This window comes from Pseudomonas sp. BYT-1, from assembly GCF_023611805.1.
GTDB classification, from domain to species: domain Bacteria; phylum Pseudomonadota; class Gammaproteobacteria; order Pseudomonadales; family Pseudomonadaceae; genus Aquipseudomonas; species Aquipseudomonas guariconensis.
This window is the reverse complement of record NZ_CP072559.1, coordinates 5,145,344-5,202,658: the sequence shown is the minus strand read 5'-3', so window position 1 is coordinate 5,202,658 and position 57,315 is coordinate 5,145,344. Positions and strand designations below refer to the sequence as shown.

Sequence of the window (57,315 nt, the reverse complement as noted above, 5' to 3'; positions counted from 1 at the left end):
GTGGAGCGGCCGATGCCCGGCAACGCCGTTAGTTGCTCGACGCTGCGTGGAAACTCGCCGCCATGCTGCTCGACCACGATTTTCGCGGCCTTTTGCAGATTGCGCGCCCGAGTGTAGTAACCCAGGCCCGTCCACAGGTGCAGCACCTCGTCCTCCGGCGCCTCGGCCAGGGCCTGCACGGTCGGCAGGGCCTGCATGAAGCGATCGAAGTAGTTGAGCACCGTGCTCACCTGGGTCTGCTGCAACATGATTTCCGACACCCACACCCGATAGGGCGTGATGCCCTGTTGCCAGGGCAGGTCATGACGGCCGTGCTGGTCGTACCACTGCAAAACGGCATGGGAGAACTGCTCGGGACTCATCGTTTGAACAGCCCCTTGAGTGCATCCTTGAGCTCCGGGCTGACCTTGTCGCCAAGCTTCTCGTCGAGTTTTTCTTGCAGGCGGTTGCCGGCCAGCTTGGCTGCGACCTTACCCAGGCCTTCCTGGTCCAGGCGGCAAGCCTTGGCGCCAAGTTCCAGCGGGCCACGGCAGCGCACCGGCACCTCGATACCGACATAGCGCTCGTTGACCTGGCAGGCCGGGTCCGGCATGGCGCGCTGGTCACCTTCGACGATCACGCCCAGGTTGTAGTCCATGCCCAGTACGCGCAGGTCCACATCGCCATGGCCGTTGACGGTCAGGCCTGGAATGCTTGCCTTCAGGTTCGGGTTGCTGGCGACGCCATTGCGCACCACCAGGCTGCCGCGCAGTTCCTGGAAGGGGGTGTCCTTGCCGCGCGGCTCGCCGCTCAAGGTCTTGCGGTTGAGGGTCGCGATGGCATGACACAGCTGCTGTTCGAGGTTGGCGTTGACCAGCACGCCATCGTTGAGGGTGAAGCTGGCATTGCCGTTGAGGGTGTCGACCAGTGCTTTCTGACTGTTGCCGGTGGCGGTCAGGTCGCTGGACAGCGTCAGCAGGCCCTTGACCGGGGGCGCCTTGTCCGGGGTGTCGGACTTGATGAAGTGTTCCACCGGCACGCGGTTGATCCGGGTCTTCATGCCGATCTGTGGCACGGCCGGGCGCACGTCGAGTGTTCCGTTGGTCTCGAAGCTGCCGTCGTACAGGCCCCCTCGGAGGGTCTCGAGGGTCAACAGGCCTCCCTGGCCGTTGGCCTTGAGCTGGGCATCGGTGATCGGCAGCTTGTCCAGGGTCAGGGTGCCGAACGACACGTCTGCCTGCAGATCGAGCTGGCGCAGGCGATCCACCGGCAGCAGCTTGTCACTGCTCCAGGCCACCTGGGTCGGCGCGTTGGGCAGCGGAGTCGTGCTCGGGCCGCTGACGGCGCTGGCTTCCTGCTGCTGGACCTCGGCCTGGCGCGCGGCGCTGGCGCCCTTGGCTTGTTCGCTCTTGGCCTGCAGGTAACGGTCGGCGTTGAACGTGTCGCCTTTAAGGCGCAGGCGAAGGGCCTGCTTGGCGAAGTCGTCGATGGCGATGCGGCCGCTGAAGGTGCTCTCGTCGAGCTTCACGGCCAGGTCTTCCAGGGCCAGGCTGGTTGGATTGGCCTGCAGGCGGGTGACCAGTTCCAGCTTGCCGAACGCGGCCGGGTCGGCAGTGGCAGGCAGCGGATGGCCGATGCTGTCGAGGAAGGTGCGCAGGTCGAACTGAGCGATGGACAGGCCGCCGCTCAGTTGCGGGGTCTTGTCCAGGTCGCGCAGGTTCAGCTCGCCCAGGGCGCGCAGCTGGTTGGCAGAGAGCTTCAAGCCATTCCAGGAGGCCACGTTGGCGGCGAGGTCGACCAGTAGCTGGCCTTGGGCGGCGAAGGTCATGGTCTTGCCGGCCAGCGGTTCGCCAGAGGTCTCGCCCGACAGGCGCATGTCCTCGATGTTGTAGCGCTTGAGCTTACGGTCGAAACGCAGCTCACCCGTCAATTCGGTGCGTGCCTTGAGGCTCGGCTGGCCAACGGTGAGGAAGGCACTGGCCTTGAGCGGGATGTTCACGCCCTCATGGACTGCACCGGTGCTCAGCTGGATGCTTTGGGCGCTGAAGGTCTGGCCGGTCTTGGCATCGGTGTACTGCACCTGGGCGTTGTTGACCGTCAGGCTGTCGATGTCCAGCTTGACCATGCGCTCGCGGGAGTCTTCCTTGTTGGCCGGCGTATCAGCCGTGGCGGGGGCCTCGGTCGTGCTGGTCGACGGCGTGCCGGCAGGCTGCGGCAGTGGTTTGCCGATGTCTTCCCAGTTGCCGTGGCCGTGTTCGTCACGGTTCAGGATCAGGTTCAGGCCCTCGACGCGCACATCGCTCATCTGCACCTCGCGGCGCAGCAGCGGCAGTACACGGACCGACAAACCCAGCATCTGCAGGTCGGCGAATGGCTCCTTGGGCTTGTTCAGCGTGGCGATGCTGGCCTCGTGCAGCTCCAGGCCCAGCCAGGGGAACAGGCTCCAGCCGATATCGCCATTGAGCGTCAGCTCGATGTGGGCCTTGTCGCGGGCCAACTGGCGAATCTCGTCTTTGTAGTCGTTGGGATCGAAGAGGTGGGTCAGGGCGAAGCCCAGCGCCACGATGATCAGCAGCAACCCGAGAAGCCCCAGCCCCAGGATTTTGCCGAACGCTTTCATGGGCGAGTCCTTGTAGTCCGTTTTTGAAATTCAAGCCTGGGAGTATAGCGCCGTGGGTAGGACCTCGGCGTAATCAATAGTGGCGGACGGCAGGGCCAGGGCAGTCCGTGTCGGCAGGGCTTGTCCCGCGAGCGAGCGCCCTGTCGCTTCAAACAGCAGAAATTACACATATGCGACATTGCCATATGTCATCCGCGTTCCAAGCGGGCGCGATCTGGGCCTATAATGGCAGCCTTTTCGCCCAATGATTTTGCGGAGCTGGTGATGGTCGAACGTAAGGCTTCCGTCGAGCGCAATACCCTGGAAACCCAGGTAAAAGCCTCGATCAACCTCGATGGCAGTGGCAAGGCCCGATTCGATATCGGTGTGCCTTTCCTCGAACACATGCTCGACCAGATCGCCCGGCATGGGCTGATCGATCTGGACATCGAGTGCAAGGGTGACCTGCATATCGACGACCACCATACCGTCGAAGACGTCGGCATCACCCTCGGCCAGGCGTTCGCCCAGGCCATCGGTGACAAGAAGGGCATCCGTCGCTACGGTCATTCGTACGTACCGCTGGACGAAGCGCTTTCGCGTGTGGTCATCGACTTCTCCGGCCGTCCGGGCCTGCAGATGCACGTGCCGTACACCCGCGCCAGCGTGGGCGGCTTCGATGTCGACCTGTTCCAGGAGTTCTTCCAGGGCTTCGTCAACCATGCCCTGGTGACCCTGCACATCGACAACCTGCGTGGTCACAATACCCACCACCAGATCGAAACCGTGTTCAAAGCCTTTGGCCGCGCGCTGCGCATGGCCGTCGAGCAGGACGAGCGCATGGCCGGGCAGATGCCTTCCACCAAGGGATGCCTGTGATGCAGACCGTCGCCGTAATCGACTATGGCATGGGCAACTTGCACTCGGTGGCCAAGGCCCTGGAGCATGTGGGGGCTGGCAAGGTGCTGGTCACCAGCGACGCGGCCGTGATCCGCGAGGCCGACCGTGTGGTGTTCCCAGGCGTTGGCGCGATCCGCGACTGCATGGCCGAGATCCGTCGCCTGGGCTTCGACAGCCTGGTGCGTGAAGTCAGCCAGGACCGTCCGTTCCTCGGTATCTGCGTGGGCATGCAGGCCCTGCTGGACCACAGCGAGGAGAACGACGGCGTCGACTGCATCGGCCTGTTCCCCGGTCAGGTGCGTTTCTTCGGCAAAGACCTGCAGGAAGACGGCGAGCACCTGAAGGTGCCCCACATGGGCTGGAACGAAGTCAGCCAGACCATCGACCATCCCCTGTGGCATGACATTCCCGACCGCGCGCGCTTCTATTTCGTGCACAGCTACTACATCAATGCCGGCAAGCCTGGGCAGGTTGCAGGCCGCGGCCACTACGGCGTCGATTTCGCCGCGGCCCTGGCCGAGGGCTCGCGCTTCGCCGTGCAGTTCCATCCCGAGAAGAGCCATACCCATGGCCTGCAACTGCTGCAGAACTTCGTCAGCTGGGATGGACGCTGGTAAATGAGCAAATCGCGGACCAAGGCCCCGATCATCACCCTGGCGCCCGAGCAGGAGCGCCAGGCGCTCGACACCTTGAAGCGCTTTCTCGAAGACCGCTTCGAGCTGACGCTTGGGTCGTTCGAGGTGGCCGAGGTCCTCGATTTGTTCAGCAAAGAAATTGCACCTCACTACTACAACAGGGCGATTGCCGATGTTCAGCTGCACCTCAAGGAGCGGTTCGAGAGCATCGAGAGCGACCTGTGGGCACTCGAGAAGCCCTGAATTTCACTGATTAGACAGGTTCCCAAGATGCTGATTATCCCCGCTATCGATCTGAAGGACGGTGCCTGCGTGCGTCTGCGCCAGGGCCGCATGGAAGACTCCACGGTATTTTCCGACGACCCGGTGAGCATGGCCGCCAAATGGGTCGAGGGTGGCTGCCGTCGCCTGCATCTGGTCGACCTCAATGGCGCCTTCGAAGGCCAGCCGGTCAACGGCGAAGTGGTCACTGCCATCGCCAAGCGCTACCCGAACCTGCCGATCCAGATCGGCGGCGGCATCCGCTCGCTGGAGACCATCGAGCACTACGTCAAGGCTGGCGTGAGCTACGTCATCATCGGCACCAAGGCGGTCAAGCAGCCTGAATTCGTCGCCGAGGCGTGCAAGGCGTTCCCAGGCAAGGTCATCGTTGGCCTGGATGCCAAGGACGGCTTCGTCGCCACCGACGGTTGGGCCGAAGTCAGCTCGGTGCAGGTCATCGACCTGGCCAAGCGCTTCGAGGCCGATGGCGTCTCGGCGATCGTCTACACCGACATCGCCAAGGACGGCATGATGCAGGGCTGCAACGTGCCCTTCACCAAGGCCCTGGCCGAAGCCACGTCGATTCCGGTGATCGCGTCCGGCGGCATCCACAACCTGGGCGACATCAAGGCCCTGCTGGATGCCAAGACCCCGGGCATCATCGGTGCCATCACCGGCCGCGCCATCTATGAAGGCACCCTCGATGTCGCTGAGGCCCAGGCCTTCTGCGACAACTACCAAGGCTGAGGACAGAACATGGCACTGGCCAAGCGCATCATCCCTTGCCTGGACGTGGACAACGGCCGGGTGGTCAAGGGCGTCAAGTTCGAGAACATCCGCGATGCCGGCGACCCGGTGGAAATCGCGCGTCGCTACGACGAGCAGGGTGCTGACGAGATCACTTTCCTGGACATCACCGCCAGTGTCGATGGCCGTGACACCACCCTGCACACCGTCGAGCGCATGGCCAGCCAGGTGTTCATCCCGCTGACCGTGGGCGGTGGCGTGCGTACCGTGCAGGACATCCGCAACCTGCTCAACGCCGGCGCCGACAAGGTGTCGATCAACACCGCAGCAGTGTTCCACCCCGAGTTCGTGGGTGAGGCTGCCGAGCGTTTCGGTTCCCAGTGCATTGTCGTCGCCATCGACGCCAAGAAGGTCTCCGGCCCCGGCGAGGCGCCGCGTTGGGAGATCTTCACCCATGGCGGGCGCAAGCCGACCGGTCTGGATGCAGTGGCCTGGGCCAAGAAGATGGAAGGGCTGGGGGCCGGTGAGATCCTGCTCACCAGCATGGACCAGGACGGCATGAAGAGCGGTTTCGATCTGGGCGTGACCCGGGCCATCAGCGATGCAGTGGGTATTCCGGTGATCGCCTCGGGTGGTGTCGGCAACCTGCAACACCTGGCTGACGGCATCCTGGAAGGCCATGCCAGTGCGGTGCTGGCGGCGAGCATCTTCCACTTCGGTGAGTACACCGTGCCGGAAGCCAAGGCCTACATGGCTGCGCGCGGGATCGTCGTTCGCTGAACCACTGCCGGGAAGGCTTTGCCCTCCTGAAAAAACACAAGGCCGCTGTCACAGAGAGGGTGCAATACCTCCCCTGTGGCAGCGGCCTTGTGCCGTGACAGGGCCGCACAGCGGCCCCTGTCATTACCCGTGGTTCTTGCCCAGCAGCGCGTGATACAGCTCGCTGTCGCCGAGAATCCCCACCACCTTGTCGTTCTCCTGCAGCACCAGCTTGTTGCCGGTGTGGTAGCGGATCTGCAAGGCCTCGCGCATGCCGATATTGGCATTGACCAAGGTCGGTTTGCGGCCCAGGGTTTCCACATCCTGGCCCGGTACCCAGTTCTGCAGGTCCAGGCCGTTCTGGCCTTGGCGGGCGCGTTTGATCGAGTTGCCTTCGCCCAGGTCCAGCCAGGAATCACCGCCTGGGTCCAGGCATACCGAGCCGTTGACCCGCTTGCAGTTGTCCAGGCTGCGCATCAGGCTGCGACCGCACAGCACGTTGAGCGGATTGGTGTGGGCCACGAAGGTGCGTACATAGTCGTCGGCCGGGTTCAGGACGATTTCTTCAGGCTTGCTGTACTGGATGATCCGGCCATCTTTCATGATGGCGATACGGCTGCCCAGCTTGAGCGCCTCGTCCAGGTCGTGGCTGACGAACACGATGGTCTTGCTCAGCTTGTTCTGCAGCTCCAGCAACTCGTCCTGCAGGCCTTGGCGGATCAGCGGGTCGAGGGCCGAGAAGGGTTCGTCCATCAGCAGGATGTCTGCGTCCATGGCCAGCGCCCGGGCCAGGCCCACGCGCTGCTGCATGCCGCCGGAGAGCTCGTCGGGCTTCTTGTTGCGCCATTGGGTCAGGCCCACCAGCTCGAGCTTCTCATCGACCAGCTTGCGCCGCTCTTTCTCGGGACGGCCCTGCATTTCCAGGCCGAAGCTGATGTTCTCGCGCACGGTCAGCCAGGGCATCAGGGCGAACTTCTGGAACACCATGGCGATGCGCTTGGTGCGCATCATCTTCAGTTCCGCCGGGGTGCAGTGGGCGATGTCGATGTGCTTGCCTTCGTGCTCGACGAACAGCTTGCCGCGGCTGACGGTATTCAGGCCGTTGATGCAGCGCAGCAGGCTCGACTTGCCCGAGCCGGACAGGCCCATGAGCACGCAGATCTCGCCTTTGTTGATGTCCAGGTTGGCTTTCTCGACGCCGACCACAAGGCCAGTCTTCTTGAGGATCTGCTCGCGGGTCTGGCCTTGGTCCAGCAGCGCCAGCGCTTCGCGTGGCTTGTTGGAGAAGATGACGTCGACGTCTTCGAAACGAATGATGCTCATGACTCACCTCGTGCCGGCAGCTCCGGTTGCTTGCAGATACGGTCCAGCATGATCGCCAGCAGCACGATCGCCAGGCCCGCCTCGAAGCCCAGGGCGATATCGGCGGTGTTCAGTGCGTTGACCACAGGTTTGCCGAGGCCGTCAGCGCCCACCAGGGCGGCGATCACGACCATCGACAACGACAGCATGATGCATTGGGTAACGCCCGCGGCAATGCTGGGCATCGCATGGGGCAGTTCGATGCGGGTCAGCAGCTGGCGGCGCGAGCAGCCAAAGGCCTTACCGGCGTCGAGCAGTTCCTGGGGCACATCGCAGATACCCAGGTAGGTGAGGCGGATCGGCGCGGCGATGGCGAACACCACCGTGGAGATCAACCCTGGCACCACGCCCAGGCCGAACAGGGTCAGGGTGGGGATCAGGTAAACGAAGGTAGGCACCGTCTGCATCAGGTCCAGGACGGGACGCATGGCGGTGTAGAACATCGGCTTGTGCGCAGCGACGATGCCCAGCGGCACGCCGATGGCCACGCATACCACGGTGGCGAAGGTGACCTGCGCCAGGGTCTCCATGGTTTCCTGCCAGTAGCCGAGGTTGAAGATCAGCAGGAAGGACAGCGCGACAAATGCCGTCAGCGCCCATTTGCGCTGGATCAGGTGCGCCAGGGCGGCGAACAAGGCGATGAGGATGTAGGGGTTGAACCAGGTCAGGGCGCTGGTGACCCCATGGATCATGAATTCCAGGCCCTGGGCGATGGCGTCGAAATAGTTGGCGCCGTTCTGGGTCAACCATTCGACGAATGAGGCGATGTACTGCCCCAGAGGTATTTTCTGATCGATAAGCATGATAGCGAGCTTCCACCTGCAAAGATTGAAATCAGTCCGGGGCGGGCGTTGGCCTGCCCCGAGGTAGTGCCAATTGCTACTGCATCCTTGTTGTTATTGCGTCAGTTTGGCCTTGGCCGCCTCCAGCCCGGGTTTGCCATCCACGGTCGTCACTCCGGCCAACCAGGTGTCGAGCACTTGCGGGTTGTTCTTCAGCCACGCCTTGGCGGCTGCATCGGGTTTCATCTTGTCGTCCAGGACATTGCCCATCAGGGTGCTTTCCATGTCCAGGGTGAACGACAGGTTCTTCAGCAGTTGGCCGACGTTGCTGCATTCCTGCGTATAGCCCTTGCGGGTATTGGTCAGCACGGTCGCCTTGCCGAACTCGGGGCCGAAGAACTCGTCACCGCCGGACAGGTACTGCATCTTGAAGCGCTTGTTCATCGGGTGCGGTTCCCAGCCCAGGAACACCACCGCCTCGCCACGTTTCTGCGAGCGATCTACCTGCGACAGCATGCCTGCCTCGCTGGACTGCACCAGCTTGAAGCCGGCGTCCTTCAGGCCAAAGGCGTTCTTGTCGATCATGCTCTGGATGGTACGGTTGCCGTCGTTGCCCGGCTCGATGCCGTAGATCTTGCCGCCCAGTTCGTTCTTGAACTTGGGAATGTCGGCGAAGTCCTTGAGGCCCTTGTCATACAGTGCTTGGGGTACGGCAAGGGTGTACTTGGCGTTCTCCAGGTTGGCACGCACGGTTTCGACCGTGCCGGCGTCACGGTACTGCTTGATGTCGTTCTCCATGGTCGGCATCCAGTTGCCGAGGAACACATCCAGGTCCTTGCCGGCAGCCAGCGATTTGTAGGTCACCGGTACCGAGATCATGGTGGTGTGAGTCTTGTAGCCCAGGGCTTCGAGTACAACGCTGGTGACGGCGGTGGTCACGGTGATGTCGGTCCAGCCGACGTCGGAGAACCGTACCGTCTGACACTGCTCGGGCTCCACGGCCTGAGCCAGCAGAGGTGTTGCGAGCATCGCGACCAGCAAGAGCGAGGGTGAACCTTTCATGGATGGACTCCTGTGATTTTTCTTCGGGTTTCCCGCGGGGCGCCGGGCTTTCTCTAGGCTCCGGTCGACCAGGCCTGCAGAGGGCAGGATGCGAGGCCGTGCAATACGAGTCGCTTTCGATAATCCCCCAGCGTTCGGCAATCGCCTACTGGTGGGGTCGTAACCAGTACAGGACGGGTCGCATCCAGTAAGGGCAATGTCGCATATGGATTTTTCCACCCTCTACCCTGCGTTTTTACGTCACCGGCCCCCTCGAAAGCGGCGCGCAAGGCGCCTGGAGCGGGCGGCGTTGCTGGACAAAAGTACGTCGGTTGCAGACGGCGGGTAGTGGGGCAAAAGCCTGATGATGCGTGCATTCGTGGCAACTCGCGGTATCAGCCTAGCAGTTGCGCAACCCGCCATACGCCGCGGGGAGACAAGCCCATCAAGAGGTGATTCGACAATGGCCATCAGCGTGTTCGACCTGTTCAAGATCGGTGTCGGGCCTTCCAGCTCCCACACCGTCGGCCCCATGCGTGCCGCCGCCCTGTTCGTCCAAGGGCTGCGCCAGCGCGGCGAGCTGGAACAGGTCAGGCGAGTGGAAGTCCGGTTGTATGGCTCGCTGTCGGCGACCGGCGTCGGCCACGGCACCGACAATGCCACCATCATGGGCCTGATGGGTGAGTGGCCCGACTCCATCGACCCCACGGTGATCGCCCCGCGCATCGCCGAATTGCGCGAAACCAGCACTTTGCAGCTCGATGGCCGCCTGCCGGTCGAGTTCGTCTGGAGCCGCGACATGCTGCTGCTCGACGAGAACCTGCCATACCACCCCAACGCCATGACCCTTATCGCCGAAGGCGCGCAAGGTGAGCTGCACCGTGACACCTACTACTCGGTCGGCGGGGGCTTCGTGGTCGACGCCGCCCAGGCCGCCAGCGGTGTGCTGGACGCTGACGAGACGGTGTTGCCCTACGATTTCAACAGCGCGGCCGAACTGCTGAGCCTGTGCAAGCAAAACGACCTGCGCGTGTCGCAATTGATGATGGAGAACGAAAAGGCCTGGCGCAGTGAGGAAGAAATCCGCGCTGGCCTGCTCAAGCTCTGGCACGCCATGCAGGAATGCGTGAACAACGGCCTCAAATACGAGGGCACCCTGCCTGGGGGGCTCAACGTGCGACGCCGTGCCGCCAAGCTGCACCGCAGCCTGCAGGAGCTCGGCAAGCCCAATGTGATTGGCTCGACCATGAGCGCCATGGAGTGGGTCAACCTGTTCGCCCTGGCCGTCAATGAAGAGAACGCCGCGGGCGGGCGCATGGTGACTGCGCCTACCAATGGCGCGGCGGGCATCATTCCGGCGGTGTTGCACTACTACATGCGTTTCTCGGATGCAGTCGATGAATCCAACGTGGTGGATTTCTTCCTCGGCGCTGCCGCGGTGGGCATCCTGTGCAAGAAGAACGCTTCGATCTCCGGTGCCGAGGTCGGTTGCCAGGGCGAAGTCGGTTCGGCCTGCGCCATGGCCGCAGCCGGCTTGGCGGAGGTGTTGGGCGCCACCCCGCCGCAGTTGGAAAATGCTGCCGAAATCGCTCTGGAACACAACCTGGGCCTGACCTGCGACCCGGTCGGTGGTCTGGTCCAGGTGCCGTGCATCGAGCGCAATGCCATCGCTGCGGTCAAGGCGATCAACGCCGTGCAGATGGCCCTGCGCGGTGACGGCGAGCACTTCATCTCTCTCGACCAGGTGATTCGCACCATGCGTGATACCGGGGCCGACATGCACGACAAGTACAAGGAAACCTCGCGCGGCGGTCTGGCTGTCAGCGCCATCGAGTGCTGATGCCGTTCTTGCCCCTTCTGCGGTCGGTGCGCCCCAAATTGGCGCACCGATCGTTCCCTACCGGCTGTCAGTTGTCGCTACCAGAGGTGTCGTTGTCGGTGACACTTATGGATGTCGCTTCTGGGCATCCTTCCCAAAAGTGCTACTTAACTGCTCAGGGGTTACACGCAAAGGCGCTAGCGCGCCTGTTCGCGTTTTCCTACAAATCTGATGGAAAAGCTCTGACAGCCCTGACACGACGTCGTTTTTGGTTTTTTTTGAATGGTCGTTCAATTTCAGGCACGACCTTTGCGTTGTAGTTGGCAAAGCCCCTGCATACGAACTGGGGCCATGACAATAAAACAGTGCCAGCCTGAGGCACACCCTGCATTGTGTGAGGAGAAATCGCGATGACGTCGTACACCTCCGGGACCCCAACCCAGAACCGCACAGCTCCCCAGTCCATCGGGTTTCTCCTGCTGGATAATTTCACCCTGATTTCCCTCGCATCCGCCGTCGAGCCGCTGCGCATGGCCAATCAACTCTCCGGCCGTGAGCTGTACCGTTGGCACACCCTGACCGTCGATGGTGGTCAGGTCTGGGCCAGCGACGGTCTGCAGATCACGCCGGACGCGGCCATGCACAGCGCGCCGCCGATGGACACCGTGATCGTCTGCGGTGGTGTCGGCATCCAGCGCACCGTCACCCGCGAGCACGTCACCTGGCTGCAAGCCCAGGCGCGTCAGTCGCGTCGCCTTGGCGCGGTATGTACCGGTAGCTGGGCGCTGGCGTGTGCCGGGCTGCTCGATGGCTTCGATTGCAGCGTGCATTGGGAGTGTCTTGCTGCGATGCAGGAAGCCTTCCCGCGGGTGAACATGAGCACCCGCCTGTTCACCCTGGACCGTAACCGTTTCACCAGCTCCGGCGGCACCGCGCCGCTGGACATGATGTTGCACCTGATCAGCCGTGACCATGGCCGTGAGCTGTCGGCGGCGATCTCCGAGATGTTCGTCTACGAGCGCATCCGCAACGAACAGGACCACCAGCGCGTGCCGCTCAAGCACATGCTCGGCACCAACCAGCCGAAGCTGCAGGAGATCGTCGCGCTGATGGAGGCGAACCTGGAAGAGCCAATCGATCTGGATGAACTGGCGGTGTATGTATCGGTGTCGCGGCGCCAGCTCGAGCGGCTGTTCCAGAAGTACCTGCACTGCTCGCCGTCGCGGTACTACCTCAAGCTGCGCCTGATCCGCGCGCGGCAGCTGCTCAAGCAGACGCCGATGTCGATCATCGAAGTGGCTTCGGTGTGCGGGTTCGTTTCCACGCCGCACTTCTCCAAGTGCTATCGCGAGTACTTCGGTATTCCGCCGCGTGACGAGCGCGTGGGCTCCAATACCGCCCAGCAGGTGGCGATGATGCCGATCCCGCAGGCCATGGCACTGACCCCGCACAGCGGTCCGATGGCTTCGCTGAGCCAGGCGCGCAACGAGTCGACGTTTGCCAGCGTAAGGCTCTGACAAGCATTGCCGCTTCGCGGATAAACCCGTTCCCACAGGGATCATGTCGAGCCCTGCGGGAGCGGGTCGATCCGCGAAGCGATTCTGCAGTCAGGCGCGGTTCTTGAACTCTGCCAATGCTGGCAGCAGCTGCTTCTCGATGGCCTGGCGCACGGCCGGGAGGATGGTGGCGCTGCCGGTGTACATCTGCTCGACCATGCCTTTGAGCGCGCGTGCGTTGGGCTCGGTCAGCCCCCGCACCACGGCCTCGCAGGCCTGCTCGGCACTGGCGCCCGCCGGAATTTCGAAGCCCCTGGAGCGCAGTTGGCCCAGCAGGTCTTCCTGATCAATCAAATCCGCATGCATCATGGCTGTTGTCCCTTTTATCGCTAAGAGAGTGCTGCTGTGATCTGCAACCGATTCTCTGACCAAGCCGACAGGGCGGCAAGGACAGAATGTCGCAATGGCTTCTTTGGCTAAGAACAGGTCGTTCCCGGCTAAATCCAGCAACCCGGGCTGCCCCACACTGGACGCATTCACGGCAAACGAGGGTTTGGTCACCCTCACTCGTGCAAAGTGGATGTTGCTCGCTCTCTTGGCCCCGGATGCTCACGGCTTTCCGGGGTTATTTTTTTGCCTGCGGGAAACCCTCGCGGGACAAGCCGCTCCTCCTGGACCGGAAGGAGCGGCTTGTCCCCCGATAGGGGGTGCAGTAGCCACAAGGGACGTGTTTCAGCCAGGCAGTTGCATCACCCGCCCGACAAACGCTGCCGCTGGCAGGTCCCGTTGCTCATCCACCAACCCCTGAAGCAGGCCTGCGCTGCGTTCACTGAACGGTGCCGATTTCGGCCCCGCCAGGTCCACGTGCAGGAGCATCTGTTCGCTGGCCGCCAGGGCCTCGTCGAACCCCGCCCGGTGCAGGCTGTGGTACAGGTGCAGGCGCTTGCGATCGAAGCCGATGATCTGCGTCTGCACCCACACCTCGGTGCCCAGCTTCACTTCGTGCAGGTAGTTGATGTGCGCCTCCAGGGTGAACAGCGAATTGCCGCTTTGCCCGCGGCTGTCGGCATCCAGGCCGATGCGCTCCATCAGCGCATCGGTGGCGTAGCTGAAGATCAGCAGGTAATAGGCATCGCGCAGATGCCCGTTGTAGTCGACCCAGTCTTCCTGGACGGGGGTGCGGTAGGTGATCAGTGCAGGCATTGCCGTTTCCTCAATCGCCGAAGGCCATGCCGTGGCGGGCCTTGCTGTTCTTCACTGCGTCGAGCACAGCGAGCAGGGTGTCATCCCGGTAGCGTTCCAGCGCGGCGATGCTGCGATCACCCAGTTGCTCCGAGGTGCCCTCGACCACATCGTCGATCAGCTTGTCGGTCAGCTCCGGCGCCGGCAGGTAGGTCCAGGGCAGCTTGAGCGCTGGGCCGAACTGCGCCATGAAGTGCCGCATGCCTGCGTCGCCCCCGGCCAAGGTATAGGTGAGGAAGGTGCCCATGAACGACCAGCGAAGGCCTGCGCCGAAGCGGATCGCATCGTCGATCTCGCCGGTGCTGGCCACCCCGTCGTTGACCAGGTGCAGGGCCTCTCGCCACAGCGCTTCAAGCAGTCGGTCGGCAATGAAGCCCGGCACTTCCTTGCGCACATGCAGCGGGCGCATGCCCAAGGCGGTGTAGATGGCCTTGGCCGCCTCGATGGCTTCGGGGGCGGTGTGCTGGCCACCGACGATTTCCACCAAGGGCAGCAGATACACCGGATTGAACGGGTGGCCCACCACGCAGCGCTCGGGGTGTGTGGCGGACTCATAGAACTCGCTGGGCAGCAGGCCCGAGGTGCTGGAGCCGATGATCGCGTTGGGCTTGGCCGCGGCGCTGATCTTGGCGTGCAGGTCGAGCTTCAGGTCCAGACGCTCCGGGGCGCTTTCCTGGATGAAATCGGCATCACGTACGCATTCCTCGATGGTGGCCACGAACCGCAGGCGATCTTGTGAGGCGCCTGGCGCCAGGCCTTGTTTTTCCAAGGCTGGCCAGGCATTGGCGATACGTTTGCGCAAGGCCTGCTCGGCGCCTGGGGCTGGGTCCCAGGCGATCACGTCCAGGCCGTGGGCCAGGGCGCGGGCAACCCAGCCGCTGCCGATCACGCCGCTACCGAGGGCGGCGAAGGTCTTGATCTCGGTGATGAAGGTCATGGCGATTCTCCGGGGGGCTCAGCGGCGTTTGAGGTTCATTTTTTCGCGGCCTTCGGCCGGGGTCAGGACGCGAGCGCCCATGCGGGTGATGATCTCCACCGCGCGTTCGACCAACTGGCCGTTGCTGGCCAGCACGCCACGGTCCAGATAGAGGTTGTCTTCCAGGCCGACCCGCACGTTGCCGCCGAGCAGCACAGCCTGGGCCGCCATCGGCATCTGCATGCGGCCGATACCGAAACCGGCCCAGGTCACGCCGGCGGGCAGGTTGTCGACCATGGCCTTCATGGTGGTGGTGTCGGCTGGCGCGCCCCATGGGATGCCCAGGCACAGCTGGAACAGCGGATCGTCCAGCAGGCCTTCTTTCATCATCTGCTTGGCGAACCACAGGTGGCCGGTGTCGAAGATTTCAAGTTCGGCTTTCACGCCCAGTTCGGTGATGCGCTTGGCGCCGGCACGCAGTTGGCTCGGGGTCGAGACGTAGATGGCGTTGCCATCGCCGAAGTTGAGCGTGCCGCAGTCCAGGGTGCAGATTTCCGGGAGCAGGGCCTCGACGTGTGCCAGGCGCTCCAGCGGGCCGATCAGGTCGGTGCCTGGGCCGAATTCCATGGGCTTTTCGCCAGGGCCGATCTCCAGATCGCCACCCATGCCGGCGGTGAGGTTGACGATCACGTCCACATCGGCTTCACGAATGCGCTCCATCACTTCGCGGTACAACGCCACGTCGCGGCTGAAGCGGCCAGTCTGTGGATCGCGGACGTGGCAGTGGACCACGGTGGCGCCGGCCTTGGCGGCTTCGATGGCGGACTCTGCGATCTGTTTGGGTGTGACCGGGACGAGGTGGCTCTTGGCGACGGTGTCGCCGGCGCCGGTCAGTGCACAGGTGATGATGACGTCATGGTTCATGGCGCGGATCCTTCAGGGTATGTCTGTGAGGTCGGTGGTGTGGCTTTCGCGGGTGGACCCGCTCCCATTGGGCCTAGGTGAGCCCTGGGGGCGCGGGGCAACCTCGCTTCCACAGGCGCAGCATCGTGTGTTGTGGGGAGCGGGTTACCCGCGAACCGGTAGAGTCAGTTGGCGCTGAGACTCAGGTTCTCAGCCGCCGGCTTGCCGTCGAAGGTGGTCACGCCTTCGAGCCAGCGTGCCTTGTCCTCGGGGTGGTCCTTGAGCCACTGGCGGGCGGATTCCAGCGGATCCTTGTGATCGAGCAGCGGCTGCATCATGCGGCTCTCGTCCTCGGCACTGAAACTCAGGTTGGCCAGCAGCCGGTGGGCGTTGGGGCAGCGCTCGGCGTAGTCGGGCGCGGTGACGGTCCAGACCGTGGCGCGGCCTTCGTCAGGGCCCAGGGCGTCCTGGCTGCCGCCCAGGTAGACCATGTCGAGGTTCACGTTCATTGGGTGCGGCGCCCAGCCGAAGAACACCACCGCCTGCTTGCGCCGCACGGCGCGGTCGACGGCGGCGAGCATGCCGGCCTCGCTGGACTCGACCAGCTGGAACTTGCCCAGGCCGAACTGGTTCTTGGCGATCATCGCTTTGATCTGGGTGTTGGCGCCGGAGCCGGGCTCGATGCCGTAGATCTTGCCGCCCAGCTCCTTCTCGAACTTGTGGATGTCGGCGAACGTCTTCAGGCCCTTGTCGGCCAGGTATTTCGGTACCGCCAGGGTGGCTCGCGCATCTTCCAGGCTGGGCTTGTCGAGGACCTTGACCTGCCCGGCCTGGACGAACGGTGTGATGGTCTGGGTCATGATCGGGTTCCAGTAGCCCAGGAACATGTCCAGGCGCTTGTCGCGGATACCGGCGAAGATGATCTGCTGCGACGCGCTGGTCTGTTTGGTCTGGTAACCCAACCCATCGAGCAGGACCTGGGCCATGGCGCTGGTGGCGATGACATCGGTCCAGTTGACCACGCCAAGGCGCACGTCTTTGCAGGCGGCGGGCTCGGCGGCCAGGAGGGGAGTGGCGAGGGTGCTGCTCAACGCGAGGGACAACAAGCTGCGGCGGATGAAGCTGTGCATGGTGGCTCTCCAACGGCAGTGCATATTGTTATTGGGGCCGGCCTCTGCGGGCCGTGTGAACACGCTACGCTGGTGGCGGGGTGGAAATTCGCACTCTGACGACCAAGAGTTGCACGGAAGCGACCACTTTTCCCGTGGAGCATGCAATGTCTGAAATCATTCACTTTCTGCTGTTGCCCGGCTTTTCGGCAATGGGCTTCATCAGTGCCCTGGAGCCTCTGCGCGTGGCCAACCGCTTCCGTGGCCCGCTGTACCGCTGGCGCGTGTTGAGCCTCGATGGCGGTGCAGTGCAGGCCAGCAACGGCATGTCGGTGAACGCCGATGGCGTGCTGGGGGAGGGGGAGGCGGCGCGCATGCTGCTGATCGTGGCCGGCTTCGAACCACTGGCCTGCTATGGCGCGCAATTGCACCAAGTGCTGCGCCGTCTGGACCATGAAGGCGTGTTGCTGGGTGGCATCGATACCGGGGCGATGGTGCTGGCCGAAGCCGGGCTGCTCGATGGGCACCGGGCGACCGTGCATTGGGAGGCGTTGGAAGCCTTCAAGGAGCGCTACCCCAGGTTGCAGGCCACCCAGGAGCTGTTCGAAATCGATCGACGACGCATCACCTGCGCCGGCGGCACCGCGTCCATCGACCTGATGCTCGACCTGATCGCCCAGACCCATGGCAGTGAATTGGCGGTGCAGGTGTCGGAGCAGTTCGTGCTCGGACGTATCCGTCCGCGACAGGATCACCAGCGCATGCAGATCGCGTCGCGCTACGGCATCAACAACAAGAAGCTGGTGCGGGTGATCGGCGAGATGGAGCGCAACACCGAGCAGCCGCTCAATACCGAGGTCCTGGCCGATGCCGTGCAGATCACCCGGCGTCAGCTGGAGCGACTGTTCCGCCTGCACCTGGACGACACGCCCAGTGGTTTCTATTTGCGACTGCGCCTGGACAAGGCCAGGCAGCTGTTACGCCAGACCGACATGAGCGTGCTGGAGGTGAGCATCGCCTGTGGATTCGAGTCGGCGTCGTATTTCACCCGTTGCTATCGGGCGCGGTTCGAGCGATGTCCGCGGGAGGATCGGTTGGTCAAGGTGACCTGATCTCGGGATTGTGACCGCTCAACCCAGGGCCGCGCAGCGGCCCCAGGATCACTGCTGTCCGATGGACTGCAAGTACTCGGAACGGTCATCGCTGCGCTGGGCCACGCAGGTGTTCCAGGCTGCCTCGAAGGCCTTGCTGCCGGGCTTCTCGGCAAAGGTCTCGACTTTGCAGTCGGCGTCGCGCAATTGGGTCCACAGGGTCTCGGCTGCCTGCAGGCGGGCGGTCAATTGCTGGACCTTGTCGTTTTCGTCCGGGTATTGGTCGGTAATGCGCTGGATGAGATCGTCAAAGGCCGATTTGAGCTCCCGCTCGGCGGTCTGCTTGTTGTAGGCAGCGCAGGCGTAGTTCTGCGCGTCGGTCTCGACGTTGTCGCAGGGCGTGCTGTCTTCCTCGCTCGCCTGGGCGCCCAGGGCGACGGCCACCAGGGCCAGCCATGCCATTGATTTCATCCGTTTTCTCCTCAACAGGCTGACGAATCGCAGGGATTCTCGCTCAGCGCGAAGCGCTGCGGTAGATCCCTGAAGAAAAGTTCATGGAAGGCGCTTATCGAGACTCGCTCTCATTGCCAAATCCCGCGGCAGCGGAGGCCTTTGAACGTCTTGACGCTTTCGGCAAACCCCCTGTCGTTTTTGCATCGGGGCGCCTCGGGCCGCAGGCATATGCTGGCCCCAAAGCGCCGGCACAAGGTTTGGCGCAAGCGAACTCTATAAAAGGGGACAGCCTGATGAGCCCAGCCGAACTGCACGCCGACAGCATCGTCATCGACGGTCTGATCATTGCCAAGTGGAACCGCGAACTGTTCGAGGACATGCGCAAAGGTGGCCTCACCGCGGCCAACTGCACGGTATCGGTCTGGGAAGGCTTCAAGGCGACTGTCGACAACATCGCCGCCAGTCAGAAGCTGATCCGCGAGAACAGCGACCTGGTCATGCCGGTGCGCACCACCGCCGATATCCGCAAGGCCAAGGAGCTGGGCAAGACCGGCATCCTGTTCGGCTTCCAGAACGCCCATGCGTTCGAAGACCAGATCGCCTACGTCGATGTGTTCAAGCAGTTGGGCGTTGGCATCGTGCAGATGTGCTACAACACCCAGAACCTGGTAGGCACCGGCTGCTACGAGCGTGATGGTGGCCTGTCGGGCTTCGGTCGCGAGATCGTCGCCGAGATGAACCGCGTCGGCATCATGTGCGACCTCTCCCACGTCGGCTCCAAGACCAGCGAGGAAGTCATCCTCGAGTCGAAGAAGCCGGTCTGCTACTCCCACTGCCTGCCTTCGGGCCTCAAAGAGCACCCGCGCAACAAGTCCGACGAAGAGCTGAAGTTCATCGCCGACCACGGTGGTTTCGTGGGTGTGACCATGTTCGCGCCGTTCCTGGCCAAAGGCATCGACTCGACCATCGACGACTACGCCGAGGCGATCGAGTACACCATGAACATCGTCGGTGAAGACGCCATCGGTATCGGTACCGACTTCACCCAGGGCCACGGCCAGGAGTTCTTCGAGTACCTGACCCACGACAAGGGGTACGCCCGTCGCCTGACCAACTTCGGCAAGATCATCAACCCGCTGGGGATCCGCACTGTCGGCGAATTCCCGAACCTCACCGAGACCTTGCTCAAGCGCGGCCACTCCGAGCGTGTGGTACGCAAGATCATGGGTGAGAACTGGGTAAACGTATTGAAAGACGTCTGGGGCGAGTAAGCCGCTCTCCAAGCCTGAAAGCCCCGGCCAGCAACGTCGGGGCAACCCAATAAAAATTTTGATGGAGTTGAGTTTCCATGGCCAAGATCGCCCCGCAATTGCCAATCGAAGTCGATACCGAGACTGGTGTCTGGACCACCGACGCCCTGCCGATGCTGTATGTGCCGCGTCATTTCTTCGTCAACAACCACATCGGCATCGAGGAAGTGCTGGGCGCTGACGCCTACGCCGAGATCCTCTACAAGGCCGGTTACAAGTCCGCCTGGCACTGGTGCGAAAAAGAGGCCGAGTGCCATGGCCTGGAAGGCGTCGCGGTGTTCGAGCACTACATGAAGCGCCTGTCCCAGCGTGGTTGGGGCCTGTTCGAGATCCAGGACATCGACCTGGATAAAGGCACCTGCAGCGTCAAGCTCAAGCATTCGGCTTTCGTCTACGTCTATGGCAAGTGCGGCCGCAAGGTCGACTACATGTTCACCGGCTGGTTCGCTGGCGCCATGGATCAGATTCTCGCCGCGCGCGGCAGCTCCATTCGGACCGTGGCCGAGCAGGTCTACGGTGGTTCGGAAGAAGGCCACGACGACGGCCTGTTCATCGTCAAGCCGTTGTAAGTCGGAGAGAGCGTCATGGCATTCGAAGCAATGTTCCAGCCGATCCAGATCGGCAAACTGACCATCCGCAACCGCGTGCTCAGCACCGCGCACGCCGAGGTCTACGCCACCGACGGCGGCATGACCACCGAGCGTTACGTCAAGTATTACGAAGAGAAGGCCAAGGGCGGCATCGGCCTGGCCATCTGCGGTGGCTCGTCCGTGGTGGCGATCGACAGCCCGCAGGAATGGTGGTCTTCGGTGAACCTGTCCACCGACCGGATCATCCCGCACTTCCAGAACCTGGCCGACGCCATGCACAAGCATGGCGCCAAGATCATGATCCAGATTACCCACATGGGTCGTCGTTCGCGTTGGGACGGCTTCAACTGGCCGACCCTGATGTCGCCGTCTGGCATTCGTGAACCCGTGCACCGCGCTACCTGCAAGACTATCGAGGTCGAAGAGATCTGGCGTGTGATCGGCAACTACGCCCAGGCCGCACGCCGGGCGAAGGAAGGTGGACTGGACGGCGTCGAGCTGTCGGCTGTGCACCAGCACATGATCGACCAGTTCTGGAGCCCGCGGGTCAACAAGCGTACCGACGAATGGGGCGGTACCTTCGAAGGCCGCATGAAGTTCGGCCTGGAAGTGCTCAAGGCCGTGCGTGCCGAGGTAGGCCCTGACTTCTGCGTGGGCATGCGTATCTGTGGTGACGAATTCCATCCCGATGGCCTGAGCCACGAGGACATGAAGCAGATCGCCGCCTACTACGACGCCACCGGCATGATCGATTTCATCGGCGTGGTCGGCTCGGGTTGCGACACCCACAACACCCTGGCCAACGTCATCCCGAACATGAGCTACCCGCCGGAGCCGTTCCTGCACCTGGCGGCCGGCATCAAGGAAGTGGTCAAGGTCCCGGTGCTGCACGCGCAGAACATCAAGGACCCGAACCAGGCGACCCGCATCCTGGAAGGCGGCTACGTGGACATGGTCGGTATGACCCGCGCCCACATGGCCGACCCGCACCTGATCGCCAAGATCAAGATGGGCCAGATCGACCAGATCAAGCAGTGCGTCGGTGCCAACTACTGCATCGACCGCCAGTACCAAGGCCTGGACGTACTGTGCATCCAGAACGCCGCGACCTCCCGTGAATACATGGGCGTGCCGCACATCATCGAAAAGACTACCGGGCCCAAGCGCAAGGTGGTGGTGGTCGGTGCCGGTCCTGCCGGTATGGAGGCCGCACGCGTGGCCGCCGAGCGTGGCCACGATGTGACCCTGTTCGAGAAGAAGGACCAGATCGGCGGGCAGATCACCATCGCCGCCAAGGCACCGCAGCGCGACCAGATCGCCGGTATCACCCGCTGGTACCAGCTGGAGCTGGCGCGTCTGAAGGTCGACTTGCGCCTGGGCACCGCCGCTGATGCCGAAACCATCATGGACCTGCGTCCGGACGTGGTCGTGCTGGCTGTGGGCGGGCACTCGTTCCTGGAGCAGAACGAACACTGGGGCGCCGCCGAAGGGCTGGTGGTCAGCAGCTGGGATGTGCTCGACGGCAAGGTTGCGCCGGGCAAGAACGTGTTGGTGTACGACACCATCTGCGAATTCACCGGTATGTCCGTCGCCGACTTCATCGCCGACAAGGGCAGCCAGGTGGAGATCGTCACCGATGACATCAAGCCGGGCGTCGCGATGGGCGGTACCACCTTCCCGACCTACTACCGCAGCATCTACCCCAAAGAAGTGATCATGACCGGCGACATGATGCTGGAAAAGGTCTACCGCGAAGGCGACAAGCTGGTGGCGGTGCTGGAGAACGAATACACCGGCGCCAAGGAAGAGCGCGTGGTCGACCAAGTGGTGGTGGAAAACGGCGTGCGTCCCGACGAGCAGCTGTACTACGCACTGAAGGAAGGTTCGCGCAACAAGGGCCAGATCGATATCGAAGCGCTGTTCGCCATCAAGCCGCAGCCGATCCTCAGCCAGCCGGGCGAGGGCTACCTGCTGTATCGCATCGGCGACTGCGTGGCCCAGCGTAACGTCCACGCGGCGATCTACGACGCCTTGCGCCTGTGCAAGGACTTCTGATCGTTAACAGTCGTCGCCACTGAGCGCGGCCCCTGTGGGAGCGGGTTTACCCGCGAAAGCGTCAGCACGAGCAACATGGTTGTCTGATCTGACGCATTCGCGGGTAAACCCGCTCCCACAAGGGGCCGATCCAGCCGCCAGGGCGGTGCAAGAATCCAGCTGTTGTGGGAGCCTCCCATGTTGAACACCCTTCTACCCATCCTGCTGTTCGCTGCCCTTGGCCTGGCGGTGCTCGGCGCCCTGCGCCGGGTGCGCATGTGGCGGCGTGGTCGACCTTCGAAGGTCAACCTGATCGGCGGCCTGCTGGCCATGCCGCGGCGCTATCTGGTGGATCTGCACCATGTGGTCGAGCGCGACAAGTACATGTCCAAGACCCACGTGGCCACCGCCGGCGGCTTCGTGCTGTCGGCCGTGCTGGCGATCCTGGTCCATGGCTTTGGCCTGCAGAGCAAGATCCTCGGCTATGCCTTGCTGGCCGCCACGGTGCTGATGTTCTGTGGCGCCCTGTTCGTCTTCAAGCGTCGCCTGAACCCACCTTCGCGCCTGTCCAAGGGGCCGTGGATGCGCCTGCCCAAGAGCTTGCTGGTGTTCGCCGCGAGCTTCTTCATCGCCACGCTGCCTGTTGCCGGCATCCTGCCTGAAGGTACTGGTGGTTGGCTGCTGGTCGCCGTGCTGGGCGTGGGCGTGCTGTGGGGCGTGTCGGAACTGTTCTTCGGCATGACCTGGGGCGGCCCGATGAAGCACGCCTTCGCCGGTGCCCTGCACCTGGCCTGGCACCGCCGCGCCGAGCGTTTCGGTGGTGGTCGCTCCACCGGCCTCAAGCCGCTGGACCTGGAAGACCCGAACGCGCCGCTGGGCGTGGAAAAACCCGTGGACTTCACCTGGAACCAACTGCTCGGCTTCGATGCCTGCGTGCAGTGCGGCAAGTGCGAGGCGATGTGCCCTGCATTCGCCGCCGGCCAGCCGCTGAACCCGAAAAAACTCATCCAGGACATGGTCATTGGTCTTGCCGGTGGCACCGACGCACAGTTCGCCGGCAGCCCTTATCCGGGCAAGCCGATCGGCGAGCATGGCGGTCACCCGCATCAGCCGATCGTCAATGGCCTGGTCGACGCCGAGACCCTGTGGTCGTGCACCACCTGCCGCGCCTGCGTCGAGGAATGCCCGATGATGATCGAGCACGTCGATGCCATCGTCGACATGCGCCGTCACCTGACCCTGGAAAAAGGCGCGACCCCGAACAAGGGCGCCGAGGTGCTGGACAACCTGATCGCCACCGACAACCCTGGCGGCTTCAACCCAGGCGGTCGGATGAACTGGGCGGCCGACCTCAATCTCAAGCTGATGTCCGAGGTCAAGAGCACCGAGGTGCTGTTCTGGGTCGGTGATGGTGCCTTCGACATGCGCAACCAGCGCACCCTGCGGGCCTTCGTCAAAGTCCTCAAGGCCTCCGGTGTGGACTTCGCCGTGCTCGGCCTGGAAGAGCGTGACAGCGGCGACGTGGCGCGCCGGCTGGGCGATGAGGCGACTTTCCAGCAACTGGCCAAGCGCAACATCCAGACACTGAACAAGTACCGCTTCCAGCGCATCGTCACCTGCGACCCGCATAGCTTCCATGTGCTGAAGAACGAGTACGGCGCCTTGGGCGGTGAGTACCAGGTACAGCACCACAGCACCTACATCGCCGAACTCATTGCGGCCAACAAGCTCAACCTGGGCCAGCACAAGGGTGGCAGCGTCACCTATCACGATCCGTGCTACCTGGGCCGTTACAACGGCGAGTACGAGGCGCCTCGCGATGTGCTCAAGGCCCTCGGCATCGAGGTTCGCGAGATGGAACGCTCCGGCTTCCGCTCCCGTTGCTGTGGCGGTGGCGGCGGTGCGCCGATCACCGACATCCCGGGCAAGCAGCGTATCCCTGACATGCGCATGGACGACATCCGCACGACCGAGGCAGAGCTGGTGGCCGTGGGTTGCCCACAGTGCACCGCGATGCTCGAAGGCGTGGTCGAACCCCGTCCGCAGATCAAGGACATCGCCGAGCTCGTCGCCGACGTGCTGATCGAGGACGACGCTCCTGCCAGCGCCAAATCCCAAGCGGCCAAACGTGAACCTGCGGAGGTGCACTGATGAGCGACATCATCCGCCGCGACCCTCGTGCCGAGTGGATCGCCCGTAACCGTCTGCATCCGCTGCACGCGGCGATGCAGACGCAACAGACCCGCTGGATGGGGCCCAACGGCCTCATCCGCAAGAACCCCCATGCGATCGCCGCCGGCTTCATCGGCCCCAACGGCCTCAAGCGCATCGACCGAAGCGGCGCCCAACAGGGCACCGCTGGCGGCGGTCGCCGCACTGCAGCGGCCGAGGTGCAGCTGCCGCTGCATCAGGTCGCGCAGCCGGCGTTCTATATCGCCGTGGTTCCGGACATGGTCGGTGGTCGCCTGGGCAGCCACGACCGCGACCTGCTGGGCCTGGCCCACAGCCTGGCCGGCAGCGACGGCGCCGTCCTGGCGATCGTGTTCGGCGAACACAAGGAAAGCAACTTTTCCACAGCCGGCGTCGACCGGTTGCTGGTCATCGAAGGCGAAGCGTTCGAAGGTTATGCACCGGAGCAGTTGGTGCAGGGTCTGCGCGCTGTGGATAACCAGTTCACCCCGCGCCACTGGCTGCTGCCAGACAGCCGCACCGGTGGTGGCGAGCTCGGCCGGCGCCTGGCCGCCGCGTTGGGCGAACGCCCGGCGACGCGGGTATGGCAAGTCAAGGACGGCCAGTGCATCGGCCGAGCCGGGGCGGGCCAGCAGGACCTGCAGCGCGGTTTGCCGCGCCTGATCCTGGCGGCGGCCGAATGCTCCGACCCGGTCAGCGAAACCCGTCACGAAGCGCTGCCGGTGGAGTTGTCCACAAGCGTGGCGCGCAGCCTGTCGCGTATCGAAGACCTGGGCCCGGTGGCGGTGGATCCTGCGGCCATCGCCATGGCCGAATCGGAGTTCATCGTCTCCGGCGGCAACGGCGTCAAGGATTGGGATCTGTTCCACAAGGCGACCGCCGCCCTCGGTGCTACCGAAGGCGCTTCGCGGGTGGCGGTGGACGATGGTTTCATGCCCCGCAACCGCCAGGTGGGTGCCACCGGTACCTGGGTCACGGCACGTGTCTATGTGGCTGTGGGTATCTCCGGGGCGATCCAGCACCTGCAGGGCATCGGCGCCTGCGACAAGGTGGTGGCGGTGAACATGGACCCAGGCTGCGACATGATCAAACGGGCGGACCTGTCGGTGATTGGCGACAGTTCGGCGATTCTCCAGGCGTTGATCGAGGCTGTGGACAACTACCGCAGCGCCGGTCAGCGCGACGCGGCATAAGGGCACGAGCATGAGTACGAAAGTCATCAGCCTGGTCTCCATCGGCGCTCACCCCAGCTCCGGCCGCACCCGTCGTGCCGAGCAGGACTCACGTGCCGTCGAGCTGGGTTTGCAGCTGGCTGGGGATAACTTGCAGGTGGTGCATGCCGGCGATCCTCGCGAGGAAGCGCTGCGCGCATACCTGGGCATGGGCCTGGATCATCTGGATGTGCTGGAGCAGCCGGCAGGTGCCGATGTGCTTGGCGTGCTGGGCGATTACCTGCGCGACGCCGGGGCACAACTGGTGCTGACCGGCAGCCAGGCGGAAACCGGCGAAGGCTCGGGCATGTTGCCGTTCTTGCTGGCCGAGCGCCTGGGCTGGCCACTGGTGGTGGGCTTGGCTGAGGTCGAGTCCATCGACAACGGCACCGCGCAAGTCCTACAGGCCTTGCCACGTGGGCAGCGGCGTCGGCTGAAGGTGCGCCTGCCGCTCTTGGCGACTGTGGATAACGCGGCGCCCAAGCCACGCCAGAGCGCCTTTGGCCCCGCGCGCCGGGGCGTATTGGCGGCGCGCAACGTGGCGGTGGTCGAGGATGAACTGCTGGCCGATGCCGAGCTGCAGCCGGCCCGTCCACGGCCCAAGCGGCTGAAGGTGATCAAGGCCAAGAGTGGCGCCGACCGCATGAAAGCCGCTACGGCCAAGGCCAGCGGTGGGGGCGGCAAGGTGCTCAAGGATGTTTCTCCACAAGAAGGCGCCGAGGCGATCCTGAAGCTGCTGGTGGAAGAAGGGGTGCTGCGCTAGCGCTTGCCCGTTCAAGAGCCAAAGCCCACGTTGCATGGCCTGCAGAGTGGGCTTTTTTCATGGTGTTTCGCAGCCCTTCGCAGACTTGGTCAGCGACCCTTAGGTTTTTACACACCGAATCTGTTTGCCAACCTGTTGATAAAGTGTTCGCGCCTCTCTACAGGCCCCGTCATATCAAGCCTGCAGAGAGCTGGTTGTTATTTGACCACCCCAGCCGATCAACGCCACACGTCTTTTCATTCCAAGCGGCCCAGGTTGCCCACAATCGCTGTTGGCGTCTCTGTGGATAATCTGTTTGGTAGCGGCGCAATCCCTTGATCTGCCTGGGCTGCAGAGGTTTGGTCAATAATTGATCAATGGCTGCGAAACGGCTGTGCAGCACGTTTGTGTCGGGCGCTCTGGAGGTCTATCCACAGGCATTGGCCGCACGCCTGCATACTGCCCACAAAGTCTGTTGGCCGCTCTGTGGACAACGTGTTCGGCGAACGCTAGAGCCCTTGTAATCAAAGGCTTGTAGAGGAATGGTCAAATAATGATCAAAGCGTCCGGCTACTGCTCGGCCCACGTTTCCACAAATACTGTGCGCCAGGCTGTGGATAAAATGTTGGTCGGTGGCTGCAGGCCTTGGGAGGCCTTGGCTGGGGGAAGGTTGATCAAGAATTGATCATCGCTCTTCATGACCGGACTGTGCTGTTGGCCCGATTCGAGCAAAAAAAAAAGAGCAGCCACCTGGCTGCTCTTTTCGTTTCGCGTCGATGCCTTACTGCGCTTTGACTTCCTTCAGGTACGGCGCTGGCTCCGCCCCCAGGTTGTTCAGCACGCGCTGGGAGTACCAGTCGATGAAGTTGACCACGCCGAACTCGTAGGTCTTGGAGTACGGGCCGGGCTGGTAGGCGGTGGAATTGATGCCGCGCTGGTTCTCTTCAGCCAAACTGCGGTCCTGGTCGTTGGTGGCGTCCCAGACCTTGCGCATGTTTTCCGGGTCGTAGTCGACACCTTCGACGGCATCCTTGTGCACCAGCCACTTGGTGGTGACCATGGTTTCCTGGGCGCTGATGGGCCACACGGTGAACACGATCATGTGGTCGCCCATGCAGTGGTTCCAGGAGTGCGGCAGGTGCAGGATACGCATCGAGCCCAGGTCCGGGTTCTTGATGCGGCCCATCAGTTTCTTGCACGCCTGCTTGCCGTCCATGGTCATGGACACGGTGCCCTTGAGCAGCGGCATGCGCACGATGCGGTTACGCAGGCCATGGCTCTTGTGCAGGTACGGGATCTTCTCGGCTTCCCAGGCTGCAGCGGAGGCGGCGACGTGATCCTTGAACGCCTGGTCGGCGCGTGGGTCGTTGGTATCGTCCCACTCCAGCAGTGTCTTGAGCAGCTCAGGGTGCGAACCGTTGCAGTGATAGCACTCACGGTTGTTCTCCAACACCAGCTTCCAGTTGGCTTTTTCCATCAAGGTGGTCTGCACCGCCACCTTGGTGTTCTCCATGTCGTACGGTTCCATGTAGTGATCGAGCGTTGCCAGGAACTCGTCGATCGCTGGCGGGTTCTCGGCCAGGCTGATGAAGATATAGCCACCGGCGGTCTTTACGTGCACTGGCTTGAGGCCGTACTGCTTCATGTCGAAGTCGGCGCCCATCTCGGTGCCGGCGAACAGCAGGCGACCGTCGATTTCATAGGTCCACTGGTGGTATGGGCAGACCAGCTTGGCCACCTTGCCCTTGTCGCTGGTGCACAGGCGCGAACCGCGGTGACGGCAGACGTTGTGGAACGCATGCACTTGGCCTTCGGCGCCACGGATAACGATGATCGGGTTCTTGCCGATCTGCAGGGTCAGGAAGTTGCCCTTGGTCGGAATCTCGCACGTCATGCCGGCGATCAACCACTCCTTGTGGAAGATCTCCTGCATGTCGATCTGGAACAGACGCTCGTCGGTGTAGAAAGGCTGGGGCAGCGAGTAGGTGCGCTCGCGGGTCTGCAGCATCTCGGCGGTGGCCTTGCGTGCAGCTTCCAGTGGATCGCCCAGGCTCAGGGTTGCGGTGACGTCCATCGTTTGGTCCTCAGGGCCGTATGCGGCCGGCGAAAGTGGCTAATCGTTGTTGTGGTTTGCCGCAAGGCTGCTTGCTAAAAACAGCTGTTTCATTTGCCGTGGAGTGTGCGTTCGCCGCCGACAGGAACCATATCCACGGGCGACATGGCCGAATCCGATTCCGACGCGCCAGCCCTTGTAGCGCGGGGCTGGTCGCGATAAGCACGCCGATGTCGCTGATAGGAATGTACTTCGTCGCCGGCTTGCGCATTATCGGAGCCATGAAGGCCGGTAGTCGGCCGCTGGAGAAGAACATGTCCGATACCTTCCTCAATCCGGTCACGACCCAGACCTGGGCCAACGGCCGCCATGTGGTGCGCTGCGTCAAGGTCATCCAGGAGACCTGGGACGTGCGCACCTTCTGTTTCATGGCCGACCAGCCGATCATGTTCTTCTTCAAGCCTGGGCAGTTCGTCACCCTGGAACTTGAGATCGATGGCAAACAGGTGATGCGCTCGTACACCATTTCCAGCTCGCCATCGGTGCCCTACAGCTTCTCGATCACCGTCAAGCGGGTACCCGGCGGGCAGGTGTCCAACTGGCTGCACGACAACATGCACGAGGGCTTCGAGCTGGCGGTGCACGGACCGGTGGGGCTGTTCAACGCCATCGACTTCCCGGCGCCGAAGGTGTTGTACCTCTCCGGCGGTGTCGGTATCACCCCGGTGATGTCCATGGCCCGTTGGTTCTACGACACCAATGGCAATGTCGACATGGTCTTCGTCCACAGCGCCCGTTCGCCGAAGGACATCATCTACCACCGCGAACTGGACCAGATGGCCTCGCGGATCCCTAATTTCAGTCTGCACATCATTTGCGAGAAGCACGGCCTGGGCGAGCCCTGGTCGGGCTACCGTGGCTACCTGAATCAGCGCCTGATGGAGCTGATCGCGCCTGACTACATGGAGCGGGTGGTCTTCTGCTGCGGCCCGACGCCTTACATGAACGCGGTCAAGCGCATGCTCGAGGCGGTGGGCTTCGACATGCGCAACTACCACGAAGAGTCGTTTGGCGCGACCCCGGCAGAGGCCAAGGCCGATGCTGTGGAACATGCCGAGCAGGCGGCTGAGGCGGCCGAGGAACTCGACGCGGCCGACCTCAACCTGGTGGAGTTCGTCGGCAGCGACAAGAGCATCCGTATCGCCCCGGGCGAGACGGTGCATGCGGCTGCGGCGAAGGTGGGGCTGATGATCCCCAAGGCCTGCGGCATGGGCATCTGCGGTACCTGCAAGGTACTCAAGCTCGGCGGCGAAGTGGTCATGGACCACAACGGCGGCATCACCGAGGAAGACGAAGCCGAAGGCTACATCTTGTCGTGCTGCAGTGTCCCGCAAGGGGATGTGCGGATCGACTACTGATCCAGCCCATTCCTACATTTTGCGGGTGAACCCGCTCCAGCAGGTCGATGCAGAACCTGTGGGAGCGGGTTTATCGAGGCGTCGAACCGCCGCGAATGTATTCATCAAGTGCGAAAACGCGCCACCAGGCCGTTGAGGTCCACCGCCAGACGGGAAAGGTCGGCGCTGGCCACGCTGGTCTGATGTGCCCCGGTCGCGCTCTGCACCGACAGATCATTGATGTTCACCAGGTTGCGGTCCACCTCCCGAGCCACCTGGGCCTGCTCTTCGGCGGCGCTGGCGATCACCAGGTTGCGCTCGTTGATCTGCGCCACCGCGCTGGCGATGCTGTCCAGTGCCAGGCCGGCACCACGGGCGATGTTAAGGGTCGATTCGGCACGTTCGGTGCTGGTGCGCATCGACGTGACCGCTTCTTCGGTCCCGCCCTGAATGCTGGCGATCATCCGTTCGATCTCGCTGGTCGACTGCTGGGTGCGGTGGGCCAGGGCCCGTACCTCGTCAGCCACCACGGCAAAGCCCCGGCCAGCCTCGCCGGCACGGGCGGCTTCGATCGCGGCATTGAGTGCCAGCAGGTTGGTCTGATCGGCCAGGCCACGGATCACATCCAGGACCTTGCCGATATCCCGGGACTGGGATGCCAGACGGGTGACCAGTGTCGCGGTGGCTTGCACATCGCTGCTCATGCGCTCGATGGCGCCCACCGTCTCCAGCACCAGATCGCGTCCATCGCCCGCCGAACGGCTGGCCTCGCTGGAGGCTTCGGAGGTGCTCACGGCATTGCGCGCCACTTCTTCCACCGCGCTGGTCATTTCGGTGACTGCGGTGGCGGCTTGTTCGATCTCGTTGTTCTGCTGCTGCAGGCCTCGAGCGCTTTCGTCGGTGACGCAGTTGAGCTCCTCGGCGGCCGAGGCCAGCTGGGTAGCCGAGCCTGCGATCAGTTGCAGGGTGTCGCGCAGCTTGTCCTGCATTCGCGCCATGGCGCGTAGCAGGCGGGCGGCTTCGTCGTTGCCCTCGGCGCGGATCACTTGGGTCAAGTCACCGTCGGCGACCTGTTCGGCGGCCTTGAGCGCTTCATCGATCGGCTTGACGATGCTGCGGGTCAACAGGAAGGCGCACAGCAGGGTCAGCACAGTAGCGGCCACCAGCAGGCCGATGACCAGGGTGAAGGCGGTGTCATATTGGCTGGCGGCTCTGGCATTGGTGGCTCGGGTCTGGTCGGTGTTGATGCGCACCAGGTCCGCCATGGCTTGGTTAATCTGCTCGGCATTTTCGAACAGCTCGCGGTTGATCAGATTTTGCAGCTCTTCCACGCGATCGGCCTGGCTGAAGCTGCGCATGCGCGCTTCTAGCTGGCGGTACTGGCCCAGCAGTTGGTTGTAGCGATCGAAGGCGGCTTGTTCCTGAGGGCCTTCGACCAGCGTGCGGTAGGTAGCGCGTATCTTGTCGATCTGCGCGTTGCGCTCGTCCATCTGGCGTTGGGTGTCTTGCTGGAACTGTGGGTCGCGGTTGAGCACCAGGCGGTAGGCGAGGGTGCGCATGCGCAGGTTGAGCAGGGCCAGTTCATCGAGCGTCTTGATGCTGGGCACGCTCACCGCTTCGATGGCCAGGCCAGCCTGGCGGATGTTGCCCATCTGGATGAGGGAGAAGGTGCCAAGGCCAAGCATCAGCGCGCCGATCAGGGCAAAGCCCAACAGCGCACGCGGGGCAATGTTCATATTGCGTAGGGACATGGGTTGTAATCCGGGCAAGGAATAAAATGCGCGTTCCCTGCGACAGAATGTGACCTGCTCGGGTTATCGGTAGAAACGGGCCGCGCTTGAATGAAATTGTGAGCCTGCTATCGAGTTTCCGGACAGGTGGTTGACCCAGGTCGGAACAAGCCCGGCCCAGGCCTGTCAATCTGCCCAGGCTAAAGCCTTTGTGTCCCGATATTTAATGGCGAGGACGCGCGCTTTTCTTTATCGTGTGCGCCCTTTGCAACAACCCGAGATAGACCCCCATGTTGGAAGCTTCCCTGAATCAACTCGAGCAACTGGTCAACGACCTGATGCAGAAAAACGCTCAACTCACCGAGCAGAACACCGCCCTCGGCCAGGAACTGGCCCAGGCCAAGGAAGAGAATGAAACCCTGCAGCTGTCGCTGATGGAGCAGGAAGAGAAGCACGGCGCCACCGCGGCCCGTATCCAGGCGCTGGTAGAGCGCGCCAGCGCAGGTGTCGTCAACGCATGAGACTGCAAGCGCAGCCGATCAATGTCGTGTCCATTCTGGGCAACGACTATTCGATCAAGGCGCCCCAAGGCCAGGAAGAGACCCTGGCGCAAGCCGTGCGGATGCTCAACACCGCCTTGGCCGAAACCAAGCGTCAATACCCCACCCTGATCGGTGACAAGCTGCTGGTGCTGGCAGCCCTGAATCTGTGTTCCAAGCAGGTCGAGTTGCAAAAGGAACATCAGCAGACCCTCGAGCGGACCCAGGCGCAGATCGACGCCACGGTGGACGCTATCGTTCGGACCATCGCCGAACAGTAATTGCCTGACCTCGGGTTTGCCGCGAATGCATCGGTGAGTTTCGCATCGCATTCGCGGGTAAACCCGCGCCACCGTCTGGCGTCATCCCAGGATTCGAAGTGAGCCGGGCGCGTGCGAGCGTGTTCGCCCGCCACCGCGCCAGTCGCTTTAGCATCGGATCTTGCGGCAAAAACGACGCGCCACGGGTCGTGGACATTGTTTTAGATCACTGGAATAACCGGATACGTAAGTGTATACAATCACCCAAAATAATAATGATTGGGGAGTTGGGGCATGCGGATCTGGCGGCGGAGTATCCAGTGGCAGTTGATTGCGAGCATGGGCGCAGCCCTGCTGGCGAGCATCCTGGTGGTGGTAGGGGTGTATACCGAGGCGGTCAACCGCCTGACCGAACGTTACCTGGTGGATACGGCACTGCCGGCCAGCGTCGAAGCGATCCGCAACGACATCGAGCGCATGCTCGGCAAGCCGCTGGTGGCGGCGGCCGACATTGCCGGCAACACGCTGCTGCGTGATTGGCTCGCAGCCGGCGAAGACCCCGCCCAAGCCCCCCGTTTTCTCGAGTACCTGGAGGCTGCTAAACAGCGCAACCAGGCCTTCACTACATTGTTCGCCTCCACGGCGACCGGCCACTACTACAACGAGAAAGGCCTGGATCGCACCCTCAGCCGTGATAATCCGAAGGACAAATGGTTCTACGGCTACATCGACAGCGGCGCCGAACGCCTGATCAATATCGACATCGATGGCTCCACCGGGGAGTTGGCGCTGTTCATCGATTACCGGGTCGAAAAAGACGGACAACTGGTGGGCGTGGCGGGTATGGGTCTGCGCATGACGGCGTTGTCGAAACTGATCCATGACTTTAGTTTCGGTGAGCGCGGGCGGGTGTTCCTGGTGCGCAACGACGGCCTGATCCAGGTCCACCCGGATCACGAATTCAGCGGCAAGCGCCAGTTGGCCGAGCAGGTCGGCGAGCAGGCGACCCAAGCCGTGTTGGGTAAGGGTGAAGGCCTGCGCAAGGTGCGTTTCAGCCGCGACGGCGAAGCGTTTCTTGCGCTGGGCCTACCGCTTCGCGATCTGAACTGGACGTTGGTGGCCGAGGTGCCGGAAGACGAAATCTACGCACAGATGCACGAAGCGGTGTGGCTGACCAGCCTGATCGGTGGCGCGGTGGCGTTAGTGTCGTTGCTGTTGGTGGTGTTGCTGGCGCGTGGGCTGGTACGTCCGATCCGCCAGGTCACCACGGCGCTGACCCAGATCGGCAGCGGGGCTGGCGACCTCAGTCAGCGGCTGGACGATACGCGTGAGGACGAGCTGGGCGACCTGGCCCGCGGGTTCAATCGGTTCCTCGACAGCCAGCGGGTGCTGATCGGCGAGGTGCTGCGCACCACCGAGCGCCTGCACCGGTCGGTGGAGCAGGTGACCCGCGTGGTGGACAACACCGCCGACCGTTCCAGCCGCCAGCAGGAGATGACCGAAATGGTCGCCACCGCCGTGCACGAAATGGGACTGACCGTGCAGGACATCGCGCAAAACGCCGGCAATGCCGCCCATGCCTCGCAGTCGGCGCGCGACGAGGCCCTGCAGGCGCGCGAGGTGGTGCGCCGGTCGATCCACAGCATCGAAGGCATGTCCGGGGAAATCAGCCGGGCGGCGGAGGCGGTGAGCCAGCTGGCCGACGAAGTCGCCTCGATCGACGAGGTCTTGGCCGTGATCCGCAGTATTTCCGAACAGACCAACCTGTTGGCCCTCAATGCGGCCATCGAGGCGGCGCGAGCGGGTGAAATGGGGCGCGGCTTTGCCGTGGTCGCCGATGAAGTGCGCACGCTGGCGCGGCGTACTCAGGTGTCCACCGACGAGGTGCAACAGATGATCCAGCGCCTCAAGCAAGGCGCAGGCACCGCTGTGGCGTCAATGAATGCCGGGCAGCAGGCGACCGGGGGCGGGGTAGAGTCCAGCCAGCGCACCGGTGCCTCGCTGGGGGCGATCACCGATCAGGTGGAGCACATCAGCGACATGAACCATCAAGTAGCCACGGCGACCGAAGAGCAGTCGGCGGTGACCGAGGAGATCAACCGGACTGTGCAGGGGATTTCCGACCTGGCCCGGGAGACGGCGGCCGAAGTGCAGGCCTGTCGGGACGAGTGCCAGGCGTTGCGTGGCCTGGCCGATGACCTGGCGCGGCAGATGGGCGGGTTCAAGCTCTAGGTCGGTGTTGGACGCTTCGCGGGTAAATCGGGGCGCCCAACCGCCGCTCCAATTTACCCGCGGACATCAGGCGCCGACGACGGCGCGGATGTCCTGCGCCAGTTCACGCACTCGCGCTTCTTGCGTATCCCACGAGCACATGAACCGCGCGCCACCGCTGCCGATGAAGGTGTAGAAGCGCCAACCCTTGGCGCGCAGCGCCTCCAACGCGGCTTCCGGCATTTGCAGGAACACGCCGTTGGCCTGCACCGGGAACATCAGCTCCACGCCCGGCAGGTCGCTCACCAGCGAGGCCAGCAGTTGTGCGCAATGGTTGGCGTGGCGGCCATAGCGCAGCCAGGCGCCGTCTTCGAGCAGGCCGACCCAGGGCGCGGAGAGAAAACGCATCTTCGACGCCAGCTGGCCCGCCTGTTTGCAGCGGTAATCGAAGTCATCGGCCAGGGCGCGGTTGAAGAACAGGATCGCCTCGCCCACGGCCATGCCGTTCTTGGTACCGCCGAAGCACAGCACATCCACCCCGGCCTTCCAGGTCAGCTCCGCCGGTGTGCAGCCCAGGGAAGCGCAGGCGTTGGAAAAGCGGGCGCCGTCCATGTGCAGGTTCAGCCCCAGCTCCTTGCAGGTGGCGCTGATCGCCCGCAGCTCGTCGGGGTTGTACACCGTGCCCACTTCGGTGGCCTGGGTGATGGTCACCACGCGTGGCTTGGGGTAGTGGATGTCCTGGCGCTTGAGCGCGACTTCGCGGATCGATTCGGGCGTCAGCTTGCCGTCTACACTGCGTGCGGTGAGCAGCTTGGAGCCGTTGGAGAAGAACTCCGGCGCACCGCACTCGTCGGTCTCGACGTGGGCGGTCTCGGAGCAGATGACGCTGTGGTAGCTCTGGCACAGGGAGGCCAGGGCCAGGGAGTTGGCGGCGGTGCCGTTGAAGGCGAAGAACACCTCGCAGTCGGTTTCGAACAGCTCGCGGAAATACTCGGCGGCGCGTTCGGTCCATTGATCGTCGCCATAGGCGCGCTCGTGGCCCAGGTTGGCTTTTTCCATCGCGGCCCAGGCTTCGGGGCAGATGCCGGAATAGTTGTCGCTGGCGAATTGTTGGCTGTTATCAGTCATGACATCTGTCCTTTTTACGACGCAGATCCGCACTCTAAACCATCGATTCAGCGGTTGCCTATACAAGGCCTGTTCGAGCAACTGGCTGTATTGATCTTGCGCGCTTCTTCGCGGGTAAACCCGCTACCACAGGGATTGCACAGCCCCTGTAGGAGCGGGTTTACCCGCGAAGGGGCCCGCACAGGCACCAGGCAGATGCGAATGTCGTAAACGCGCCATTGCAAGGCGTGCGCAGGCATCTGAGTCGCCCTCGCCGGTCATACCATCGCCTCAAAGGGCCACAGTGCCTCAAGACAAGAAATGATCGCTGCCGGGAGAAACAAGATGTTCAGCAAGCAAGACCAGATCCAGGGTTACGACGACGCACTGCTGGCGGCGATGAATGCCGAAGAACAGCGCCAGGAAGATCACATCGAGCTGATCGCCTCGGAGAACTACACCAGCAAGCGCGTCATGCAGGCCCAGGGCAGCGGCCTGACCAACAAGTACGCCGAAGGCTACCCAGGCAAGCGCTACTACGGTGGCTGCGAGTACGTCGACAAGGTCGAGGCGCTGGCGATCGAGCGCGCCAAGCAGCTGTTCGGCGCCGACTACGCCAACGTCCAGCCGCACTCCGGCTCCTCCGCCAACAGCGCCGTCTATCTGGCCCTGCTGCAGCCCGGCGACACCATCCTGGGCATGAGCCTGGCCCATGGCGGTCACCTGACCCACGGCGCCAAGGTGTCGTCCTCGGGCAAGCTGTACAACGCGGTCCAGTACGGCATCGACAACACCACCGGCCTGATCGACTACGACGAAGTCGAGCGCCTGGCGGTCGAGCACAAGCCGAAGATGATCGTCGCCGGCTTCTCCGCCTACTCCAAGACCCTGGATTTCCCACGGTTCCGCGCCATCGCCGACAAAGTGGGCGCACTGCTGTTCGTCGACATGGCCCACGTTGCCGGCCTGGTTGCCGCTGGCCTGTATCCGAACCCGATTCCGTTCGCCGACGTGGTCACCACCACCACCCACAAGACCCTGCGTGGTCCGCGTGGCGGCCTGATCCTGGCCAAGTCCAACGAAGAGATCGAGAAGAAGCTCAACGCTGCCGTTTTCCCGGGCGCCCAGGGTGGCCCGCTGATGCACGTGATCGCTGCCAAGGCCGTGTGCTTCAAGGAGGCGCTGGAGCCTGAATTCAAGACCTATCAGAAGCAGGTCATCGCCAACGCCCAAGCCATGGCCAAGGTGTTCATCGACCGCGGCTACGACGTGGTTTCCGGCGGCACCGACAACCACCTGTTCCTGGTCAGCCTGATCCGTCAGGGCCTGACCGGCAAAGACGCCGACGCCGCCCTGGGTCGCGCCCATATCACCGTCAACAAGAACGCCGTACCTAACGACCCGCAGTCGCCGTTCGTCACCTCGGGCCTGCGCATCGGTACCCCGGCCGTCACCACCCGTGGCTTCAAGGAAGCCCAGTGCGTTGCCCTGGCTGGCTGGATCTGCGATGTGCTGGACAACCTGGGTGATGCCGACGTCGAAGCCGACGTTGCCAAGAACGTCGCCGCCCTGTGCGCGGATTTCCCGGTCTACCGCTGAGTGGAGTAACCAACCATGCAACGCTATTCGGGCTTCGGCCTTTTCAAACACTCCCTCAGCCACCACGAGAACTGGCAGCGCATGTGGCGCACGCCGACGCCGAAGAAGGTGTACGACGTGGTCATCGTCGGCGGTGGCGGCCATGGCCTGGCCACGGCCTACTACCTGGCCAAGGAGCACGGCATCACCAACGTCGCGGTGATCGAGAAGGGTTACCTGGGCGGCGGCAACACCGCCCGTAACACCACCATCGTGCGTTCCAACTACCTGTGGGACGAGTCGGCCAAGCTGTACGAACACGCCATGAAGCTGTGGGAAGGCCTGTCCCAGGACATCAACTACAACGTGATGTTCTCCCAGCGTGGTGTGTACAACCTGTGCCACACCCTGCAGGACATCCGCGATTCCGAGCGTCGGGTCAACGCCAACCGCCTCAATGGCGTGGACGGTGAGCTGCTCAACACCGAGCAGGTCGCCGCCGAAATCCCGTACCTGGACTGCTCGAAGAACACCCGCTACCCGATCCTCGGTGCGACCGTCCAGCGCCGTGGCGGCGTGGCCCGTCACGATGCCGTGGCCTGGGGCTACGCCCGTGCCGCCGACGCCCTGGGCGTCGATCTCATCCAGCAGACCGAAGTGATCGGCTTCCGCAAGGAAAACGGCGCGGTCATCGGCGTGGAAACCAACAAGGGCTTCATTGGCGCCAAGCGCGTCGGTGTGGTCACCGCCGGTAACTCCGGTCACATGGCCAAGTTGGCCGGCTTCCGTCTGCCGCTGGAATCGCACCCGTTGCAGGCGCTGGTATCGGAGCCGATCAAGCCGATCATCGACAGCGTGATCATGTCCAACGCCGTGCACGGCTACATCAGCCAGTCCGACAAAGGCGACCTGGTCATCGGCGCCGGTATCGACGGCTGGGTCGGTTACGGCCAGCGCGGTTCGTACCCGATCATCGAGCACACCATGCAGGCGATCGTCGAGATGTTCCCGATCCTCTCGCGCGTGCGCATGAACCGTCAGTGGGGCGGCATCGTCGATACCTGCCCGGACGCGTGCCCGATCATCTCCAAGACCCCTGTGAAAAACCTGTTCTTCAACTGCGGCTGGGGTACCGGCGGCTTCAAGGCGACCCCGGGTTCGGGCAACGTCTTCGCCGCGAGCCTTGCCAAAGGCGAGATGCACCCATTGGCCAAGCCGTTCTCGATCGATCGCTTCTACACCGGCGCGCTGATCGACGAACACGGCGCCGCGGCCGTCGCCCACTAATCGGAGACAATTCGTCATGTTGCATATTTTCTGTCCCCACTGCGGCGAGCTGCGCTCCGAAGAAGAGTTCCACTCCTCCGGCCAGGCGCACATCGCCCGTCCGCTGGACCCTAGCGCCTGCACCGACGAGGAATGGGGTACCTACATGTTCTTCCGCGACAACCTGCGCGGTATTCACCATGAACTGTGGGACCACGTTGCCGGCTGCCGCCAGTACTTCAACGTCACGCGTAACACCGAGACCTACGAGATCCTGGAAACCTACAAGATCGGCGAGAAGCCGCAGGTCACCGCGAACAAGCTGAACCCCGCGCAGTCGGCCGTCAAAGGCCAGGGAGAAAAAGTATGAGCCAGGTCTATCGCCTCGCCAGCGGCGGTCGCATCGATCGCAGCAAGGTCCTGAACTTCACCTTCAACGGCAAGACCTACCAGGGTTATGCCGGTGACAGCCTGGCCGCTGCGCTGCTGGCCAACGGCGTCGACATCGTCGGTCGCAGCTTCAAGTACTCGCGTCCTCGCGGCATCGTCGCCGCAGGCCCGGAAGAGCCGAACGCCATCCTGCAGTTGGGCTCGAGCGAGGCCACCCAGGTACCGAACGTGCGCGCCACCCAGCAAGCCCTGTACTCGGGCCTGGTTGCCACCAGCACCAACGGCTGGCCGAACGTCAACAATGACGTCATGGGCATCCTTGGCAAGGTCGGCGGCAGCATGATGCCGCCCGGGTTCTACTACAAGACCTTCATGTATCCCAAGTCGTTCTGGATGACTTACGAGAAGTACATCCGTAAAGCGGCAGGCCTTGGCCGTGCTCCGTTGCAGAACGACCCGGACAGCTACGACTACATGAACCAGCACTGCGACGTGCTGATCGTCGGTGCCGGCCCTGCTGGCCTGGCCGCGGCCCTGGCCGCCGGTCGCAGCGGCGCCCGCGTGATCGTCGCCGATGAACAGGAAGAGTTCGGCGGCAGCCTGCTCGACACCCGCGAAACCCTCGACGGCAAGCCTGCCGCGGACTGGGTTGCTGCCGTCGTCGCCGAGCTGCAATCGCTGCCGGAAGTGACCCTGCTGCCTCGCGCCACGGTCAACGGCTACCACGACCACAACTTCCTGACCATCCATGAGCGCATGACCGACCACCTCGGTGACCGCGCCCCGATCGGCCAGGTCCGTCATCGCGTCCACCGCGTGCGTGCCAAGCGTGTGGTACTGGCCACCGGTACCCACGAGCGTCCGCTGGTGTACGGCAACAACGACGTGCCGGGCAACATGCTCGCCGGCGCCATCTCGGTGTACGTGCGCCGTTACGGCGTGGCACCGGGCCGCAAGCTGGTGCTGTCGACCAACAACGATCACGCCTATCGCACCGCTCTGGACTGGCACGACGCCGGCCTGCAAGTGGTCGCCATCGCTGATGCGCGCCACAACCCGCGCGGCTCGCTGGTCGAGGAAGCGCGCGCCAAGGGCATCCGCATCCTGACCTCCAGCGCCGTGATCGAGGCCAAGGGCACCAAGCACGTAACCGGCGCCCGCGTCGCTGCGATCGATGCCGTGGCGCATAAGGTCACCAGCCCAGGCGAATGGCTCGAGTGCGACCTGATCGGCAGCTCCGGTGGCTACAGCCCGGTGGTTCACCTGGCCTCGCACCTGGGCGGTCGTCCGATCTGGCGTGACGACATCCTCGGCTTCGTGCCGGGCGATGCGCCTCAGAAACGTGTCTGCGTGGGTGGCGTGAATGGCGTCTATCCGCTCGGCGACGCGATTGCCGATGGTTTCGAAGGCGGCGTTCAGGCAGCCACCGAAGCAGGCTTCAAGGCGACCGCCGGCACCCTGCCGAAAGTCGTTGCCCGCAAGGAAGAGGCCACCGTGGCGCTGTTCCAGGTGCCGCACGACAAAGGCACTGCCCGTGCGCCGAAGCAGTTCGTCGACCAGCAGAACGACGTCACCGCGGCCGCCATCGAACTGGCCACCCGCGAAGGCTTCGAGTCGGTCGAGCACGTGAAACGCTACACCGCGCTGGGCTTCGGTACTGACCAGGGCAAACTGGGCAACATCAACGGTCTGGCCATCGCTGCGCGCTCGATGGGTATCACCATCCCGCAGATGGGTACCACCATGTTCCGCCCCAACTACACGCCGGTGACCTTCGGCGCGGTAGCGGGCCGTCACTGTGGCCACCTGTTCGAACCGGTACGCTTCACCGCGTTGCACGCCTGGCACTTGAAGAACGGCGCCGAGTTCGAAGACGTTGGCCAGTGGAAGCGTCCGTGGTACTTCCCTAAAGCCGGCGAAGACATCCATGCCGCCGTGGAGCGTGAGTGCAAGGCCGTGCGTGACAGCGTGGGCCTGCTCGACGCCTCGACCCTGGGCAAGATCGACATCCAGGGCCCGGATGCGCGTGAGTTCCTCAACCGCGTTTACACCAATGCCTGGACCAAGCTCGATGTGGGCAAGGCCCGTTACGGCCTGATGTGCAAAGAAGACGGCATGGTCTTCGACGACGGCGTGACCGCCTGCGTCGGCGACAACCACTTCATCATGACCACCACCACCGGCGGCGCTGCCCGCGTATTGCAGTGGCTGGAGCTGTACCACCAGACCGAATGGCCGGACCTGAAGGTGTACTTCACCTCCGTGACCGACCACTGGGCCACCATGACCCTGTCGGGCCCCAACAGCCGCAAGCTGCTGGCCGAGCTGACCGACATCGACCTGGACAAAGAAGCCTTCCCGTTCATGAGCTGGAAGGAAGGTCTGGTCGGCGGTGTGCCGGCCCGGGTGTTCCGTATCTCGTTCACCGGTGAGCTGTCGTACGAGATCAACGTCCAGGCCAACTACGCCATGGGCGTGCTGGAGCAGATCGTCGAGGCGGGCAAGAAGTACAACCTGACCCCGTACGGCACCGAGACCATGCACGTGCTGCGCGCCGAGAAGGGCTTCATCATCGTCGGTCAGGACACCGACGGCTCGATGAACCCGGACGACCTGAACATGGGCTGGTGTGTCGGTCGCAACAAGCCGTTCTCCTGGATCGGCGCACGCGGCATGACCCGTTCGGACTGCCTGCGCGAAGACCGCAAGCAACTGGTGGGCCTCAAGCCTGTCGACCCGACCAAGTGGCTGCCCGAAGGCGCCCAGCTGGTGTTCGACCCGAACCAGCCGATTCCGATGGACATGGTCGGTCACGTGACCTCCAGCTATGCCTCCAACTCCCTGGGCTATTCGTTCGCCATGGGTGTGGTCAAAGGCGGCCTCAAGCGTATGGGCGAGCGTGTCTACTCGCCGCAGGCTGACGGCAGCGTGATCGAGGCAGAGATCGTGTCTTCGGTGTTCTTCGATCCGAAGGGTGAGCGGCAGAACGTCTAAGGCCCCCGCAAGGCAGTGCTGGAGCTTGTGGAGGCGGGGTACCCGCGAATGCGATGTTGGCCTCACCGGCCCATTCGCGGGCAAGCCCGCTCTCCCAGATCCAGCGCCGTTCGGCACAACAGAATTCAAGGCAGGTAAGAAATGAGCGTAATCAACGTCTTCCAGCAAAATCCGGGCTCCAACGCCCGGGCCGAGTCGCCACTGCACCACGCTGACCTGGCCAGCCTGGTCGGCAAGGGCCGCAAGAACGCAGGCGTGACCCTGCGCGAGCACAAATTCCTCGGCCACCTGACGATCCGTGGCGACGGCCACGACGCCGCCTTCGCCGCAGGCGTGAAGAAGGCTCTGGGCCTGGAACTGCCGGTCGCCCTGACCGTGGTCGCCAACGACGAGATGTCGCTGCAGTGGGTCGGACCGGATGAGTGGCTGCTGATCGTCCCGGGCGGTCAGGAGTTCGCCATCGAGCAGAAGCTGCGCGAGGCCCTCGAAGGCCAGCACATTCAGGTGGTCAACGTCAGCGGCGGGCAAACGCTGCTCGAGCTGCGCGGCCCCAACGTACGCGACGTGCTGATGAAATCCACCAGCTATGATGTACACCCGAACAACTTCCCGGTCGGCAAGGCCGTCGGCACCGTGTTCGCCAAGTCGCAACTGGTGATTCGCCGCACTGCCGAAGACACTTGGGAACTGGTGATCCGCCGCAGCTTCTCCGATTACTGGTGGCTGTGGCTGCAGGACGCTTCGGCCGAGTACGGCCTGGCCATCGAGGCTTAAAAAGGAGAACACGCATGAGTCGGGCACCGGACACTTGGATTCTCACTGCCGACTGCCCGAGCATGCTCGGCACCGTCGACGTAGTGACGCGTTACCTCTACGAGCAGCGCTGCTACGTCACGGAGCACCACTCCTTCGACGACCGGCTCTCGGGGCGGTTCTTCATTCGCGTGGAGTTCCGCCAGCCGGACGACTTCGACGAGGCGGGCTTCCGGGCCGGCCTTGCCGAGCGCAGTGACGCCTTCGGCATGACCTTCGAGCTGACCGCGCCCAATCACCGCCCCAAGGTGGTGATCATGGTGTCCAAGGCCGACCACTGCCTCAACGACCTGCTGTATCGCCAGCGCATCGGCCAATTGGCCATGGACGTGGTGGCGGTGGTGTCCAACCACCCCGACCTCGAGCCCCTGGCGCAGTGGCACAAGATCCCTTACTACCACTTTGCCCTGGACCCCAAGGACAAACCTGCCCAGGAGCGCAAGGTGCTGCAGGTGATCGAGGAGACCGGCGCGGAGCTGGTGATTCTCGCCCGCTACATGCAGGTGCTGTCGCCTGAGCTGTGCCGCCGCCTGGACGGCTGGGCGATCAACATCCACCACTCCTTGCTGCCCGGCTTCAAGGGCGCCAAACCGTACCACCAGGCCTACAACAAGGGCGTGAAGATGGTCGGCGCCACGGCCCACTACATCAACAACGACCTGGACGAAGGCCCGATCATCGCCCAGGGCGTGGAGGTGGTGGACCACAGTCACTACCCTGAAGACCTGATCGCCAAGGGGCGCGACATCGAGTGCCTGACCCTGGCGCGGGCGGTGGGGTACCACATCGAGCGCCGGGTGTTCCTCAACGCCAATCGCACCGTGGTGCTCTGACAGTCCTCATTGTCTTGTTCGCGGGTAAGCCCGCTCCCACAGGTTCTGCGTAGCCTTGTGTGGGGGCGGGCTTACCCGCGAATGGATTCACCCTTTTTAACCTGCCGTTAACAGGCAATCCTCTGTCGCTTCCAGTCACTGCGACAAGTTGTATCAGGCCCACAATTCCCTGCATTCCAGTAACACATGCCGCCCACGGAAGGCGGCGCTTTCCACCGCTGCATAAATACAAATCAAGCGAGGTAAGAGCATGTCTGGTAATCGTGGAGTGGTGTATCTCGGTGCCGGTAAGGTCGAGGTGCAGAAGATTGACTACCCCAAAATGCAGGACCCACGCGGCAAGAAAATCGAGCACGGCGTGATCCTGAAGGTGGTCTCCACCAACATCTGCGGCTCCGACCAGCACATGGTCCGTGGCCGTACCACCGCCCAGGTCGGCCTGGTCCTCGGCCACGAAATCACGGGTGAAATCGTCGAGAAGGGCCGCGATGTCGAACGCCTGCAGATCGGCGACCTGGTATCCGTTCCGTTCAACGTCGCCTGCGGTCGTTGCCGTTCCTGCAAAGAGATGCACACCGGTGTCTGCCTCACCGTCAACCCGGCCCGCGCCGGTGGTGCCTACGGTTATGTCGACATGGGCGACTGGACCGGCGGCCAGGCCGAATACGTGCTGGTGCCGTACGCTGACTTCAACTTGCTGAAACTGCCCGATCGCGACAAGGCCATGGCGAAGATCCGTGACCTGACTTGCTTGTCCGATATCCTGCCAACCGGTTACCACGGCGCCGTGACTGCCGGCGTCGGCCCAGGCAGCACCGTCTACGTGGCTGGTGCCGGCCCGGTCGGTTTGGCCGCCGCTGCCTCGGCGCGCCTGCTGGGCGCGGCCTGCGTCATCGTCGGTGACCTGAACCCGGCTCGCCTGGCCCATGCCAAGGCCCAGGGCTTCGAAGTGGTCGACCTGTCCAAGGACACCCCGCTGCACGAGCAGATCGTCGATATCCTCGGTGAACCGGAAGTGGACTGCGCCATCGACGCCGTCGGCTTCGAAGCCCGTGGCCATGGCCATGAAGGTGCCAAGCATGAGGCGCCGGCTACCGTCTTGAACTCCCTGATGCAGGTGACCCGCGTTGCCGGCAACATCGGTATTCCAGGCCTGTACGTGACCGAAGACCCGGGCGCGGTCGATGCCGCCGCCAAGATCGGTGCACTGAGCATCCGCTTCGGCCTGGGCTGGGCCAAGTCGCACAGCTTCCATACCGGCCAGACCCCGACCATGAAGTACAACCGCCAGCTGATGCAGGCGATCATGTGGGACCGTATCAACATTGCCGAAGTGGTTGGCGTGCAGGTGATCAACCTGGACCAGGCGCCGCAAGGCTACGGCGAGTTCGATGCAGGCGTACCGAAGAAGTTCGTGATCGACCCGCACAAGATGTGGGGCGCGGCTTAACCTTCAGACTCAACGCCCCTGCGGGGGCGTTGTGCTTTAAGCGGCTTCAGTCACAAGGCCTTGGCAGGCCGATAACCGGCCTGGAACAAACCCCTGCAGCTCCAGTCCAATGCCTCGTTTCCCCGGCCATCCCGGCCGACGAGGTCCCTCCCGATGAAAGCATTCACCCTGGCAACCCTGATGACCCTGGCCGCAAGCCCGGTGTTCGCCTTCAATTTGAGCGATGCGGCCAATGCCGTGTCGGCGATGCAGAACCAGAATTCAACTCAACAGGGTCAGGTACAGGCTCCAGCGGGCCAGGCCAACCTGCTCAATACCTTGGGTAGCGAGCTGAAGATCACCCCTGAACAGGCCATTGGCGGCGCCGGTGCGATGCTGGGGCTGGCGCGCAACAACCTGAGCGAGGCCGACTATGGCCAGCTGACCCAGGCTGTGCCCGGCCTGGACCTGCTTTCCGGCGCCAACGCCCTGGGTGGGCTGAGCGGTCTGGGTGAGTTGCTCGGCAAGAGCAGCGAGAGCCCATCGCCTTTGAGCAATGCGTTGGGCAACGTCGAGAACCGCAGCGACCTGGATAACGCCTTCAGGTTGCTGGGCATGGATACGAACATGATCGGCCAGTTTGCCCCGCTGATCCTTCAGTACCTGGGCCAGCAGGGCCTTGCCGGGTCGCTGTTGCAGAATCTGGGAAGCCTGTGGATGACCCCTGCGGCGCCAGCGGCCGTTCCGTCTGTTTGAGCTTTCTTCATGGGTGTACACGGGCTGAGCCCGTGCCCTCTACCGAGGCGTTTGCTTCGTGGATGAACCCGCTCCCATAAGGTCACCGTCGGCCCTATGGGAGCGGGTTTACCCGCGAATACGACGGCCGATTCACCACCTTGTCGCCGGTAAGATCCGCTCCCCCAAAGGGCAGTGGCGCATCAGGCCGCTTCGGAGAAATCCACCAGGCGCATCGGGCGGCGGAAGCCGGAGGTGAGCACTGCCAGATAAGCCAGGCCCAGGGCGAACCAGCACAGGCCGATCACCAAGGTCAGCGCCGACAGGCTGGTCCACAGCCACAGGGTCAGGCCCAGACCGACCAGCGGCACCACGCCATAGCACGCCAGGCCCTTGAGGTTGCGGTGGGTGCGCTCGTTGATCAGGTGGGTGCGCACCACTGCCAGGTTGACGGCCGAGAACGCCACCAGGGCGCCGAAGCTGATCAGCGATGCCAACGTGGCCAGGTCGATCACCAGGGCCAGCAGCGAGAATGCCGACACCAGCACGATGGCGAACACCGGGGTGCCGAAGCGCGGCGACAGCTGGCCGAAGGTGCGCTGTGGCAGCACCTTGTCGCGGCCCATGGTGTAGAGAATGCGCGACACCGCCGCCTGGGACGCTAGGGCCGAACCCAGGCTGCCGGCGACGAAGGCTGCGGTGAAGAAGTTGGCCAGGAACTGGCCGCCAGCCTTGAACATCACTTCGTTGGCCGCGGCATCGGCATTGGCGAACGTGCTGCCTGGCAGCACCAGTTGGCTGATATAGGCCAGCAGGGTGAACAGCAGGCCGGCGCCAAGGGTGGTGAGGATGATTGCGCGGGGTACGTCGCGGCGGGCGTCACGGGTTTCCTCGGCCAGCGTCGAGACCGCATCGAAGCCCAGGAACGATAGGCACAGCACTGCTGCACCGGCCATCAGGTGACCGAAGCCTGGCTGGCTGCCATCGCCCAGCAGCGGCGAGAGCAGGTCAACCGGCTGGCCTGCCAGCGACTGGTAGGACAAGGCCACGAACACCCCGATGAAGACGATCTGCGCGCCGACGATCAAGTTGCTGGCCTTGGCCACCGAGTGTATGCCGACCACGTTGAGCACGGTCACCAGGGCGATCGAGGCCAGGACGATGGTCCAGGCCGGAATGGCCGGGAAGGCGATGTTCAAGAACAGGCCGATGAGCAGGTAATTGATCATCGGGATGAACAGGTAGTCGAGCAGCAGCGACCAGCCGGCCAGGAAGCCCACGTTGGGGCCGAACGCCAAGTTGGTGTAGGAGTAGGCCGAGCCTGCCACCGGGAAGCGCTTGACCATGAAACTGTAGGACGTGGCGGTGAACAGCATTGCCAGCAGGGTCACCAGATAGGCGCCAGCGGTGCGGCCCCCGGTGATCTCGGTGACGATTCCGTAGGTGGTGAAGATGGTCAACGGGACCATGTACACCAGGCCGAAGAACACCAGGGCGGGCAGCCCGAGGACGCGGCGAAGTTGGGCGGGAGCTGCCTCGGCAGCGGGGCGAGGTTGTTTGGCCATCGATCGATCCAAGCATTTTTGTAGTTGTGCGTTGATCGATTTTTATCCACCTGGGTAGGTTAAGACAAACAAAGAGTTGCTAATGTCGATTATAAATCTGGATTTTAATCGGCATCTTATTGTGTACAGCCCACGGTAGGCGCGGGCTTGCTCTTCTGCAAGAGCCGCCCAGGCCACGCACCTCTTAGCGCATTTCGGCGCGCAACTGCTCGATGCGCTGGTCCTTTTCGACCCACAGCTGGTTCACCCAAGCCTGCACGGTCTGGCGGAATGCCGGATCGTTCTCGTAATCACCCGCGCACAGCGCCGGGTCCAGTTCACGCACGCGGATGTCGATGATCACCCGGCTGATGTTGCCGCTGAGCAGGTCCCAGAACCCCGGCGCCCTGTTGCCGGGATAGACGATGGTGACGTCCAGCAGGGCGTCGAGCTGCTCGCCCAGCGCGGCCAGTACGAACGCCACGCCACCTGCCTTGGGCTTGAGCAGATACTGGTAGGGCGATTGCTGGGCCTGACGTTTGGCCTCGCTGAAGCGCGTGCCTTCGAGGTAGTTGACCACGGTCACCGGTTGGCGCTTGAACAGCTCGCAGGCTGCCTTGGTGATCTCCAGGTCCTTGCCCTTGAGGTCCGGGTGCATGTCCAGGAAAGCCTTGCTGTAGCGCTTCATGAAGGGGTAGTCCAGCGCCCACCAGGCCAGGCCCAGCAGCGGAACCCAGATCAGCTCTTTCTTGAGGAAGAACTTGAAGAACGGCACCCGGCGGTTGAGGCTCTCGATCAGGGCCGGGATGTCCACCCAGCTCTGGTGGTTGCTCACGCACAGGTAGGAGGTGTCCTGGCGCAGCTTCTCGATGCCGCGGATGTCCCAACGGGTCGGGATGCACAGGGCGAAGATCGCCTTGTCGATTTCCGACCAGGTCTCGGCGATCCACATCACCGCCCAAGAGGCATAGTCGCGGCCACGCCCCGGCAGCACCAGTTTGAGCAGGGCGAACACCATCAGCGGGCAGATCAACACCAGGGTGTTGAGCAGCAGCAGGACAGTGGTGAGGATGCCGGTGAGCAGGCGACGCATAAAGAGACTCTTGTTGTGGGATAAAAACGGTTGGCAATGATAAGTGGGGCACCGGCCTTCGCCAAATGCGCATTGGCCAATTACTGGGACAAATGTTTCACATTGTGTTGGATAAGCTTTGACAACGAACCTATCGTGCCCGGGTAGTCTAAGTGCTGTCCCACCTCAAGGAAGCCTAACCTGTGAAATCACTGCTTGCCCTGCTGTCGATCCTCGCCCTTCCGGTCATGGCCGCCGAGCCAACCCTGTATGGCCGCTACGAGAACATTGCCCTGCCGGAGCTTGGCGAAACCCTCAAGGCCAAGATGGACACCGGTGCCTACACCGCCTCGCTGTCGGCCAAGGACATCGAGCTGTTCACCCGCGATGGCAATGAGTGGGTGCGTTTCCGTCTGGCGACCAAGAACGCCGACGGCAAGGTCTACGAACATGAGCTGTCGCGCATCAGCAAGATCAAGAACCGCGTAGACGAGGACGAAGAAGGGGACGTCCCGGAAGTCTCCAAGCGTCCAGTGATCGATTTGGAGCTGTGCCTGGGTGACGTCAAACGTACGGTGGAGGTCAACTTGGTCGACCGCAGCCACTTCAACTACCCACTGCTGATCGGCTCCAAGGCCCTGAAAGAGTTCAAGGCGGCGGTGAACCCGGCCAAGAAGTTCACTGCCGGCAAGCCGGACTGCTAGTTCAGACGTATGCACCGGCATTGCCGGTGTTGGGAACCCGCTCCCACTGGGCTGGCAATGAACCCTGTGGGCGCGGGGTGACCCATGAAGCGGTCCGCACTTGGCCCAATGCCCCCACAGGGGTTGCGTGATGCCTGCTGATCACCTACAAGTCCAGCATTTGTCCAAGCAAGGCCGGACGCCATGCCCCACATTCTCATCGTCGAAGACGAATCCGCCATTGCCGATACGTTGGTCTATGCCTTGCAGGCCGATGGCCACAGCACCGACTGGGTAACGCTCGGTAGCGCAGCCCTCGAGCAGCAGCGTCTGCATCCTGCGGACCTGGTGATTCTCGACATCGGCCTGCCTGACATCAGCGGTTTCGAAACCTGTCGGCAGTTGCGCCGTTTCAGCGACGTACCGGTGATGTTCCTCAGTGCCCGCGATGCCGAAATCGACCGGGTGGTGGGGCTCGAAATCGGCGCCGACGATTACGTGGTCAAGCCGTTCAGCCCGCGGGAAGTGGCCGCGCGCGTCAGGGCGATCCTCAAGCGCATGGTGCCCCAGGCCCAGGCTTCGGCCCAGGCCACGGTGTTCCAGCTCGACACCTTGCGCATGCAGATCAGCTACCACGCCCAGCCGCTGGCCCTGACCCGTCATGAATTTCGTCTGTTGCAATGTTTGCTGGAGCAACCCCGGCGGGTGTTCAGCCGCGAGCAACTGCTCGATGCGGTGGGTGTAGCCTCCGATGCCGGCTACGAACGTACCATCGACAGTCATATCAAGAGCCTGCGTGCCAAGCTGCGCCAGGTCGCTGCCGATGCCGAGCCCATCCAGACCCATCGTGGCCTGGGTTACAGCTATAGCCCGGATCACGCCTGATGCGCCTGGGCATCCGCATCTTCCTGGTGTATTTCCTGTTCGTCGGGTTGTCTGGTTACTTCCTGCTCAGCACCGTGCGCGAACAGATCCGCCCGGTCGTGCGCCAGTCCTCCGAGGAGACCCTCGTGGACACTGCCAACCTGCTCGCGGAAATTCTCCATGACGACGTCAAAGCCGGCACTCTGAGCCAAAGCCGGCTGCCTCAGGTATTGGCGTCTTACGGCGAGCGCCGTCCAGGCGCGCAGATCTGGGGGCTGGCGAAGAACCAGATCAGCCACCGCATCTATGTCACCGACGCCCAAGGGACCGTGCTGCTGGACTCCAGCGGCCAGGACGTGGGCATGGACTACTCTCGCTGGAACGATGTCTACCTCACCCTGCGCGGCCAGTATGGCGCGCGCTCCACGCGCAGCGATCCGGCTGACGAAACCACCTCGGTGATGCACGTGGCGGCTCCGATCCTCGACCAGGGCCGGATCATCGGCGTGGTGACGGTGGCCAAGCCCAACAGCTCGCTGCAACCCTACATCGACCGCGCCGAGCAGCGGCTGCTGAATCTGGGCCTGGGCCTGATCGGCCTTGGCCTGTTGGTGGGGGCGGCGCTGTCGTGGTGGCTGGCGCGCTCGCTGCGTCGGCTGACGCGCTATGCCCAGGCCGTCAGCGAGGGCCAGCGCGCAGCCTTGCCCCATTACAAAGGGGGCGAGTTGGGGCAGTTGGCCACAGCGGTAGAGCGCATGCGGACCCAGCTCGAAGGCAAGGCCTATGTCGAGCGCTACGTGCACACCCTGACCCATGAACTCAAGAGCCCGCTGGCGGCGATCCGTGGAGCCTCTGAGCTGCTTCAGGGCGATATGCCGCAAGACCTGCGGATGCGTTTTGCCAGCAACATCGAGCGCGAGAGCGGGCGCTTGCAACAGATGATCGAGCGCTTGCTCAACCTGGCGAGGGTCGAGCAGATGCAGGCATTGGAAGACGAACAGTATGTCGCCCTGGCGGCGCTGATCGATGAGTTGCTGTTGAGCCATGCGGCGCGCATTGAAGGCGCGAGCTTGCAGGTTCGCCAGCGGGTGCCGGTGGAGCTGATGTTGCTGTGTGATCCTTTCCTGATGCGCCAGGCGCTGGCCAACCTGCTGGACAATGCGCTGGATTTCTCGCCGGCAGGCGGAGCGTTGCTGTTCGAGCTGGAACGCGACGGCGAGCGGGTGGCGCTGAGTGTGTTCAACCAGGGCGAGCCGATCCCGGATTACGCCATCGGGCGGGTCAGCGAGCGCTTCTATTCACTGCCACGGCCAGGCAGCGGGCGCAAGAGCACGGGGCTGGGGCTTAACTTCGTGGCGGAGGTGATGCAGCTGCATGGCGGCGCGTTGGCCGTGGAGAACGTCGAGGGCGGGGTGCGCGTGCGGTTGTGGTTGCCGGCGCGACGTGTGAATTGAGCCGACGGTCTTCAGCGCAGCCCCTTCGCGAGCACAGGTGTTGCTGAAAACACCACCCAATCTCCACACGCACTTCACAAAGGCTCCACGCAGTGGTTCCACACTGCGCCCATCGCAAACGGAGCCCTAGCCCATGACCAAAACCCTGAGTTTCAAGCTCGGCATGATTGCCCTGCTGATGCTGCTGTTGTTGATTCCGCTGTTGATGATCGGTGGCCTGATCGGTGAACGACAGGCCTTGCGCGATAGCGTGCTGCAGGACATCGCCCAAAGCTCAAGCTTCAGCCAGCAGATCAGTGGCCCGCTGCTGGTGGTGCCCTACCGCAAGTATGAGCGGCGCTGGATCGAGAAGAACGGCCAGAGCGTCGAGCAGACGATCATGCTCAATGGCCAACTGTACTTCCTGCCTGAAACCTTCCACGTAGACATCGATATCGATACCGAACTGCGCGCTCGGGGCATCTACCAGGCCCGGTTGTTCCACGCCAAGAGCAGGGTGAGCGGACGTTTCAAGGTCCCGGCGCGCTGGGGTATCGAGAAGGACTGGGAGGACTACCGCTTCGACAGGCCCTATCTGGTGGTGGGCATCAGTGACATTCGCGGCATCGAGAACGCCCTGGCACTGACGTTGGATGACCAGCGATTGCCGTTCGAGCCCGGCACTGGCCTGGATTGGCTGGGCGGGGGCGTGCATGTCGCCTTGCCGATGCTCGAGGATGGCCAGGCCCGTGAGTTCACCTATGGCTTCGATCTGGCCTTGCAGGGGACTGGCCAGTTGCATGTCGTGCCGGTGGGGCGCAGCAGCAGGGTGGACATGCGCGCCAACTGGCCGCACCCAAGCTTTGTCGGCAATTACCTGCCCAGCCGTCGAGAAATACACGATCAAGGCTTCAAGGCCCATTGGCAGACCTCGTTCTTCGCCACCAACCTCGAGGATGCGCTGCGCCAATGTACCGGCCAGGGTCAGTGCACGGATTTCAATGCGCGCGCCTTTGGCGTGAGTTTCGTCGACCCGGTGGACCAGTACCTCAAGAGTGAGCGGGCGATCAAGTACGCGCTGTTGTTCATCGCCTTGACCTTCGCGGGTTTCTTCTTGTTCGAGGTACTGAAGAACCTTCGCGTGCACCCTATGCAGTACATGCTGGTGGGGGTGGCGCTGGCCTTGTTCTATTTGTTGCTGCTGTCGTTGGCCGAACACCTGGGCTTTGGCCTGGCCTATGGGTTGTCGGCCTCGGCGTGCGTGCTGCTGATTGGCTTCTACCTGAGCCATGTGCTGGGCAGCATGAGGCGGGGGATCGGCTTTGCGGCGGGGCTGAGTGGGCTGTATGGACTGCTCTTCGGCCTGCTCAGTGCCGAAGACTATGCGCTGCTGATGGGCTCGCTGCTGTGCTTTGGCCTGCTTGGCGTGTTCATGGTGCTGACCCGTCGCCTGGACTGGGCGCGGGTGGGGAGGGCGGCATGAGAGAGGATCGGGAAGCGGGGCGGTGGTTGGCCTATCGGATCGGGATGCTTGTTCAGTGGCACCGGGATGAGGCTTTCGCAGGAAAACCCACGCCCACACGGCTGGATCCTAGTGGGCGTGGGTTCATCTGCGGACCGGTCCGTCAGATCACCGGAGCCGTTGCAGCCATCGACGGCCGCTTGGTCACGTCGGCATACCACGCGGCAAGGCCGGGCTGCTGCTCACGCCAGCCGAACTGCGGCTGGCGCAGGTCCAGGTAGCCCAGTGCACAGGCCACGCCGATGGCGGCGATGTCGAAGGTCGAGGCGAGCTCCGCCAAGTGTGCCTGCTCCAGGTTGGCCAGGCTGCGGCGGATCTTCTCGCCTTGGGCCTGGACCCAGCCGTCCCAGCGTTTGTCTTCTGGGCGCAGGAAGGTCTCGTAACGGGTCGAGACCGCTGCATCCATGATCGCATCGGCCTGGGACGCCAGGGTCAGGCGCCGCCAGCGGGCAGAGCCTTCGCGGGGGATCAGCGGGTTGCCGACGTGCTGCAGGTCGAGGTACTCGCAGATCACCCGGCTGTCGTGCAATACCGTGCCGTCTTCCAGGCGCAGCGCCGGGATTTTGCCGATCGGGTTGTCTTGGTTGAGCTGGTCATTGCCATTGACAGGGCTGACGTTGACGGCTTGCAAGGTCACGCGGTCGAGCTGACCGGTCTCGTGCAGCACGACCATTACCTTACGGACGAACGGCGAGAGCGGCGAGTGGAACAGGGTCATGGTCGTCATGGCCAGACCTCATTTGCCTTGCAAGCTGGGAGGCAGGCAGACGCCGGTGCCGGCGATGCCGCAGTAACCGTCGGGGTTCTTGGCCAGGTACTGCTGGTGGTAGGCCTCGGCGAAGTACACGGTCGGTGCCTGGTCGATCTCGGTGGTGATCTCGCCGAAACCTGCCTTGGTCAGCTCGGCCTGGAAGGCGTCACGGCTGGCCTTGGCCTGTTCCAGTTGCTCGGGGCTGGTGCAGTAGATGGCCGAGCGGTACTGGGTGCCGATGTCGTTGCCCTGGCGCATGCCTTGGGTCGGGTTGTGCAGTTCCCAGAACATCGCCAGCAGCTCGCGATAGCTCACTTTGTCCTTGTCGAACACCACCAGCACCACTTCGGTGTGGCCGGTCAGGCCCGAGCAGACTTCTTCGTAGGTCGGGTTGGGGGTGAAGCCGCCGGCATAGCCGACCACGGTGCTGACCACGCCTTCGCGCTGCCAGAAACGCCGTTCGGCGCCCCAGAAGCAGCCCAGGCCGAAGATGGCGAAATCGATGCTGCCCTCGAAGAAGGGGCCCAGCAGCGGCGTGTCCTTGAACACGTAGTGGAACTCGGGCAGGGGCATCGGGGTGTCGCGACCAGGCAGCGCCTGTTCCGCGGTAGGCATGACGTTTTTGTTCACCAGGATTTCCGAACGCAGGACCATGGCCGTTCCTCTGTATGTCAGGTGGATGAGTGTTGACCGCTTCGCGGGTAAACCCGCTCCCATCAGCAGCGTCGTGCCTACGGAAGTGGGCGCACCGTGAAATGTCTCGAATGGGGCTTATAGTGCCCGAGCTTGGCGTCGCTGTCAGGCCACCGGGCCACGTGGATATCGCTTGAGCCGCTCGGCCAGCTCGCGCCCCGGAATCGGCTTGTCGAACAGGTAGCCTTGGCCGACATCGCAGCGATGCCGCCGCAGGAAAGCCAACTGCTCGGCGGTCTCGATGCCTTCGGCAACCACCTTGAGCTTGAGGTTGTGAGCCATCGCCACCACCGCCGAGGTGATTTCCATATCGTCCTGGTTGTCGGGGATCTCGTTGATGAAGCTGCGGTCGATCTTGATGATGTCGATCGGAAACTTCTTCAGGTAGCTCAGCGATGAATAGCCGGTGCCGAAGTCGTCCATGGCCAGGATCAAGCCGAGGGCCTTGAGCTCGTCGAGCTGGCGGTGGGTATCGACGGTCGCTTCCAGCAGCAGGCCCTCGGTCAGTTCTAGCTCCAGCAGGTGCGGTGGCAGTGCTTCTTCCTTGAGGATGGTGTCGATCGAGGCCACCAGTTCCGGGTCGGAGAACTGCTTGGGCGACAGATTGATGGCCACGTGCAGGTCGCCTAGGCCGACCTGGCTCAAGTGCTGGCTCATGCGGCAAGCCTGGCGCACGACCCATTTACCGATCGGGATGATCAGCCCGGTTTCCTCGGCGACGCTAATGAACTGATCGGGGCGGATCATGCCTTTTTCGGGATGGTTCCAGCGCAGCAGGGCCTCCAGGCCCAGCAGGCGGCCACTGCGCAGGCACAGCTTGGGCTGGTAGAACACCTCCAGCTCGTTCTGGGTCAGGGCGCGGCGCAGGTTGTTCTCCACGAACAGCTTGTAACTGGCCTCGGCATTGAGCACTTCGGTGAAAACCTGGACCTGGTGCTTGCCGTTGGCTTTGGCCTTGTGCAGGGCAAGGCCTGCGTTCTTCATCAGGCTTTGCGGGTCGCTGCCGTGCAGGGGGGCACAAGCCAGGCCCACCGAGGCGGTGACGTTGATCAGCTGGTTGTCGACGAACATGGGTTTGTCGAGGGTGTGCAGCAGTTGCTGGGCCACTTGCTGGCCGGTCTCCAGGCTCGCATCGTCGAGCAGCACGGCGAATTCGTTACTGGCAAAACGCGCCAGGATATCGCTGCTGCCCAGGCTGTTGCGCAGGCGCCGGGCCAGGCTGACCAGAAGCTTGTCGCCGGTCTGATGGCCGAGGCTGTCGTTGATCCGCTTGAAGTTATCGATGTCCACCAGCAGCAGGCACAGGGGCCGGTCGCCGATGTGTTCGAAGCGCTCATCGAGGTTGCGGATGAACGAGGGACGGTTGCCCAGGTTGGTCAGGTTGTCCGTGTAGGCCAGGCGTTCGATGCGCTGCTGGGCCAGCTTGCTTTGGGTGATGTCTTCGTAGATGCCGATGTAGTGCGTCAGCTCGCGGTTGTCGCCAAAGACCTTGGAAATCGACAACTGGCCCCAGTAGGGTTCCAGGCTCTTGCGTCGGCTCTTGAACTCGCCTTGCCAGCTGTTGCCCATGGCCAGGCTCGAGGGCGAGTGGAACAGCAGCTCGCTCAGGTTCTCCAGCGCAGGCAGTTCTGCCAGATGGCGCCCCTGCACTTCATCGGTGCTGTACTGGGTGATGGCGGTGAAGCTTGGGTTGACGTATTCCACCACGCCGTCGCGGTTGACCAGCAAGAAGGCACTGGCGCTCTGCTCCACGGCCCGCTGGAACAGGTGCAGGGCACTGGCCGCCGTGCGTCGATTGTGGTTGGTGATCACCTGGGCGACCTGGTCGGCCAGTTCCCCGGCGAAGGCGATTTCGTCGGCCTGCCAGGCACGGGCCTTGCCGATCTGTTCCAGGCACAGCACGCCAACGACCTGGCCATCGACGCGAATGCTGGCGTCGAGCATGGCATTGTTGGTCGCTGCGTACAGGGTCTCGGCCATGTCGCGGGTGCGAGGGTCCTGGCCGGCGTTATGGGCATCGATGGCGCGGCTGGCGTGCAGGGCATCGAGGTAGTCCGGGAAACAGCTGGCATCGATGGGCTGGGGCAGGTAGTGACGCTGATCCAGGCTGTGCCAGGCACTGATCGGTTCCAGATGCTGATCCTGCAGATGCCAGAGGCTGGCGCAATCGACCTTGTAGATTTCGCAGGCACTGCGGGTGATCAGCTCGGCCGCCTCCTGCAAGGAGTTTTCAGGCTCTTCGCATTTAAGGGTGTAGAAAAAATCTGACCGGCTGGAAAAGGAGTCGAGGATCTTAGAAAATGTAAGCTCTCACACCAACAAAAACTAAGCCCCCGACGTGAACAATCTTACCTTTTCTAGCCCTGATCTTTCCAGCTTTTGCCAACTGAATAACCTCGGCCTGACTGCCACTGGACAACATCTTTGTGCAGAGCGCGCCGTCATCGAATGTCGTTTAACCAAAGCACCCGAGCCATGCCCCAAGTGCGGGGCTGCTGGTGTTTCACGCGGTACTGTCGATAGGCATCTTGCTCACACACCTTACGGACAACGACCAACCAGATTGCTGCTGCGTATCCGTCGCTGGCGTTGTGCTTGCGGCTGTTTCTGGCATGAAGATACAAACAGTGCAGCACCTCCACGTTCAAAGCTTTCATATGGGGCGATACGCTGGGCATTAGCTGCCATCGTGCTGGATCATCTGTCGGTATCTCGTGTTGCGAGCCAGCTTGATGTTGCATGGCACACCGCTAATAATGCCATTATCAACGAAGGACGGCGCCTGCTTTTTAATGACTCGACACGTTTTGACGGTGTGACCGTGCTGGGCGTGGATGAGCATGTTTGGCGACATACACGCTGTGGTGACAAGTACGTCACCATCGTGGTTGACCTTACGCCCGTGCGTAACAAAAACGGGCCGGCCCGCTTGCTCGATGTGCTGGAAGGCCGCTCCAAACAAGCCTTTAAGCAATGGCTACAGAGTCGCCCCAAATCGTGGCGTGACCAGATCGAAAGCATTGCCATGGACGGTTTTACGGGGTTTAAATCTGCAGCGCAAGAAGCCCTGCCTCAAGCCCAAACCGTGCTGGATCCTTTCCATGTCGTGCGCTGGGCAAGCAACATGCTGGATGAATGCCGCCGGCGTGTGCAACACGACATCCTGGGCCGCAGAGGGCGTAAAAATGACCCGCTCTACAAAAGCCGTCGAACGCTACTGACTCGGATCAGCTACCTGTCTGACGCC

Annotated in this window: 49 protein-coding genes and 3 pseudogenes (2 of these 52 only partly in view); 32 read left to right on the top strand and 20 right to left on the bottom strand. The window is 63.0% G+C overall.

The genetic code is table 11. The annotated features are described in order from the left end of the window. Together mutY and J5X93_RS24370 are read right to left on the bottom strand one after the other, a co-directional pair. Window positions 1-362 carry the beginning of an A/G-specific adenine glycosylase gene (mutY, locus tag J5X93_RS24375; protein ID WP_043211034.1) on the bottom strand. The gene continues 706 nt to the left of window position 1, outside the view, so 362 of the gene's 1,068 nt are visible here — the first part of the coding sequence; the start codon lies at window positions 360-362; the stop codon falls past the left edge of the window. Further along, window positions 359-2,599, bottom strand: coding sequence for an AsmA family protein (locus tag J5X93_RS24370; RefSeq protein ID WP_102081074.1), 2,241 nt, complete (start codon window positions 2,597-2,599; stop codon window positions 359-361). The genes mutY and J5X93_RS24370 overlap by 4 nt, the downstream gene beginning before the upstream one ends. A 264-nt stretch (window positions 2,600-2,863) precedes the next feature. On the opposite strand from J5X93_RS24370, the gene hisB reads away from it, so the two are divergent. The 5 genes from hisB to hisF are packed head-to-tail and all read left to right on the top strand — an operon-like array spanning window position 2,864 to window position 5,901. Beyond that, window positions 2,864-3,457, top strand: a complete 594-nt coding sequence (gene hisB, locus J5X93_RS24365; RefSeq protein ID WP_043211130.1) for an imidazoleglycerol-phosphate dehydratase HisB — start codon at window positions 2,864-2,866, stop codon at window positions 3,455-3,457. Next, window positions 3,457-4,095: an imidazole glycerol phosphate synthase subunit HisH gene (gene hisH, locus J5X93_RS24360; protein WP_043211039.1), complete on the top strand. Its 639-nt coding sequence runs from the start codon at window positions 3,457-3,459 to the stop codon at window positions 4,093-4,095. The genes hisB and hisH overlap by 1 nt, the downstream gene beginning before the upstream one ends. Continuing rightward, window positions 4,096-4,356: a DUF2164 domain-containing protein gene (locus J5X93_RS24355; protein ID WP_043211041.1), complete on the top strand. Its 261-nt coding sequence runs from the start codon at window positions 4,096-4,098 to the stop codon at window positions 4,354-4,356. A gap of 27 nt (window positions 4,357-4,383) precedes the next feature. Further along, window positions 4,384-5,121 carry a 1-(5-phosphoribosyl)-5-[(5-phosphoribosylamino)methylideneamino]imidazole-4-carboxamide isomerase gene (hisA, locus tag J5X93_RS24350; protein WP_043211043.1) on the top strand — a complete coding sequence of 246 codons (738 nt, stop codon included), beginning with the start codon at window positions 4,384-4,386 and terminating at the stop codon, window positions 5,119-5,121. Window positions 5,122-5,130: 9 nt separating this feature from the next. Next, window positions 5,131-5,901, top strand: coding sequence for an imidazole glycerol phosphate synthase subunit HisF (gene hisF / locus J5X93_RS24345; RefSeq protein WP_090346344.1), 771 nt, complete (start codon window positions 5,131-5,133; stop codon window positions 5,899-5,901). Between the two features lie 123 nt (window positions 5,902-6,024). Here hisF and choV read toward each other — a convergent pair whose 3' ends face one another. The 3 genes from choV to J5X93_RS24330 form a co-directional block, all read right to left on the bottom strand. Beyond that, window positions 6,025-7,203 carry a choline ABC transporter ATP-binding protein gene (choV, locus tag J5X93_RS24340; protein WP_043211048.1) on the bottom strand — a complete coding sequence of 393 codons (1,179 nt, stop codon included), beginning with the start codon at window positions 7,201-7,203 and terminating at the stop codon, window positions 6,025-6,027. Continuing rightward, window positions 7,200-8,048 carry a choline ABC transporter permease subunit gene (gene choW / locus J5X93_RS24335; protein WP_177343688.1) on the bottom strand — a complete coding sequence of 283 codons (849 nt, stop codon included), beginning with the start codon at window positions 8,046-8,048 and terminating at the stop codon, window positions 7,200-7,202. Before choW ends, choV begins: the two co-directional genes overlap by 4 nt. A gap of 90 nt (window positions 8,049-8,138) precedes the next feature. Next, window positions 8,139-9,086, bottom strand: coding sequence for a choline ABC transporter substrate-binding protein (locus J5X93_RS24330; protein ID WP_043211054.1), 948 nt, complete (start codon window positions 9,084-9,086; stop codon window positions 8,139-8,141). A gap of 442 nt (window positions 9,087-9,528) precedes the next feature. Here J5X93_RS24330 and J5X93_RS24325 point away from each other — a divergent pair, with 442 nt between their 5' ends. Then, entirely contained in the window at window positions 9,529-10,905 is a 1,377-nt protein-coding gene (locus J5X93_RS24325) for an L-serine ammonia-lyase (RefSeq protein ID WP_043211056.1), read from the top strand. Between the two features lie 389 nt (window positions 10,906-11,294). Beyond that, window positions 11,295-12,401: a choline metabolism transcriptional regulator GbdR gene (gbdR, locus tag J5X93_RS24320; protein WP_043211058.1), complete on the top strand. Its 1,107-nt coding sequence runs from the start codon at window positions 11,295-11,297 to the stop codon at window positions 12,399-12,401. 90 nt (window positions 12,402-12,491) lie between these two features. Here the strand turns inward: gbdR and J5X93_RS24315 are convergent, their stop codons facing one another. The 5 genes from J5X93_RS24315 to choX all read right to left on the bottom strand — a co-directional run bounded on the left by J5X93_RS24315 (window position 12,492) and on the right by choX (window position 16,571). Further along, entirely contained in the window at window positions 12,492-12,749 is a 258-nt protein-coding gene (locus tag J5X93_RS24315) for a hypothetical protein (RefSeq protein ID WP_043211060.1), read from the bottom strand. 363 nt (window positions 12,750-13,112) lie between these two features. Continuing rightward, a complete protein-coding gene (locus J5X93_RS24310) occupies window positions 13,113-13,583 on the bottom strand; it encodes a thioesterase family protein (RefSeq protein WP_090346338.1) in 471 nt (156 codons plus the stop codon). 10 nt (window positions 13,584-13,593) lie between these two features. Further along, a complete protein-coding gene (locus J5X93_RS24305) occupies window positions 13,594-14,559 on the bottom strand; it encodes an L-carnitine dehydrogenase (RefSeq protein ID WP_043211065.1) in 966 nt (321 codons plus the stop codon). Between the two features lie 18 nt (window positions 14,560-14,577). Next, on the bottom strand, window positions 14,578-15,462 hold the full coding sequence (cdhC, locus tag J5X93_RS24300; protein ID WP_043211067.1) for a 3-dehydrocarnitine:acetyl-CoA trimethylamine transferase CdhC: 885 nt from the start codon (window positions 15,460-15,462) through the stop codon (window positions 14,578-14,580). 164 nt (window positions 15,463-15,626) lie between these two features. After that, window positions 15,627-16,571, bottom strand: coding sequence for a choline ABC transporter substrate-binding protein (gene choX / locus J5X93_RS24295; RefSeq protein ID WP_043211069.1), 945 nt, complete (start codon window positions 16,569-16,571; stop codon window positions 15,627-15,629). 146 nt (window positions 16,572-16,717) lie between these two features. Here choX and J5X93_RS24290 point away from each other — a divergent pair, with 146 nt between their 5' ends. Then, a complete protein-coding gene (locus J5X93_RS24290) occupies window positions 16,718-17,662 on the top strand; it encodes a GlxA family transcriptional regulator (protein ID WP_043211072.1) in 945 nt (314 codons plus the stop codon). Window positions 17,663-17,710: 48 nt separating this feature from the next. On the opposite strand, the gene J5X93_RS24285 is transcribed toward J5X93_RS24290, so the two are convergent. After that, window positions 17,711-18,112, bottom strand: a complete 402-nt coding sequence (locus J5X93_RS24285; protein WP_043211074.1) for a lysozyme inhibitor LprI family protein — start codon at window positions 18,110-18,112, stop codon at window positions 17,711-17,713. A gap of 275 nt (window positions 18,113-18,387) precedes the next feature. On the opposite strand from J5X93_RS24285, the gene J5X93_RS24280 reads away from it, so the two are divergent. The 6 genes from J5X93_RS24280 (at window position 18,388) to etfB (ending at window position 26,192) form a co-directional block, all read left to right on the top strand. Beyond that, on the top strand, window positions 18,388-19,365 hold the full coding sequence (locus J5X93_RS24280; protein ID WP_043211075.1) for a dipeptidase: 978 nt from the start codon (window positions 18,388-18,390) through the stop codon (window positions 19,363-19,365). A gap of 77 nt (window positions 19,366-19,442) precedes the next feature. Next, complete coding sequence (locus J5X93_RS24275) at window positions 19,443-19,973, top strand: DUF5943 domain-containing protein (RefSeq protein WP_043211077.1); 531 nt, start codon at window positions 19,443-19,445, stop codon at window positions 19,971-19,973. Window positions 19,974-19,988: 15 nt separating this feature from the next. Further along, window positions 19,989-22,049, top strand: coding sequence for a dimethylglycine demethylation protein DgcA (gene dgcA, locus J5X93_RS24270; protein ID WP_043211079.1), 2,061 nt, complete (start codon window positions 19,989-19,991; stop codon window positions 22,047-22,049). 177 nt (window positions 22,050-22,226) lie between these two features. Beyond that, complete coding sequence (gene dgcB, locus J5X93_RS24265; RefSeq protein WP_090346333.1) at window positions 22,227-24,179, top strand: dimethylglycine demethylation protein DgcB; 1,953 nt, start codon at window positions 22,227-22,229, stop codon at window positions 24,177-24,179. After that, entirely contained in the window at window positions 24,179-25,411 is a 1,233-nt protein-coding gene (etfA, locus tag J5X93_RS24260; RefSeq protein WP_043211083.1) for an electron transfer flavoprotein subunit alpha, read from the top strand. Before dgcB ends, etfA begins: the two co-directional genes overlap by 1 nt. Before the next feature lie 10 nt (window positions 25,412-25,421). Continuing rightward, complete coding sequence (etfB, locus tag J5X93_RS24255) at window positions 25,422-26,192, top strand: electron transfer flavoprotein subunit beta (RefSeq protein ID WP_043211085.1); 771 nt, start codon at window positions 25,422-25,424, stop codon at window positions 26,190-26,192. A 760-nt stretch (window positions 26,193-26,952) separates the two neighbouring features. Here the strand turns inward: etfB and gbca are convergent. Next, window positions 26,953-28,245: a glycine betaine monooxygenase oxygenase subunit gene (gene gbca, locus J5X93_RS24250; RefSeq protein ID WP_250034156.1), complete on the bottom strand. Its 1,293-nt coding sequence runs from the start codon at window positions 28,243-28,245 to the stop codon at window positions 26,953-26,955. Between the two features lie 293 nt (window positions 28,246-28,538). Here gbca and gbcB point away from each other — a divergent pair, with 293 nt between their 5' ends. Next, window positions 28,539-29,642, top strand: coding sequence for a glycine betaine monooxygenase reductase subunit (gene gbcB / locus J5X93_RS24245; RefSeq protein ID WP_043211132.1), 1,104 nt, complete (start codon window positions 28,539-28,541; stop codon window positions 29,640-29,642). Window positions 29,643-29,746: 104 nt separating this feature from the next. Here the strand turns inward: gbcB and J5X93_RS28665 are convergent, their stop codons facing one another. Further along, window positions 29,747-30,610, bottom strand: a complete 864-nt coding sequence (locus tag J5X93_RS28665; RefSeq protein ID WP_418789768.1) for a methyl-accepting chemotaxis protein — start codon at window positions 30,608-30,610, stop codon at window positions 29,747-29,749. Then, window positions 30,602-31,357: pseudogene (locus tag J5X93_RS28660) on the bottom strand (MCP four helix bundle domain-containing protein); the annotation flags it as partial. The pseudogene J5X93_RS28660 and the gene J5X93_RS28665, both read right to left, overlap by 9 nt. A 284-nt stretch (window positions 31,358-31,641) precedes the next feature. Between J5X93_RS28660 and J5X93_RS24235 the strand changes: the two are divergent. The 4 genes and pseudogenes from J5X93_RS24235 to J5X93_RS28650 all read left to right on the top strand — a co-directional run bounded on the left by J5X93_RS24235 (window position 31,642) and on the right by J5X93_RS28650 (window position 34,382). Further along, on the top strand, window positions 31,642-31,872 hold the full coding sequence (locus tag J5X93_RS24235; RefSeq protein WP_070090739.1) for a hypothetical protein: 231 nt from the start codon (window positions 31,642-31,644) through the stop codon (window positions 31,870-31,872). Continuing rightward, the gene (locus tag J5X93_RS24230) at window positions 31,869-32,171 is read left to right on the top strand and encodes a cell division protein ZapA (protein WP_043211094.1); all 303 of its coding nucleotides are present in this window, start codon (window positions 31,869-31,871) and stop codon (window positions 32,169-32,171) included. Before J5X93_RS24235 ends, J5X93_RS24230 begins: the two co-directional genes overlap by 4 nt. 273 nt (window positions 32,172-32,444) lie before the next feature. Further along, window positions 32,445-33,518 (top strand): annotated as a pseudogene (locus J5X93_RS28655) (HAMP domain-containing protein); the annotation flags it as partial. 126 nt (window positions 33,519-33,644) lie between these two features. Continuing rightward, entirely contained in the window at window positions 33,645-34,382 is a 738-nt protein-coding gene (locus J5X93_RS28650; protein ID WP_371906664.1) for a methyl-accepting chemotaxis protein, read from the top strand. Between the two features lie 66 nt (window positions 34,383-34,448). On the opposite strand, the gene J5X93_RS24220 is transcribed toward J5X93_RS28650, so the two are convergent. Further along, the gene (locus tag J5X93_RS24220) at window positions 34,449-35,489 is read right to left on the bottom strand and encodes a threonine aldolase family protein (RefSeq protein WP_043211099.1); all 1,041 of its coding nucleotides are present in this window, start codon (window positions 35,487-35,489) and stop codon (window positions 34,449-34,451) included. A gap of 324 nt (window positions 35,490-35,813) precedes the next feature. Between J5X93_RS24220 and glyA the strand changes: the two genes are divergently transcribed. The 8 genes from glyA (at window position 35,814) to J5X93_RS24180 (ending at window position 45,527) form a co-directional block, all read left to right on the top strand. Next, on the top strand, window positions 35,814-37,067 hold the full coding sequence (glyA, locus tag J5X93_RS24215; protein WP_043211101.1) for a serine hydroxymethyltransferase: 1,254 nt from the start codon (window positions 35,814-35,816) through the stop codon (window positions 37,065-37,067). Between the two features lie 15 nt (window positions 37,068-37,082). Beyond that, window positions 37,083-38,333, top strand: a complete 1,251-nt coding sequence (locus tag J5X93_RS24210; RefSeq protein WP_043211104.1) for a sarcosine oxidase subunit beta family protein — start codon at window positions 37,083-37,085, stop codon at window positions 38,331-38,333. A 16-nt stretch (window positions 38,334-38,349) separates the two neighbouring features. Beyond that, a complete protein-coding gene (locus tag J5X93_RS24205) occupies window positions 38,350-38,682 on the top strand; it encodes a sarcosine oxidase subunit delta (RefSeq protein ID WP_043211106.1) in 333 nt (110 codons plus the stop codon). Then, entirely contained in the window at window positions 38,679-41,696 is a 3,018-nt protein-coding gene (locus J5X93_RS24200) for a sarcosine oxidase subunit alpha (protein WP_090346323.1), read from the top strand. Before J5X93_RS24205 ends, J5X93_RS24200 begins: the two co-directional genes overlap by 4 nt. A 141-nt stretch (window positions 41,697-41,837) precedes the next feature. After that, the gene (locus J5X93_RS24195; protein ID WP_043211110.1) at window positions 41,838-42,470 is read left to right on the top strand and encodes a sarcosine oxidase subunit gamma; all 633 of its coding nucleotides are present in this window, start codon (window positions 41,838-41,840) and stop codon (window positions 42,468-42,470) included. A gap of 14 nt (window positions 42,471-42,484) precedes the next feature. Continuing rightward, on the top strand, window positions 42,485-43,342 hold the full coding sequence (gene purU / locus J5X93_RS24190) for a formyltetrahydrofolate deformylase (protein WP_043211119.1): 858 nt from the start codon (window positions 42,485-42,487) through the stop codon (window positions 43,340-43,342). Window positions 43,343-43,592: 250 nt separating this feature from the next. Next, entirely contained in the window at window positions 43,593-44,792 is a 1,200-nt protein-coding gene (gene fdhA, locus J5X93_RS24185) for a formaldehyde dehydrogenase, glutathione-independent (protein WP_043211122.1), read from the top strand. A 153-nt stretch (window positions 44,793-44,945) separates the two neighbouring features. Beyond that, window positions 44,946-45,527: a DUF2780 domain-containing protein gene (locus J5X93_RS24180; RefSeq protein WP_043211124.1), complete on the top strand. Its 582-nt coding sequence runs from the start codon at window positions 44,946-44,948 to the stop codon at window positions 45,525-45,527. Between the two features lie 182 nt (window positions 45,528-45,709). Here J5X93_RS24180 and J5X93_RS24175 read toward each other — a convergent pair whose 3' ends face one another. After that, entirely contained in the window at window positions 45,710-47,071 is a 1,362-nt protein-coding gene (locus tag J5X93_RS24175) for an APC family permease (protein WP_090346322.1), read from the bottom strand. Window positions 47,072-47,255: 184 nt separating this feature from the next. Continuing rightward, on the bottom strand, window positions 47,256-48,143 hold the full coding sequence (gene yihG / locus J5X93_RS24170) for a 1-acylglycerol-3-phosphate O-acyltransferase, YihG family (RefSeq protein WP_250034154.1): 888 nt from the start codon (window positions 48,141-48,143) through the stop codon (window positions 47,256-47,258). 182 nt (window positions 48,144-48,325) lie between these two features. Between yihG and rloA2 the strand changes: the two genes are divergently transcribed. The 4 genes from rloA2 (at window position 48,326) to creD (ending at window position 52,585) form a co-directional block, all read left to right on the top strand. Beyond that, entirely contained in the window at window positions 48,326-48,826 is a 501-nt protein-coding gene (gene rloA2, locus J5X93_RS24165; protein ID WP_043212593.1) for a retropepsin-like aspartic peptidase RloA2, read from the top strand. Between the two features lie 183 nt (window positions 48,827-49,009). Continuing rightward, complete coding sequence (gene creB / locus J5X93_RS24160; RefSeq protein ID WP_182816644.1) at window positions 49,010-49,690, top strand: two-component system response regulator CreB; 681 nt, start codon at window positions 49,010-49,012, stop codon at window positions 49,688-49,690. Continuing rightward, the gene (gene creC, locus J5X93_RS24155) at window positions 49,690-51,123 is read left to right on the top strand and encodes a two-component system sensor histidine kinase CreC (RefSeq protein ID WP_250034152.1); all 1,434 of its coding nucleotides are present in this window, start codon (window positions 49,690-49,692) and stop codon (window positions 51,121-51,123) included. Before creB ends, creC begins: the two co-directional genes overlap by 1 nt. A gap of 133 nt (window positions 51,124-51,256) precedes the next feature. Further along, the gene (creD, locus tag J5X93_RS24150; RefSeq protein WP_250034150.1) at window positions 51,257-52,585 is read left to right on the top strand and encodes a cell envelope integrity protein CreD; all 1,329 of its coding nucleotides are present in this window, start codon (window positions 51,257-51,259) and stop codon (window positions 52,583-52,585) included. A gap of 142 nt (window positions 52,586-52,727) precedes the next feature. Here creD and J5X93_RS24145 read toward each other — a convergent pair whose 3' ends face one another. The 3 genes and pseudogenes from J5X93_RS24145 to J5X93_RS24135 form a co-directional block, all read right to left on the bottom strand. Next, window positions 52,728-53,351, bottom strand: coding sequence for a glutathione S-transferase (locus J5X93_RS24145; RefSeq protein ID WP_250034147.1), 624 nt, complete (start codon window positions 53,349-53,351; stop codon window positions 52,728-52,730). A 9-nt stretch (window positions 53,352-53,360) separates the two neighbouring features. After that, entirely contained in the window at window positions 53,361-54,029 is a 669-nt protein-coding gene (msrA, locus tag J5X93_RS24140) for a peptide-methionine (S)-S-oxide reductase MsrA (RefSeq protein ID WP_043212604.1), read from the bottom strand. Window positions 54,030-54,173: 144 nt separating this feature from the next. After that, window positions 54,174-56,297, bottom strand: a pseudogene (locus J5X93_RS24135) (putative bifunctional diguanylate cyclase/phosphodiesterase); the annotation flags it as partial. Window positions 56,298-56,406: 109 nt separating this feature from the next. Between J5X93_RS24135 and J5X93_RS24130 the strand changes: the two are divergent. After that, window positions 56,407-57,315 carry the 5' portion of an ISL3-like element IS1411 family transposase gene (locus tag J5X93_RS24130; RefSeq protein WP_011920678.1) on the top strand. Its footprint extends 393 nt past the window's final position, so 909 of the gene's 1,302 nt are visible here — the first part of the coding sequence; the start codon lies at window positions 56,407-56,409; its stop codon lies off the right edge, out of view.

Coding starts and splice junctions, on each gene's coding strand:
- J5X93_RS24175 (WP_090346322.1), bottom strand. CDS start 47,071: ATGGCCAAACAACCTCGCCCCGCTGCCGAGGCAGCTCCCGCCCAACTT.
- hisF (WP_090346344.1), top strand. CDS start 5,131: ATGGCACTGGCCAAGCGCATCATCCCTTGCCTGGACGTGGACAACGGC.
- J5X93_RS28665 (WP_418789768.1), bottom strand. CDS start 30,610: ATGCAGGACAAGCTGCGCGACACCCTGCAACTGATCGCAGGCTCGGCT.
- J5X93_RS24315 (WP_043211060.1), bottom strand. CDS start 12,749: ATGATGCATGCGGATTTGATTGATCAGGAAGACCTGCTGGGCCAACTG.
- creB (WP_182816644.1), top strand. CDS start 49,010: ATGCCCCACATTCTCATCGTCGAAGACGAATCCGCCATTGCCGATACG.
- J5X93_RS24275 (WP_043211077.1), top strand. CDS start 19,443: ATGGCCAAGATCGCCCCGCAATTGCCAATCGAAGTCGATACCGAGACT.
- J5X93_RS24230 (WP_043211094.1), top strand. CDS start 31,869: ATGAGACTGCAAGCGCAGCCGATCAATGTCGTGTCCATTCTGGGCAAC.
- J5X93_RS24195 (WP_043211110.1), top strand. CDS start 41,838: ATGAGCGTAATCAACGTCTTCCAGCAAAATCCGGGCTCCAACGCCCGG.
- J5X93_RS24370 (WP_102081074.1), bottom strand. CDS start 2,599: ATGAAAGCGTTCGGCAAAATCCTGGGGCTGGGGCTTCTCGGGTTGCTG.
- J5X93_RS24220 (WP_043211099.1), bottom strand. CDS start 35,489: ATGACTGATAACAGCCAACAATTCGCCAGCGACAACTATTCCGGCATC.
- glyA (WP_043211101.1), top strand. CDS start 35,814: ATGTTCAGCAAGCAAGACCAGATCCAGGGTTACGACGACGCACTGCTG.
- J5X93_RS24325 (WP_043211056.1), top strand. CDS start 9,529: ATGGCCATCAGCGTGTTCGACCTGTTCAAGATCGGTGTCGGGCCTTCC.
- hisB (WP_043211130.1), top strand. CDS start 2,864: ATGGTCGAACGTAAGGCTTCCGTCGAGCGCAATACCCTGGAAACCCAG.
- J5X93_RS24205 (WP_043211106.1), top strand. CDS start 38,350: ATGTTGCATATTTTCTGTCCCCACTGCGGCGAGCTGCGCTCCGAAGAA.
- J5X93_RS24330 (WP_043211054.1), bottom strand. CDS start 9,086: ATGAAAGGTTCACCCTCGCTCTTGCTGGTCGCGATGCTCGCAACACCT.
- etfB (WP_043211085.1), top strand. CDS start 25,422: ATGAGTACGAAAGTCATCAGCCTGGTCTCCATCGGCGCTCACCCCAGC.
- etfA (WP_043211083.1), top strand. CDS start 24,179: ATGAGCGACATCATCCGCCGCGACCCTCGTGCCGAGTGGATCGCCCGT.
- J5X93_RS24145 (WP_250034147.1), bottom strand. CDS start 53,351: ATGACGACCATGACCCTGTTCCACTCGCCGCTCTCGCCGTTCGTCCGT.
- J5X93_RS24210 (WP_043211104.1), top strand. CDS start 37,083: ATGCAACGCTATTCGGGCTTCGGCCTTTTCAAACACTCCCTCAGCCAC.
- choV (WP_043211048.1), bottom strand. CDS start 7,203: ATGAGCATCATTCGTTTCGAAGACGTCGACGTCATCTTCTCCAACAAG.
- J5X93_RS24285 (WP_043211074.1), bottom strand. CDS start 18,112: ATGAAATCAATGGCATGGCTGGCCCTGGTGGCCGTCGCCCTGGGCGCC.
- J5X93_RS24310 (WP_090346338.1), bottom strand. CDS start 13,583: ATGCCTGCACTGATCACCTACCGCACCCCCGTCCAGGAAGACTGGGTC.
- J5X93_RS24305 (WP_043211065.1), bottom strand. CDS start 14,559: ATGACCTTCATCACCGAGATCAAGACCTTCGCCGCCCTCGGTAGCGGC.
- hisH (WP_043211039.1), top strand. CDS start 3,457: ATGCAGACCGTCGCCGTAATCGACTATGGCATGGGCAACTTGCACTCG.
- gbdR (WP_043211058.1), top strand. CDS start 11,295: ATGACGTCGTACACCTCCGGGACCCCAACCCAGAACCGCACAGCTCCC.
- J5X93_RS24280 (WP_043211075.1), top strand. CDS start 18,388: ATGAGCCCAGCCGAACTGCACGCCGACAGCATCGTCATCGACGGTCTG.
- yihG (WP_250034154.1), bottom strand. CDS start 48,143: ATGCGTCGCCTGCTCACCGGCATCCTCACCACTGTCCTGCTGCTGCTC.
- cdhC (WP_043211067.1), bottom strand. CDS start 15,462: ATGAACCATGACGTCATCATCACCTGTGCACTGACCGGCGCCGGCGAC.
- gbca (WP_250034156.1), bottom strand. CDS start 28,245: ATGGACGTCACCGCAACCCTGAGCCTGGGCGATCCACTGGAAGCTGCA.
- purU (WP_043211119.1), top strand. CDS start 42,485: ATGAGTCGGGCACCGGACACTTGGATTCTCACTGCCGACTGCCCGAGC.
- dgcB (WP_090346333.1), top strand. CDS start 22,227: ATGTTGAACACCCTTCTACCCATCCTGCTGTTCGCTGCCCTTGGCCTG.
- J5X93_RS28650 (WP_371906664.1), top strand. CDS start 33,645: ATGACCGAAATGGTCGCCACCGCCGTGCACGAAATGGGACTGACCGTG.
- msrA (WP_043212604.1), bottom strand. CDS start 54,029: ATGGTCCTGCGTTCGGAAATCCTGGTGAACAAAAACGTCATGCCTACC.
- J5X93_RS24290 (WP_043211072.1), top strand. CDS start 16,718: ATGTCTGAAATCATTCACTTTCTGCTGTTGCCCGGCTTTTCGGCAATG.
- choX (WP_043211069.1), bottom strand. CDS start 16,571: ATGCACAGCTTCATCCGCCGCAGCTTGTTGTCCCTCGCGTTGAGCAGC.
- creD (WP_250034150.1), top strand. CDS start 51,257: ATGACCAAAACCCTGAGTTTCAAGCTCGGCATGATTGCCCTGCTGATG.
- gbcB (WP_043211132.1), top strand. CDS start 28,539: ATGTCCGATACCTTCCTCAATCCGGTCACGACCCAGACCTGGGCCAAC.
- dgcA (WP_043211079.1), top strand. CDS start 19,989: ATGGCATTCGAAGCAATGTTCCAGCCGATCCAGATCGGCAAACTGACC.
- creC (WP_250034152.1), top strand. CDS start 49,690: ATGCGCCTGGGCATCCGCATCTTCCTGGTGTATTTCCTGTTCGTCGGG.
- J5X93_RS24355 (WP_043211041.1), top strand. CDS start 4,096: ATGAGCAAATCGCGGACCAAGGCCCCGATCATCACCCTGGCGCCCGAG.
- J5X93_RS24180 (WP_043211124.1), top strand. CDS start 44,946: ATGAAAGCATTCACCCTGGCAACCCTGATGACCCTGGCCGCAAGCCCG.
- fdhA (WP_043211122.1), top strand. CDS start 43,593: ATGTCTGGTAATCGTGGAGTGGTGTATCTCGGTGCCGGTAAGGTCGAG.
- hisA (WP_043211043.1), top strand. CDS start 4,384: ATGCTGATTATCCCCGCTATCGATCTGAAGGACGGTGCCTGCGTGCGT.
- J5X93_RS24200 (WP_090346323.1), top strand. CDS start 38,679: ATGAGCCAGGTCTATCGCCTCGCCAGCGGCGGTCGCATCGATCGCAGC.
- J5X93_RS24235 (WP_070090739.1), top strand. CDS start 31,642: ATGTTGGAAGCTTCCCTGAATCAACTCGAGCAACTGGTCAACGACCTG.